Source organism: Vibrio sp. E14, from assembly GCF_020515785.1.
Lineage (GTDB): Bacteria > Pseudomonadota > Gammaproteobacteria > Enterobacterales > Vibrionaceae > Vibrio > Vibrio diabolicus.
The window spans coordinates 1-57,671 of record NZ_JAHPJI010000004.1 but is presented as its reverse complement, the minus strand read 5'-3'; the positions used below and the strand labels follow the sequence as shown (position 1 = coordinate 57,671).

Here is a 57,671-nt window from a genome sequence, read left to right as displayed (position 1 = left end):
AAATGCATTTCATGAACAAGTTGTTGTTAGATGATTTGAAAGCGCTACTCAGAGCCATTGACGACACCAACTTAACGGCGCTTGTTTCTTACTGGTTAGCTGCTTTACAAGTCGAAAACGATGAAATTGAAAAGCACTTACCCCAGGGTGAGTAGTCATACTCACCCCCTGCTTCCTTTCACTTCGAGAACGATAAATAGACGCTCTCTCAGATACAAAAAATGCCGATATAAAAAAGCCGCTGCACCTACGCAGCGACCTTATTGGTTCCTTCAAAACTACGACTAAACCGGTAAACAAAGGCACGCTATAAAGCACTAGGCAAATGGCGCATTATCCACTGCTTATCTGTTTTAAAGCTAAGCCGATTTACTTCTCCCGCTTGGGACAAATACGTTCAACGATTTTGGACGAAGCTTAATCGCTAATTGCTCATCAGAATAAAGCTCACCATCAATCACATACTCAATCGGTTTGTTCGCAGAAATAGTGACATTCTGAGCCGTCGCGTATTGAAAATGAGTCGATTCCTCCTGCGCACCTACGCTGGTTAATGTCAGATCAGACAATGCGATAAGGCGTCCGCCTAAAGATTCGGTGTTATCTAAATACGTGATATGCAGCTTGCCATCGTCAGGCTGCGGAGCACCACCACCTTGCGCGAGCAACGTACTAAAAGGAGCGATGTTCGCAACGACAAAGCTATGAACTTCTAGCGTTTGTGATCCATTTTCGCGGTTTCCATCTTCAAATGGCGCATCCATCGCAACAGTCAACGTCTGCGTCTCTTCCGCCACCACCGCGTTAAAAAAGCCCGTTAAGTAGGCCCATTGTCCAAAGGTGTTTTTCTCTTCTCGCTGCGCATGCTCGATCATTTTCTGCTCTAGGCCAATACCTAGGACTAACAATATAAGCCTCTGATTACACTCCGCCGTATCAATACGTTGGCAGTGACCTGCTAGCAATGCTTCACACGCTTTTTCGACTGGTGAGAATTTTGCGCCAACGCCATAGAGCACATGACACAACGCATTGGCGGTTCCGAGCGGAACAATACCGAGTTTGATGTCGGTACCTACCAGCTGGCTCGCCACTTCCGTCACTGTGCCATCGCCACCCGCTACGATAATTTGCTTAGCACCACTTTCTTTTGCCTGTTGTGTTAGCTGCTCGGCGCTGAGATTTGTGGTGGTTTGATGAATACTCAAGCGATATTTTTTGGTTAGTTCACGAATCAAGTGCTGTTCGTTTTCCTCCCATTTGCCGCCACCTGCAACAGGGTTAACCACCATCCAAGTGGACTGATCCAGACCCAGTACGCCTTTTTCACTTATCGCTCGTAACGTTTTGATCTGCAATTTATTCAATCTCGCGGTACTGCGCACGTCATTGATTTTTTTCATCACAGATTCAACCGTCAGCGACGGATCTTTGCTCAGTAGATACGCCGCAACAACAAACACCGAGCGACCACGCCCTAACGCACAATGCACAACCACAGCTCGCGAGCACGAGATTTGCGTATCAATCCAGTTAATCGCATGGCGAAGGCGCTCTAGCGTTGGGGCTTTGTGGTCGAGTACCGGAATCGAAAGGTAATGAAACTGCTTGTCGGTCATCGCACTTTCAAGCCCAGCAAATTCTGCGGTGACATCGACAATACAAGAGATGTCATTGGATTCGAGAAAATCTAAGTCACTCTGAAATAGCCGACGGGAGAGGTATAAATTATCGCTGACTTTTTGGATCGGAGGCACAGTATCGCGCCGTCTTTCCCAGGCATTATATGCTCTAGCGCCCAGTAAAAAGGGGATGAATGCCCAGCGGATCCACCTGACAATCTTGCCGTCTTGGTTTTTTCTAAAAATGGAGGGAATGTCGAAAACGTAGGCTACGCTGACTAATGCTAAAGAAAGAGATACCCATAAGAACAACAGGCTAACCATGATTTGGGGAATATAAATAGCGGCCAATAAACTGATCAGAGCGCCAAGAATATAATATTTGATGATAAACATTCGCTCTCCTTGCCTTCAGCGAGTGCGCTTTTTTAGTGAAAGTGAGAATAAGCTGGTTTTAGTTTAGGCTAATTAGCTTGGTAAACGCTTTGATTGGGCCCCTTCCCGTGCCGAAATGGCACGAAAAGGACCAATACTCCACCTAACTAGCCATTTCTTCGACGTAGCTATCCGCTAGTTTCATTTTCTGCTGATCGGTCATCACCTTACCGGCCAATTGGAAAAAACGCTGCTCTTCTTCTTCGAGGTGGTGCAATACTTTGTGACGCAAAGTTTTCATGAGGTTGAGCCATGCTGGCGAGCTCATGTCGGTTGCATCAAGCTGTGCAATCACTTTATCAATCTCGTGGTGCTCTGCGATGCCATGACGAGTAAGATCGATGGTTTTATCGCTCTCGATTAAAGGCGCGTAGAAAAAGCGCTCTTCTGCGGCGGCGTGCTGTTCGAGTTCATCCTTCAGATTGTGGTAAAACTCTTCGCGTGCAGGGGAATCTCCAGACGTTTCCATCAGAGCATCGAGTAAAAGGCGTTGCTTTTCATGACTCTCTTTTAGTACATCAAATATGTTTTTCATCTTTGACTCCTCATCTGATTGTAAACAATTGGGATAAAAGGAAGGGCGGTGATTGACCGCCCTTCTCTTACATTGCTGTGAACAAAAAGCTGACCTGACTCGACTAACAATCTTGGTCTTCTGCGTTCAAGTTCTCTTTAATATTTTCACACTCATCTTCAATCGCGTTTTGAGTTTCTTCGGCGGCTTCATCTATCTTCTTGCCCGCCTGTTCCATTGGCCCTTCTTCACTACAAGCAGCCAGTGCGAACACCAAACCAAATACTGCGGCGATACGGTAAATTAATGACGTAAGTCGCATGAAATCTCCTATCTATTTACGTTTTTTCTTCCTAGCAGAACAATCACTATTGATACAATTAATGACAATAGGAATAGGTAAAATATCACTTGCGCGATAGAGGCCGCTGCCCCTGCAATACCAGTAAAACCTAGTAGTGCAGAAACCAGTGCCAAAGCCAGAAAAATAAACATCCAACGAACCATAGTGTTACCTCCTAATAAAATTGGGTTAGGTCACTCGGCTCGTTATTATTGAACCACTTCTAGCTTATCAATCACCTTATTTACATCATTGGTATTATTTGCAATTGAAAGTGCAAGATCATGCTCCGCATCTGAATTAACCTTACCTGCCAACGTTACCGTTTTACGTTCCGTCGTTACATCAATGTCCGTACCACTTACATTGGTATCCATCAGTAGGCGAGTTTTAACTATAGTCGTGATTTTAGAGTCGGTCAGTGTGGCTAATGCCTCTGAATCGGTTTCTTTCTTACCTTCATTCACCACTGACAATTCGTTGTTTACTTTTTTCACACCATCAAGACCTGTTACAAGCTCTTCGGCAAGCGATTTTTCAAGGTCATTGTTTACCGAACCAGAAAGGGTAACTACCTGATTTTCAACATCGGTGTTGATATCAAAAGAGTTAAGGTTACTGTTTAGCAGCAGCGTCGTTTCGGCTTTACCATCTAGCCAAGCGTCCATGGATTCTTTTTCCCATTTATCACTCGCTAAGACTGCTGTAGATGAAGTAGCAAGAACTGACGTAAGTACAATTTTAGCTGCGATGTTATTCATGGTAATTCTCCTTTATTGACGTTGTATTTCCATAGGAGCAAACCATGTGCCAAGTTTGTAACTTGTTATTTTTAAAGGAATAATAAAAACAAGAGGTAAAAATAAGACGAACAAGAAAATATAAGCATGAATTATTTACACAGAAGAAATGTAATTTTTAATCGTTAATAATTTCGCAATCAATTACATAATACGCCAACAAAAGATGAGACATTATTTCTTCGACTTCACTTAATCTCAGAATTATTATTTAAAGCGTGAGACACCCGAATAAAGAAGAAATATTTATCAGAATTATTACTGATATATACCAAGATAGGTTAAACAAAATTAAAATAGCCTACAGACCCTTAAATCTTTGCTGACAATATTTTGTCTTGTGCACTTAGAATAATCCACGTACATTGTTTCTGTCATAGTAAAGAGGACATTTCTATGTCGTTGCCAAGCCTGTTTCTACGAATACAAGACCCGACACTTAAAGATGCTATTGCCTCTTGCCAGGAACTGAACAAATTTCGTCTGCATAATACCGATGCCGCAGATAGTTGGATTGAAGATTTCCTACAACTCAAACCGGAAGTTGCGATTGTTGAAGTCGCCCACTTTACTAGCGCAGATTACCAGCGCCTTTCTAATATCGAAGACATCTACGATATGGACTTGATCATCATTAGCTCTGGTGCTCCAAACGAAAATTTGGATAAGCTAATGAACTTAGGTGCAATTTTTCACTACAGAAAACCCGTCGATATTGCCATTTTGACGGACACCCTAAGCGAAGTCAGCCAGTACTATCAGCAAAAGCAAGATCAAGGACGTAAAGTGTCCACTAGCGATCTCGACCAGTTTGGCCTTTTGGTGGGGTCCTCATCGCCAATGCATCAGCTCTATCGCATGATCCGACGCGTCGCAAAAACAGAAGCCAACGTCCTCATTGTCGGTGAAAGCGGCTCGGGTAAAGAGTTAGTCGCACAGACCATTCATTTAGCCAGTGATCGCAAGCAACAACCCTTTATCGCAATTAACTGTGGTGCGATTAGCCCAGAGTTGGTCGATAGTGAACTGTTTGGCCATGAAAAAGGCGCCTTTACCGGAGCGAATAAAACTCACCAAGGTGTATTTAAACAGGCAGAAGGCGGCACGCTGTTTTTGGATGAAATCACCGAGATGCCTATCGAGCATCAAGTGAAGCTATTGCGTGTGTTGGAAACCGGAGAATATCGCCCAGTGGGCAGTAATACAGTGCATATCGCCAACACTCGCATCATTGCCGCCACCAACCGTGATCCTAAAGTCGCCATAGAAGAGCAGTTCCTGCGTGAAGATCTGTTTTTCCGTTTATCGCACTTCCCATTAACGATACCGCCACTGCGAGATCGAGGCGGTGACATCGTCGGTCTGGCTAAACACTTTATCGCGCACCGCAACGCAAATGAGGCTAAAACCAAAACCATTCTTGATTCTGCCATCCAAAAAATCGCTGCACACGATTGGCCAGGTAATGTCCGTGAGCTCAAACACACGATCGAGCGTGCATTTATTTTGGCTGATGACACCATCCGAGATGAACACCTGATATTCGATACACCACCATTGGAAACAGGCACAAGCATCGAAGACCTTGTTCCAGCGGGCGTTTCGCTAGAAGAGCTAGAAAAAGCCGCCATTCTCAATACGCTTGAAGAGAATCAAGGCAATAAAACGGAATCTGCGCAAGAGTTAGGCATTAGCGTTAAAACGCTCTATAACAAACTCGAAAAGTATCAAGACGAGTAACTCGCTGTGGGAATACAAAAAAGAGCACGGAATACGATTCAGTGCTCTTTTTTATCTTATCTTTTATGCGGATGTGTAGCGTTTGATTACACCCACTGACCCGCGACAAAGCCGCTCGACCAGCACCACTGAAAATTGTAGCCCCCTAACCAGCCAGTCACATCCATGACTTCACCAATGAAGTACAACCCTTTGATTTTTTTGCACTCCATGGTTTTCGAAGATAAGTGATCGGTATCCACACCGCCTAGTGTCACTTCCGCGGTTCGGTAGCCTTCAGTGCCATTCGGGGCGATATCCCAATGCTCTAAACGATCCACAATCGCCGCAAGCTCCTTTTGATTGAACTGCTTCAGCGGTTTATCGACCAGTTCTTTACGTTCAATCAAGACTTCAACCAAGCGCTTTGGTAGCACTTTAGCGAGCGTATTTTTGAGCGACTGATTCGGGTGCTTTTCACGGCTGCGTTCTAATAACTCGGCAACATCATCGTTTGGCACCAGATTAATCGACACCTTTTGCCCCGCTCGCCAGAATGATGAAATCTGTAAAACGGCTGGGCCAGATAAACCACGATGTGTGAACAACAGGGCTTCTTTGAACATCGTGCCATCTTCAGCTGTAATTTCCGCAGGTACCGCGATACCAGATAACTCAGCAAAATCTTCTTTGTCTTCTTTATGCAACGTAAATGGCACCAGCCCTGCCGTAGTTGGGATAACTCGAAGACCAAATTGTTCCGCGACTTTATAACCAAATGGTGTCGCCCCCAGTTTTGGCATCGACAAGCCACCGGTTGCGATAACTAAAGACTCACACTCAACTGGCTCGGTACCCGCATGCAAACGAAAGCCTTCATCGATTTTCTCAATTGAGTGAACATCGCATTGGTAACGCTGCTCGATATTCGGCATGTCACACTCAGCCAACAGCATCTTCACGATGTCTTTCGCCGTAAACGCATCGACACAAAACAGCTGACCGTGATCGCGCTCTTCAAATTCAATACCATGCTTACACACCATCGAGATAAAATCCCAGTTGGTGTATTGAGAAAGCGCCGACTTAACGAAATGCGGGTTTTGGCATAGGTAGTTGCTGGCTGAAACATCGTAGTTAGTGAAATTACAACGGCCACCGCCTGAGATAAGGATTTTACGTCCTGGCTTTTTAGCATGATCGAGCACCAAAACACGGCGGCCTCGCTTGCCGGCTTCTGCAGCACACATCAAACCCGCTGCGCCTGCGCCAATTACAACAACATCAAATTTCTTACTCATCGGTAGCTCTTAGACTGATTGGTATCGAATCGAAATAAAAAAGGATGTGCACATTGCACATCCTTGCTTTCTAGGCGCGACATTCTACCGACAAATCTCGAAGGGGAAAAGCGCTTAAACGGTAAGCGCTATGCATGCCCGTACAATCCTAGGAGATTAACTCGCTAGATTATTGATTCTTTAAAGAATGAAGGCCGCGAGTAGGGTAACACCGAGCAAAGCGGTCGATAAAACAAATAGCTCACGCACCCTTTCGCACTTACCAGTAAAAATTTCATCGTGGTGATGGTGATATTCTTTACTTTTGATGTAGTGGAACAAACGCACCTGTTTGGTGACATTTCCATGGGTGGTAAAAAAGCCATTGCCATCAACTTGCTGATATAACAACGGATGCGCTTCACGCATGATGTAAATTAGAGAACGAAGAGCGGTGAGATACCGAATCATATTGACTCCAGTTACCACCATTAGCGCAAATAAGATTGTGTCTCCACTGATCATCTTTTCCTCCCTACATCTTCAACAATGCTCAAGAGAAAAAGACGATCAATGCTTCGTCTTTACTCGCTACTTATAGCGTCAAAAAACGCGTTTACGCAGCTGGAGCATCCATGATTGAAGATGAACCTTCTTTCGCCATTTGTGCTAGATCTTTGTCGATGAAGAACAATGCTTTACCATCTTCACCTACTAATTCGATCTTATCTAAAATCCCTTTAAACAACTTCTCTTCTTCGTGCTGTTCAGACACGTACCACTGTAGGAAGTTAAACGTTGAGTAGTCTTGGCTAGTAAATGCAACATGTGCCAATTTATTGATTTTTTCCGTGATCATTTTCTCATGTTCGAAGGTCTCGCGGAAAACATCACCTAAGCTAGCAAAATCATGCTTTGGTGCATCAATAGCGCCCAAAATTGGCATTGAGCCAGTTTCACTTACGTAGGTGAATAGGCGTTGCATGTGCTCCATTTCTTCTACGGCGTGAGCGCGTAAAAATTCAGCCGCACCTTCAAAACCTTTGTCTTCACACCAAGCACTCATTTGTAAGTATAGATTGGATGAGAAAAATTCTAGGTTAATTTGCTCATTCAATTGTTCGACCATAGTTTGAGACAGCATGTTAACTCCTATTAATGTGCATGCAATATACCCAAGTAACCTCGAGATAAACGACGCCGCGAGATTGACTTGCTCTACATCAGAGGCAAGGTTTTACTTGAACTATAGTCAGTAGCGGAGCGCTGAACTCCGCATCTCAAAGTCACTTGGGTATAACGCCACTATAACATGATTACTGAGACAAGACTTTGTACCTACGACACTGATATGAGATCACTTCAGCAAATTTTTTTGGGGGTTAGTGCTAATCTAAAACTATGACCTTACAAGGAGATAGCAATATGAGTTACAAACACATACTTGTGGCAGTCGACCTGTCAGACGACAGTAAAGTGTTGATTAAAAAAGCCGTATCACTGGCTAAACCTCTGGATGCGAAAGTCTCTTTTATTCACATCGACGTGAACTACGCAGAGCTCTACACCGGGCTTATCGACATCAATATGGCAGAAGCGCAACATCAAGCAATGGAAGCGTCGCGCACACAATTGGCGAATTTCGCAGAATATGCGCAATACCCAATAGCCCATACGTTGGTCGGTAGTGGCGATTTGAGTAATGAGCTGTGCGATACCATTCAAGATTACAGTATCGACTTGGTGGTTTGTGGTCATCACCAAGATTTCTGGAGCAAGATTCTGTCTTCGACTCGACAACTGATTAACTGCTCTCCAGTCGATATGCTGGTCGTACCGCTAAAAGACTGATTGGCGCGACGTTAAAACTTGGTTAGACTGCGGGCACATTTGTTGTTGATAAAGATTCTCATCCATGGCTTATCTATCCGCAGTTACCCTACTTTGGGCATTCTCATTTAGCCTGATCGGCGTTTACCTCGCTGGTCAGGTTGATTCTTGGTTCTCGGTGTTCATGCGCGTGGCACTGGCGAGTCTGGTTTTCATTCCCTTTTTAAAATTCCGTGGCGTTAGCAAATCCCTAATCGCGAAACTGATGACGGTCGGTGGCTTTCAGCTCGGTCTGATGTACTGCTTCTACTACCAATCTTTTTTGCTCCTTTCCGTGCCAGAAGTATTGCTGTTCACCGTATTCACGCCCATTTACGTCACGCTGATCTATGACTTCTTGAAAGGTCGCTTTTCACCTTGGTATTTGGTTACCGCGGCAATTGCTGTATTTGGCGCAGCCTGGATTAAGTTTGCAGGCATTAATGAAGACTTCCTGCTGGGCTTTTTGGTCGTACAAGGAGCAAACCTCTGTTTTGCCATTGGTCAGGTAGGCTACAAATACATCATGGAAAGTGAACCGGTTGATTTGCCACAACACACCGTGTTTGGTTACTTCTACTTAGGTGCGCTTTGTGTAGCAACCGTGGCTTTCGCTCTGATGGGCAACCTCGACAAACTACCCACCACCGCAACGCAATGGGGCATTCTGACGTACCTTGGTTTAATTGCTTCCGGTTTTGGTTACTTCGCGTGGAACAAAGGCGCAACCATGGTGAACGCAGGAGCACTTGCAGTAATGAACAACGCATTGGTTCCGGCGGGTTTGATTGTGAACATTGTGATTTGGAACCGCGATGTTGATGTCATGCGACTCGCCATTGGCGGTGCGATCATCATGCTATCGCTATGGATTAACGAAACCTGGGTGAAAAAGCGCGTCGAAATGAGCTACGCCAAGAAGTAAAGCGACCACTCTCAACACACATACCGACAATAAAAAACGCTCTCCAACTGGAGAGCGTTTTTTTGGATTAGATTAATGCACTTTGACTTGCGAGCTTGTGCTCATCAACGCATTAGGTGGCGTTGATAGCAACACATCTAGCTTGGCATTGCGCGCTTCAAGCTTGCGCTGACGCTTAAGTAACTTTTGTTGCTTTTTCGCTACTTTTAACAACTTCTTCTGCTGCTTATAATGCTTTTTCAGTGCTTTTTTCGCTTTCTTAAGCGATTTTTTATCCACTAAATCAAACCATACTGGTACGTCGGTTCTTACTGGCTCCAGGGATTTTTCGGCTTGCTTTTTCTCTTTCACGCGCTCAACAACACGCTTCACAATTGCTGCTTTTTCGTTGCTTTGTTTTGTTGTCACAGAAATCGGTTGTACTGGCAGCGCTTCAGCCAATAAGCCACATGATTGTTGCTCGTTCAGTGGCTTGTCTTGGCATTTTTTCGGCGGAATAGCGGCTGGCTTACACAAGGTATCTTTGGCCGCTGAAGAGCGTGCGCAAGAGCGACAAACAAACTTTGGTGCGACAACTAAACGATGGATGTCGCCAAGCTCCGCCGCGATCTGTTTACGACTCATTTTACATAAGCGTTTAGCCATTCTACTACTCCAGCTTCCCAATTATCGACCGCATCACAACAAGTGAAATAATAATAATTCTTAGTTAGATATACAGTCAGGGAGGAGAATTAGCAAGAGAAAACTATCAGTAACGATTCAGAAAGAGAGGCTTGATCACAGCACGATACACCGTACTGTGACAAGAAAAGTTGAGCTGTCAGGAAGTTATGCCATTGAGGCTTTAACGTAGACATCAAAGCGATTTTTTTTGGTTTCAATCGCCATAGTCGGCTTTTGCTCGTTCAGCCAGTTTGCATAGTCTGGGCGCTTCACCACCACGCGTTTTGTGGCTAACGCCATGGCAGGATCTAGCAAACCATCGGCGTCCAAATCGGCGCCAACCAACGATTGGAAAACGCGCATCTCTTTTTTTACGAGCGCCGATTTCTTCTTGTTTTCTGGGTGCGGATACATAGGGTCGAGATACACCACATCTGGCTGAACAAAGTCTTCATCTTGTGCCAGCTGTTCCAATGCATCATGACTGGAGGCATGGATCAGCGACATACGCTCTGATACCCAAGTTCCAATTTCAGGGTCTTGTTTCGCACGCGCTAAGCCGTCATCCAGCAACGCTGCGACTACCGGGTGTCGCTCCACCATCTGTACCTTACAGCCGAGCGAAGCCAAAACGAATGCGTCACGTCCCAGCCCCGCCGTGCCGTCTAGAACGGTTGGCGTTGCCCCTTTGTTCAAACCTGCGGCTTTTGCGATGGCTTGGCCCTTACCACCACCAAATTTTCGGCGATGTCCCACTGCGCCACCAATTAAATCGACAAAAATAGCGCCCAACTTTGGCTCATCCACTTTACGCAGCTCTAAACGCTCGGTGGTCAGCACCAAAGCAAAATCGCTCTCGTTAGTGTGAGAAAGCTGCCAGCGCGCAGCCAGTTCATCCAGATGAGGTTGTTGAGACGGGTCTTCACAGATCAATTGCAGTTGCAAAAGGAGGCTCCAATAAAAAATCGCGGTAACTGGCGCTGAGTGTATACCTAAGTTACCTCTCAATGCTAGGTTGAGCTTGATATGACAAGACTACTCAGCCGTCAGTCGCTCAACTAACTCAGAAAGCGGTTGAGGATGCCCAATACCGTAGCCTTGGCCATAATCCACACCAAGATCGATCAAATGCTGCATGACTTGTTCGTTTTCGACAAACTCCGCCACCGTCACTTTGCCTAGCTGTTTTGCCAGATCATTGATCGAGCGAACCATCACACGGTCCATTTCATTTACGTTGATATCTCGCACGAAAAGACCATCAATTTTCACGATATCAACGGGAAGTTTCTTTAAGTAACCAAATGAAGACAAGCCCGAGCCGAAATCATCCAATGCAATCATGCACCCCAACGCTTTGAGCTTGGTGAAGAGCTCAATGGCTTGCTCAAGATTACTCATCGCTGCTGTCTCGGTGACTTCTAGACAGATTTTTTCACACGGCATGGACGAACGTTCCAATCGCTCCAATAAGAAATCGATAAACTCTTGATTCCCCATAGATTGACCTGAAAGGTTTATCGAACAACGGCCGAGTTTTTCAACCACCTCTGGGCGTTGCTCAAACCATTCTAGCGTTTGAGTAATGACCTGTTTATCAATCCAATGCGCAATGTTGTAGCGCTCGGAAGCCGGAATAAACAGTGCAGGAGAAACATAATCACCATATCCATTGCGAATGCGCACTAAAATCTCAAAATACATCTGAGCATCGTGCTGTTGTAAGCTTTTGATCGGTTGAGCAAACAACTCTAAACGCTGATTCGACAATGCCTCATGCACCAAATTGACGCTCTGCATTTCCATCTGGCGACGTTGTAGCTCTTCGTTATCTAAGCTGAACAGATTGTAGCGGTTACGGCCTTGCTCCTTGGCGGCATGACACGCAGAGTCTGCTTGAGCGTGCACCATTTGCGGCGTCTCTGCCGTATGGTCGATGATACGAATACCAATAGAACAACTGATGAACAAGCGCGTATCTTCCCAAACAAAAAGATGTTCACTCAACGTCGAGATGATCAGTTTGGCGATATTAATGGCGCCGTATTCGTCGCAATCTTTGAGTAGTACCGCAAACTCATCGCCTCCCATTCGAGCCAAGATGGAATTGTATGGCAGCACTTCCTCTAACATGCTGGCGCAAAATTGAATCGCCGCGTCACCCGCATCATGCCCAACCGTATCATTGAGGACTTTTAGCTGATCTAAGTCGAGGTACAGCATGGCGTGGACGCGACGATGGCTGTCCACCTCACGCAGTGCGGTCTTGAGCTCTAGTTCAAAGTGGTTTCTGTTATAAGTCCCTGTCAGTAAGTCATAGCGCGCTTGATATTCCAGTTTCTCGGAAAGCTGTTTGGTTTCTGTAATATCTTCGCCCACAATCAACAGCTGATCAGATTCACTCAGTGGACGAATGTTCTCGCGTACCCAAACACGATGACCGTTTGCATGGCGATACTCGACTTCACGTCGCCAGACCCCATGCACCTGTTGATTGGGTTGCAATAGCACTTGGCGAGGAAACAGTACCTTGTCATCAAAATAAAACTCCCTTAGGCGGTGTCCGAGCATGTCCATCGGTTTGTAGCCAAGGAGTAGCTGAGCAAATCGATTCACTTCTTGAATGCGGTTATTGCTGTCGAGTGTCACCATCATGACGGGCTGTTGCTCATAATAGTTACGCAGGGTTGATTCGCGTTGATAGAGCTTATCTTCCATCAACTTACGACTAGTGATATCGCGCGCTTCAAACAAGTATTGCTTTTGATTTCCTACTTGCTGAGAAAAAGGCTTGAGTGAAATTTCCAACACCAATGTACCGTGCTCTTTACTCCAAATTTCAGCCTCAAACGTCGACACTTGATGGTGAGGCGCGTGGAAATACGCCTCAAGCAACGCTTGTGCTTTCTCACTCCAATTGGGATGAAACCAAAGTGGTCGGTCTAAACGCAGCCCTTGGTAATACAGCAAAGATTGCAGGTGATCGTTGCCCGATTTAAGTACACCGTTGGCATCCAAAATGCCCATATACTGCATGCTCTGATCAAAAATCGACTCTAAGATGGCTTGGCTTTCTCGCGCGGCACTCTCGCTGCGACGCATCCGCTGTAAATAGTAACCCATCAACAAAATGACCACCGACATCACCACAAACAGGCTACCAAACAAGCGAATTTCTTTGGCAAAACGCTCAGAAAACTTCATCGGTTTATTAAAAAATACCGCAGAGACCTCTTGCTCAGCACCCAGCCCCCAGCGCACTACAGCTTGATAATCGAGCTTGATTTCAGAATCACTTTTCTTCACGGCTGGCAGAGCTTGGTCAGGGTTATCCAACACAAACTCAAGTATCTCAGCGCTCTCTATGCCATGCCGATAACCACTTTGGATCACGCCACCAACCGCACCGTGCCCTAAGCCAATGTCGTGCACCATAAACAGCGGCGCATTTGAGGCTCTGTTGACGCCAACCCAGTCACGTTCACTGCCAACCACACCTTGTTTATCTCGGTAATAGGTCCAAAACAGGACGACTTTATCTTTATTCAGCTTCGCTACTTGTTGCTTTAAGTCAATGATACTATCGGGAATAACTTGCACGATTTTGTCGCGATATTGCGGATGTTCATGTACAAAATCGTCGATTTGATAGCGTAATACCTCTCCCGTTACGGAATGGTCACTGACAATAAGAATTTGGGTGTAATCAGGGTGTAGGCGCTCTATGAGGGCTAAATTTGCCTCCAAATCGACATCTTCTGTTACTCCTGTTGCGTTCAGAGATTGGTGCAAAGAAGGATGATAATTATTGATGCCATTAAATATAACCGGGGTGTCTTTGATGATTGGCGCCAAACGCTGCATCAGTTCAAGCGCGTTGTTGTCGCTCACTACAATGGCATCGAATCGTTCTTTGCTTAATTTCGTACGATATAAGGATTCAAGCTGAGCGAAAAACTGCTCACTCTGGTTACGTTTCGAGTCTAAATAGAGCACGCGCATATCCAGCGATCGATCACCCAATTGCTGCTCGATACCTCGCTGTATGGAATCCGTCCAGAAAAAACCTTGATGATAGGAGTGCACGACCAAAACTTTCGGATCTGAGGCCGCGGCAAACGCGCTCCAACATAGCGCGACAATAACCAGAAAACGCTGCACATTATCTCCATAGCTCGGAGTTAACCCGCAGTTACTCCTGCCAAACCTTGTGAATCCTATCCGCTATGAGTATAAAAGGGAGGTAAAACTCTATCCCTAACGGAAATAATAGTATGAATGCGAGCCTGCCGAAACTCGACGACCTTGACCGCGCAATATTAAAAACACTGATGGCTGATGCCAGAACGCCCTACGCAGAAATGGCCAAGCAGTTCGATGTCAGCCCTGCCACTATCCATGTGCGTATTGAGAAGATGAAATCGGCTGACATCATCGAAGGAACGGAGGTGATCGTAAATACCAAAAAGCTCGGCTACGATGTGTGCTGCTTCATTGGTATTAACCTAAACGCAGCTCGTGATTACCATTCCGCGCTAGAAAAACTCAACGCGCTCGACGAAGTCGTTGAAGCTTACTACACCACGGGCGCGTATAACATATTCGTCAAATTGATGTGCAAATCGATTGAAGAACTGCAATTTGTGCTGATTGATAAGCTGCAAGCCATTGATGAGGTTCAGTCTACGGAGACATTGATATCGCTGCAGAACCCAATTAACCGCAGTGTGAATCCGTGAATTTTTTATAAAAATGGACAAAAAAGGCCAACCGAATGGTTGGCCTTAGTATTTTTGGAAAGACAGCGTGCGCTTACGCTGCAATACCAGAATGGCGCAATAGCGCATCAATTTGTGGTTCACGACCACGGAAGCGCTTAAACAGCTCCATTGGCTCTTCACTGCCACCCATTTCTAAGATGTTGTTCAGGAAGCTTTGACCCGTTTCTTTGTTGAAGATACCTTCTTCTTCAAAGCGAGAATACGCGTCTGACGACAGCACTTCCGCCCACAGATAGCTGTAGTAACCCGCGCTGTAACCACCAGCGAAGATGTGACCGAAGCTGTGCGAGAAGCGCGCCCACTCAACGGCTGGAACCACCGCGACTTTCTCTTTCACTTTCGCCAGCGTTTCTAAAACGCGTGCACCTACTTCTGGGTCGTATTCGGTGTGCAGAGTAAAGTCGAACAAACCGAATTCTAGCTGACGCAAAATGCCCATCGCCGACTGGAAGTTCTTCGCCGCGAGCATCTTATCTAGCATCGCTTTTGGCAACGGCTCGCCTGTCTCATAGTGACCAGAAATGAACGCCAGTGCGTCCTCTTCCCAACACCAGTTTTCCAGGAACTGACTTGGCAATTCAACCGCATCCCAAGGTACGCCATTAATGCCTGATACCGCGCCAGTTTCGACTTGCGTCAGCATGTGGTGGATGCCGTGACCAAATTCATGGAAAAGTGTCACAACTTCATCGTGCGTAAACAGTGCTGGCTTGTCGCCCACTGGACGGTTGAAGTTACACGTTAGGTAAGCCACCGGTGTTTGCAGTTCGCCAGAGAGCGTAATACGACGACCACGACAATCATCCATCCACGCGCCGCCACGTTTGTGTTCACGAGCGTAGAGATCTAGGTAGAAACTGCCACGGAGTGTGCCTTCAGCATCAAAGATATCGAAGAAACGCACAGATTCGTGCCAAGTGTCCACGCCTGCTCGCTCAGTAACTGTCATGCCAAACACGCGGTTTAGCACTTCAAACAGACCACTGACAACCTTTGACTCTGGGAAGTACGGGCGCAGTTCTTCATCCGAGATTTGGAACAAGTGCTGCTTTTGTTTCTCGCTGTAGTAAGCAATATCCCACACATTCAATTCTTCAACGCCAAACTCACTTTTCGCAAACTGACGCAACTCTTCGACTTCACGTTCACCTTGTGGTTTCGCACGTGTCGCTAGGTCATTCAAGAAGCCCAACACTTGATCTGGCGTTTCGGCCATTTTCGTTGCTAACGATTTCTCGCTGTAAGTATTGAAACCCAACATGCGTGAAATTTCGTGACGCAGTCTCAGTTGCTCAGTAATGATTTCTGAGTTGTCCCACTTACCAGCATTTGGACCGCGATCAGAGGCGCGTGTCACATACGCTTCGTACACTTCTTTACGCAACTCTTGGTTGTCGCAGTACGTCATGACAGGTAGGTAAGATGGGATATCCAGCGTAATGAGGTAGCCATCGAGCTCTTTTGCTTCTGCAGCGGCTTTCGCTGCTGCCAACGCCGATTCTGGCATGCCAGCAAGGTCTTTCTCATCCGTGATGTGCTTGGTCCAACCCATGGTGGCATCCAGTACATTGTTAGAGAATTTAGAGCTGAGCTCAGACATGCGCTTGCTGATTTCGCCGTAACGGTGCTGCTCATCGGATGGTAAACCAATACCCGATAGCTCAAAGTCTCGTAACGCATCGGTGATGGTTTTTTGTTGAGCGCGAGTCAGCGTTACGAATGCATCACTGGCTTTAATCGCTTTGTACGCTTCGTACAGGCCTTTGTGCTGACCAACCCAAGTGCCGTACTCTGACAAAATTGGCAAACAACTTTCGTACGCCTCACGCAGATCTTCGCTGTTCATCACGGAGTTCATGTGACCCACTGGCGACCAAATGCGGCTTAAACGGTCATCCGCTTCTTCAATTGGCGCAATCACACTGTCCCAAGTTGGGTGAGCATTATCTTTTAGAACTTCATCGATTTTCGCTCGGCAGTCAGCAATCGCTTGTTCAACGGCAGGCTTGATGTGTTCTGGTTTAATTTGAGAAAACGGAGGTAAGTCCGTAAACGTCAGAAGAGGATTAGACATGAATAATTCCTTTTGTGTTTTGACTCTGTGATTGCCTGTCTATTTTGTGTAGATAGGCCAACTCAATGTACAGACGAGCCAGCAACATGGATTGGGGGAGCTCCGTTCCCTTTCTCTATGCTGCGATGACCATATAGTCAACGAGCGCTACTCTGTCCTTGAGTCTTGTTATACCTAAATGAGATTTCACACTCTTTGAGCACGAGAAACTCACCTAGTTCAATTCGATTACCAATAGTAAGTGTGGGTGACTTAAAGAAATTTCAATAGTGAGCCCCTATTAGAGGAACGGATTTGATTGGAAGTTCTACATCTTTAAGTTACTTGAGTATAATACCGCCATAGAGTGAAAATCACAGACCACACTCAACCAAAGAGTGTTTCGAGAGTTTAATTTGTTAAGTTACCGCCACAGCTTCCACGCCGGAAACCATGCCGACGTGGTCAAACACATCGTTCAAAGCCTCATTCTTGATGCGCTGAAACAAAAAGATAAACCATTCGTTTATCACGATACCCACTCGGGTGTGGGCCGTTACGATCTGACTCACGAATGGTCTGAAAAAACGGGCGAATACAAACAAGGCATCGCGCGTATTTGGGATAACCCAAACATTCCTGAAGACATCAAAAGCTACATCGATGCCATCAAAGTACTCAACAACGGCGAAAAACTGCGTTATTACCCAGGTTCACCACGTGTGGCACGTGCGCAAATCCGCCCACAAGATCGCATGGTGCTGACCGAGTTGCACCCAGCCGATCACCCGCTGTTGGAGCAAGAATTCCATCGCGATCGCCAAGTGAGCATCTTCAAAGAGGACGGGTTCCAGCGTCTAAAAGCAAGCTTACCGCCACAAGAACGCAGGGGTTTGGTACTAATTGACCCACCATACGAGCTCGCGAAAGAGTACCGCGATGTAGTGCGCGCGATTCATCAGAGCCATAAGCGTTGGGCAACCGGTATCTACGCGATTTGGTACCCAGTGGTAAGCCGTCACGACATCGAAGATATGATTGAGGGCCTGGAAGCACTGGGCATTCGTAAAATTCTGCAAATCGAGTTAGGTGTCGCACCCGATACCAACGAGCGCGGCATGACAGCATCCGGCATGATTGTGATTAACCCGCCGTGGAAACTGGAAAGCCAGATGAAAGAGATTCTGCCATTCCTGCAAGACGCGATCGCGCCAGCAACTGGCCACTGGAAAGTGGACTGGATTGTGCCAGAGTAAGCACTTCTGCACCGAAACCTCTCAGCGCAACGACATTTTCGTTGCGCTTTTTTATACTCTCAACTTTGCCCTCTCATCGCGCTTATTCTCCTTTTTGTGCCTCTCATCGCTATTTGTCATAAGTAATGTCGCTTTTTCCCATTTAGGAATTCGTTACATTCGATTTATGATAGTGGGATAACGGTGGCATTGAGTTCGGGCAAGGTCATCCCAATCTATCTATGTACCAGATAAAATTTATAAGCTCTTGGAGAAAGTAATGGCGACTCATTTTGACTATATCTGTATCGGTGGCGGCAGTGGCGGCATCGCATCTGCAAACCGTGCGGCGATGTACGGCGCGAAAGTTGCGCTAATCGAAGCTCAAGACCTTGGCGGTACCTGTGTAAACGTAGGTTGTGTACCGAAAAAAGTGATGTGGCATGGCGCGCAAATCGCAGAAGCAATGAACCTGTACGCAGAAGATTACGGTTTTGATGTCGACGTGAAAGGTTTCGACTGGAGCAAACTGGTTGAGAGCCGTCAGGCGTACATTGGTCGTATTCACCAATCTTACGATCGCGTTCTTGGCAACAACAAAGTAAACGTGATTAAAGGCTTTGCTAAGTTTGTTGACGAAAAAACTGTCGAAGTAAACGGTGAACACTACACAGCGGATCACATCCTGATCGCGGTGGGTGGTCGTCCTACTATTCCAAACATTCCAGGCGCTGAATACGGCATCGATTCAAACGGCTTCTTCGACCTAGCAGAGCAACCAAAACGCGTTGCGGTTGTGGGCGCAGGCTACATCGCAGTTGAAATTGCTGGCGTACTGCACGCGCTAGGTACAGAAACGCACCTGTTCGTACGTAAAGAGTCACCACTACGTAGCTTCGATCCAATGATCATCGATACGTTGGTTGAAGTGATGGACGCAGAAGGTCCAAAACTGCACACCCACTCTGTACCAAAAGAAGTGGTAAAAGAAGCCGATGGCAGCCTAACTCTGCACCTAGAAAACGGTGAGAGCCAAAACGTTGACCAACTGATTTGGGCAATCGGCCGTCACCCAGCGACAGACGCAATCAACCTAGCGTCAACCGGCGTGGCAACGAACGAAAAAGGCTACATCAAGGTAGACGAATACCAAGAAACCAACGTGAAAGGCATCTACTGTGTGGGTGACATCATGGAAGGCGGTATCGAGCTAACGCCAGTAGCAGTGAAAGCGGGTCGTCAACTTTCTGAGCGTTTGTTCAACAACAAACCAAACGCGAAGATGGACTACGATTTGGTACCAACTGTGGTATTTAGCCACCCACCAATCGGCACTATCGGTCTTACAACGCAAGAAGCGGAAGAGAAGTACGGCAAAGACAATATCAAAGTCTACACGTCTGGCTTTACTGCGATGTACACCGCCGTTACTAAGCACCGTCAACCATGTAAGATGAAGCTTGTATGTGCGGGCGAAGAAGAAACGGTGGTTGGTCTGCACGGCATCGGTTTCACGGTAGATGAAATGATCCAAGGCTTCGGCGTAGCAATGAAGATGGGTGCAACCAAAGCAGACTTCGACTCTGTTGTGGCTATCCACCCAACGGGCTCAGAAGAGTTCGTGACGATGCGTTAATTGCGCGCTAATCGCATTGCTGATTTCAGCGAATCATTTGAAAAGGTCATCTTAGGATGACCTTTTTTTGTTATCCCATGCTTAACTCGCATTCTCTAATAATGTGCGAATAAACTCGGCTTTAATAGCACTCTCCTGCTTACCATCATGAATCAGACACAAGTCTGCACGCAGTGACTCTTTCAGCTTGATAAAACGAATCCCATGCCAATGATGCTGAGAAAACGTCGACGGCACCAACGTCACGGTATTGCTGTTTGCTACATATGCCATCAAGGTGCTTGGCTCCACCACTTGTTTGCCAATATGGGGTGAAAAGCCTTCTTGCAGACAGGCATTGATGATGAAGTTTGCCGAGGCAGAATTCGCCAAACTCATAAACGCAAACTCACACGCCTTTAAATCTTGGAGCCGCAGCAAAGATTTGCTGGCTAACTCATGTTGCTCCGACACCGCCACCACAAACACATCTTTGCCCAAAGACACCGACTGATACGGATAAATGTTGAGTGCATCGGCAAAACGTACAATACCCACGTCAATTTTCTTCTCACTCAGATGCTTCTTTTGCGTCTCTGGGTTGAGGTCAAAAATGTCGGCGTGATAAGTGTCATGCTCAGCATGGAAACGCTGTAACAGACGATCAAATCCGCCCCAAAATGAGCTACTTACCACACCGACTCGCAAGATGTTTCTCTGGTTCAACCCCACTTGCTGCACTTGATTGAGCGAGACATCCAAGGTCTGAAAAATCAGTTGGCATTTGGACTCCAACAATCGTCCGGCCTCCGTTAGCATGACGTTTCTTGAATCACGCTCAAACAGTTTGACGTTAAGCACTTCTTCCAACTCTTTGATGCGATTGCTCAACGGCGAATTGGTGATATTGAGGTTCTCGGCCGCCTTAGTGAAATGCTTGGTTTGTGCGACCTCGTAAAAGTAACGCAGCATCTTCAGCGTCACGCGCTCAAATGGTTCTAACTTCATACATTGAGTCCTAGCGAATTTCATCATCCTCTTTTTAAGGATGATAGTAGCGAATAAAGCAAAGATAACTAGCGCAGAAAGTCACACAATGGAATCAACACACAACCAGAAGGTGACTAACATGAATCACGATCCAGTAATCGGCGCACTACAAACCATTCACGAACGCAAACCAAACTTCCAACCTAAAGCGGCGTTTATTTTAGGCTCTGGCTTAGGCGTATTGGCAGACGAACTACAAGACAAAGTGGTCATTCCATACGAAGAGCTCGAAGGCTTTCCGGTTAGCACCGTGCAAGGTCATTCTGGTGAGTTGGTACTTGGTACCATGGGCGGCGTAGACGTAGTGTGCATGAAAGGTCGCGGTCACTACTACGAACACGGCTCAATGAAGGTCATGACAACACCCGTACGCACCTTTAAAAAGCTGGGTTGTGAGTTTCTGCTCGTCACCAACGCGGCAGGTTCACTTCGCCCTGAGCGTATTGATGTCGGTTCTCTGGTGGTATTTCATGATCACATCAATACCATGCCTGAGTCGCCAATGATCGGTCCGAATGATGAAGAGTACGGCCCGAGGTTCTTCAGCCTCGCCAATGCGTACGACAAAGACCTGCGTGCAGAAGCGTTTGAAGTCGGCAAAGCCAATGGCATTCACCTGAATGAAGGTGTGTTTGTCTCTTACACAGGCCCCAACTTTGAGACCGCAGCCGAAATCCGCATGATGCAAATCATCGGTGGTGATGTAGTGGGCATGTCGGTCGTGCCAGAAGTGATTTCTGCGGCGCATTGCGGCTTACCCGTATTGGCAGTGTGCGCGATCACCAACATGGCAGAAGGCTTGGGAGATGTAGAATTGTCTCACGCCCAAACATTGAAGTGCGCGAAGCTAGCCGAAGCCGATTTCATTCGCTTTATTAAGCGCTTTATGAAGCATCACTTCTAAAGCCGCTTCATTCCAAAAGCAAAAGGGTCATCAAGTAACTTGATGACCCTTTTTCGTATCACGTTTCCCAACGTTCGGGGGCATTTCGGAGCCGTTTGTGCGTTTTACTTAACTGCGCGAACCAATTCAGCAATGCCTTCCCAATCGCCGTTGTCCATCATTGCGGTTGGCACCATCCACGTACCGCCACAAGCCACAACCGATTTCAACGCTAGGTAATCTTCCACGTTAGATGGGCTTACGCCACCTGTTGGCATGAATTCCACTGGGTAAACCGCCGTGAGTGCTTTCAGCATGTTTACGCCGCCTGATGGCTCAGCAGGGAAGAACTTCAACGTACGCAGACCCATTTCCATCGCTTGCTCAACCAAGCTTGGGTTGTTTACACCCGGTACGATAGTCACACCACGTTGCTGACAGTATTTCACTGTAGTTGGGTTGAAGCCTGGACTAACGATAAAGTCCACGCCCGCTTCGATTGCGATATCCACTTGTTCTGTGGTCAGAACGGTGCCCGCGCCAATCAACAGTTCTGGGTACGCTTCACGCATGATGCGAATCGACTCCGCCGCCGCTTCGGTGCGGAATGTTACTTCAGCACATGGTAAACCGTTTTCTACCAACACTTTTGCCAGTGGCAGAGCGTGTGCTACGTCGTTGATTGCGATAACTGGGACGATTTTGATTTCTCTTAATCGTTGTTCAAGTGTTGTCATGGGGAACCTCTAAAGAATAAAGCTTAATGTTGCGACGATAATAAACGCGATACCGCCAAGTAACGTTTCCATTACCGTCCAAGTTTTTAATGTGGTTTTCTCATCCATCTCAAGCAGACGAGAGACCAACCAGAAACCAGAGTCATTGAAGTGAGACAGTACCGTTGCACCACCCGCAATCGCGATTACGATAAAGCAAAGGTCTAGTTCACTCAAACCTGTTGATGCTGCCACAACTGGCGCGATAAGAGCCGCCGTCGTGGTTAGCGCTACGGTTGCCGAGCCTTGAGCAACACGCAGACAGGTGGAAATCACAAACGCCGCCACAATCACAGGCATACCTGTGTCTGTAAGAACGTCAGCCAGTGCATCACCAATACCGCTTGAGCGCAGTACGCCACCGAACATGCCACCTGCGCCTGTTACTAGGATAACACCACAGATTGGAGCCAATGACTCACCACATAATTTTTCTAGTTTTGCCATGCCGTAGTCTTTGGCAAACACAGCCAGACAGACAATCAAAGTGATCAGCAACGCAACTGGGGTTTTACCTAGCATACGTAGGAACTCAACCAGTGCCGTTTTGCCATCAATCACACCCGCAACCGCCAGTGTGTTCAATACCGTATCCAAACAGATTAGCAGGACTGGCAGCACAAGGATGGTCATAACCGTGCCAAATTTTGGTGCGTTGCGCTCATCCACCATCGCTTCGCCATTAAAGAAGGCTTTAGATAGTGGAATATCGAATTTTTTGCCCGCGTACAAGCCAAATAGGTAAGCGCCAAGGTACCAAGTGGGAATAGCAACCAAAATACCCACCACCAATAGCAGACCGATGTTTGCGCCAAGGAATTCTGCCGCTGCAACCGGACCTGGGTGTGGTGGAACAAACGCGTGCATAACCGCAAAAGCACCGGCAGCAGGCAACGCGTATTTAATTGGTGAGCCACCAAAACGAGCCGCCACACTTAGGATGATTGGCATCATCACTACAAGGCCAGCATCGAAGAAGATTGGGAAGCCAAACAGTAATGAAGCGACGCCCAAAGCAAATGGTGCGCGCTCTTTACCAAAGCGACCAATCAAAGTGTCTGCCAGCACTTTCGCACCGCCAGTCACTTCAAGAATTTTACCGATCATCGCACCAAGACCAACCAGTAATGCCACGGAAGCCAGTGTGCCGCCGAAGCCGCCCATCATGGTCGATACGACTTTCTCAGAAGGAACGCCAGTGGCGATTGCTGTGCCTAAACTCACCATAGTAAGGGAAGCAAAAGCATGGACTTTCAGTTTAATGATCAGAACGAGTAACGCTGCAATGGCAAGGCCTGCAATCGTCAGTAGGAACGTAGGATCTGGGGCTTGGGTTAATTGCTCCATAGATTCACCTTTAAGAATTATTGTTTGTGTTATGGTTCACATTTATTTCAGTTACCGGTAACATGTTACCGATAACATGAATAAGATAAACCCATATTTTAAAGTGAATTCAAAAATTGAGATCACGCGCAAATTTGGTTATGAGGATAAGTTATGGCTGGTAGTAGTGTCATCGTTATGGGCGTTTGTGCTAGTGGTAAAAGCACAATTGGTGAGCATCTAGCGAAAAAGCTAGGGCGTAAATTCATTGATGGTGATGATCTTCATCCACGAGCGAACATTCAGAAAATGGCATCGGGCCAGCCTCTGAACGATGATGATCGCAAGCCATGGCTAGAACGCATTCGTGATGCGGCATACAGCCTAGAAAGCAAGAACGAGCACGGCATTATTGTTTGCTCAGCACTGAAAAAGATTTACCGCGATCAGATCCGCGAAGGCAACGACAACGTGACCTTCCTGTTCCTTGATGGCGATATGGAGTTGATCCTTAATCGCATGCGTATGCGCAAAGGCCACTTCATGAAAGAAAACATGGTGAAGAGCCAATTCGAGACGCTAGAGCGTCCAGACAACGAGCCTCAAACGCTGATCGTCAGTATCGACGGAGACATCAGCGACGTGGTGGAACGCTCTGCTACTGAGCTAATCAAAATGCAAGCGATCGAGGTGGCGTAATGACTCACTCTGTTGTTCTTGAGGTCACACAACGTTTGACCGAGCGCAGCCGTGAAGCGCGCGCTGCGTTTCTTGCTCGCACCGAAGTGCAAGCCGAAGCTGGCAAAGGCCGTGTTGGTTTATCTTGTGGTAACTTAGCCCATGCAGTCGCCGCTTCTTGCTCTTCTGAAAAGAAAAATATTCTCGATTTTACTCATGCCAATGTCGCGCTGATCAGCGCCTACAACGACATGTTGAGCGCCCACCAGCCGTACCAAGACTACCCAGCGCAAATCAAACAAGTGCTGGCGGACTACGGCCATACAGCGCAAGTCGCAGGTTGTGTGCCAGCGATGTGCGATGGGGTGACCCAAGGTCAAGCAGGCATGGATATGTCGCTGTTTTCGCGAGACTTAATTGCGCAATCAACGGCGTTGTCTTTGAGCCACAATGTCTTTGATGCCACATTACTGCTTGGCATCTGTGACAAAATCGCCCCGGGGCAACTGATGGGCGCGCTGTCTTACGCACATCTACCAACGGCGTTTGTGCCAGCGGGTCTGATGGCAACGGGCATCAGCAACGAAGAGAAAGTCGACGTGCGCCAAAAATACGCAGCGGGTGAAGTCGGCAAAGACGCCCTGCTGGATATGGAGTGTCGCGCTTACCACTCTGCGGGGACGTGTACGTTTTACGGCACCGCCAATACCAACCAGTTGGTGTTCGAAGCCATGGGCTTGATGCTGCCAGGCTCGGCATTCATTCATCCCCATACCCAACTGCGTAAAGCGTTAACCGATCACGCGGCTCTGAAAATCGCCTCAATGACGGCGGGTTCTGCACACTTCCGTCCGCTGGCCGAGGTGGTCACAGAAAAGAGCTTGGTCAACGGCATCATCGCTCTACTCGCATCTGGCGGCAGCACCAATCACACCATTCATATGATCGCCGTGGCGCGTGCTGCTGGCATCTTGCTCACGTGGCAAGACATCAGCGATCTGTCGGATGTGGTTCCTTTGTTAGCTCGCGTTTACCCGAACGGCCCAGCCGATATGAACGCGTTCCAAGATGCGGGGGGCGTGCCTGCGTTATTACACCGCTTGAACCAATCCGAGCTTTTGCATCGCGATGTGAAACCCGTGTTTGGTGAATTTGAAGATCAGATGACGCTACCGAGCCTTGTCGATGGCCAACTGACTTGGACACCGTGCCAAGGTAGCCAAGACAGTGACGTGATCGCCAAACCGGACGCAACTTTCCAAAACACTGGCGGCACTCGCGTACTGACTGGCAACTTAGGCAAAGCCGTGGTGAAAGTGTCTGCGGTGAAAGAAGAGCAACGCGTGATTGTGGCACCTGCGATCGTATTCCAATGCCAACACGAAGTGGAAGCCGCGTACAAACGTGGCGAGCTGAACAAAGACTGCATCGTTGTGGTCACACACAACGGCCCAGCGGCAAACGGCATGCCTGAACTGCACAAGCTGATGCCAATTTTAGGTAACGTGCAGAAAGCGGGCTTTAAAGTGGCGCTGGTTACTGACGGTCGTTTATCTGGCGCGTCAGGTAAAATTCCGTCTGCGATTCATGTTTCTCCAGAAGCCATTCGTGGTGGCGCGATTGGTTTGGTGCGCAACGGTGATTTGATTCGCCTTGATTGCCAAACAGGCGAACTGAACAACTTAAGCGACACTACTGATCGTGAGTTGATTCATTTCGATACCGAATCTACCCAACAAACATGGGGACGAGGCTTGTTTAGCGTGATCCGCCAAAACGTCTCTAGCGCAGAAGAAGGCGCAAGCTTCATTGTTTAAGGCGAGAAGAAAGACCTCGTCATTTCGACAAGCCTAAGCAAGATCAGGAATTTAATATCAACGTGCTGTGAAGCCAGAGAAAACACCTCTGCCACAGCACTTTTTTGTTGGTAGATTCTGAATCACGCTCGTCCCTCGCGGTTCAGAATGACGAGATGTGGGATTGGTCATTTTTCTTTTTCAATAAACGAATTAGTCCGTCATTCCGACGAGCCTAAGCGAGATCAGGAATCTACTATCAACGTGCTGTGAAGCCAGAGAAAATACCTCTACCACAGTACTTTTTTTGTTGGTAGATTCTGAATCTTGCTCGTCTCTTGCTGTTCAGAATGACGATATGTAGGATTCAGTAAATTACATCAAGCCGTTTTCATCACCACGACCGCAGCAATCACCACAAAGATACCAAACCAGCCGATTGGCTTGAGTTTCTGTTTAAACAGCAAGGCACCACCAACTGCGGTACCTAAGATACCGATCGCGCCCCAAGAGGCGTAAGCAATGGCTAAGTCGATCTCTTTCACCGCTTGCGCCAATAGCGTGAACGCAGCCAGTACCAACACAATCGCGGTAATGCCCCAGCCTTTGTATTTAAAGCCGTGAGAACGTGTGAGCGCCATATTGGCCACGATGTCGACCAAGGCAGCCATCACGACAAATCCAAATGACATCGTAAAAAATTGACTCATGATTCACACCTTACACTTGTAGAAAATGAACGTTCTTTTGCCAGTTTATCGGCGTTTTTCTTGGTGTTAGATTGCCCGTGTGACTCCCCTAAAGTCACACAAACGATGCCGATGACAGCTAACATCAAACCAAGCAGCTCTTGGGTATTTAAGTCAGAATCAAACAACACGATTGAAACGACCGTGATCAATGAGATACCCAACCCTTCCCAAACAGCGTATGCCACGCCGATAGAAATCTTTTTCGCAGCAATCGAGAGGAAGTAGTACGACACCGCAATCAATACGTACATCACGATGTAGCCCAACCATCCATGACCTTGTCCGATAAAAGACATGGTGCTGGTGCCTGCTACTTCGGTAACGATGGCGAGCAATAAAAATAGACGTGCAACTAGCATGATGAATCCTCCATCAGAAATTAAAAAACTGCATAACGGAGAATGGTGAATGTCACGCATCTGTATCGACATTCAAAAAGTTAAAAAGATAAAAATGAGCCACTTCTCCTGACTATTTGAGCTAAGGTTAGCGCTGAGCAGGAAAAAGAGACAGGTAATTGAGATATTCATTTTTGAATATCTATAGGATCGAGTTGTCTATGTAATCACACATTTTCTTCATGGTTATCTTATGCAGAGAATCTCGGTGACGCGAGACAATAATCCGTCATCACTGTGCGAAAATTAATGGCGTCTTCAGGGTTTGGCGTACCACTTTATGTAAGTGTCGGTGCAAAGGATGGTTGCGATTGGTTTGTAAGAAACCGCCAGAGACGACAAACTGGCTAAACTCACGGTTGACCAAAGGCATCGCGTAAGAGTCCAGCTCCGGCATCAATACTGCTGAGCTTTGACTGGCATACATAATCGCGTCGGTTTCTTGCAGCATTTGGCAAGCCACGCGCAAATTATAGGATTTCAATAACACCACAGGCTCATAGCCCATGCGGCGATACTCAGACTCCACGGTACAAAGAGGTTTATACGAAGCGGGCGCAGGCAGAGACACCAGAGGCAGCTTGGACACCGTGTCCCAATCATTGCTGACTTTCGATAAAGTCGGGTGGTTTTTACGTGCCAAAATCACCCGTTTTTCAACAAACAACGGACGCATATAAATGTCTTTCGACAGCTCGGTCTCTTGGTCAAGAATGCAGTAATCGTGCTCGCCCTCTAACATTTCATCGTGCGAGTAACTGTTCCAACTGGAAAAGGCAAAGTGCGCTTTGGGAAAGGCTCGATGACAGCCAGTTAGCAATCGCTGCCCTTGCTCATCCATCAAATAAGGGTCGGTCACAATCGCGATCTGCCCTTGGTATTGCAGTGGGTCGAACACTTCAAACTCTTGCACCACTTTTTCCAGTGGTGCAATCATGTTGTCGAACTCGGCGGCGAGACGTATCGCCATCGGTGACGGCTCAACCCCATGCGCTTTACGCACAAACAGCGGGTCATCAAACACTTGTTTGAGCTTCATCACGCCGCGACTGGCGCTCGGTTGAGAAATGCCCAACTGCATCGCGGCCAGCTTGATGCTGCGGTTTTCCACCACGGCCTTTAATAAACGCATTAAGTTGAGATCCAATGCATCCAGCTGATGTGCCATACCCTAACCTGCCAATACCATTGATGAGCGAATACAGAGAGCGGTTAACTGCGAGTTAAACACTCTCTCCGGAGGTAATTTGATACCCCATATCAACCACTTTTTCTTCTTGCGCTTCACCTTTCAGACGCGCGATCAAAAGCTCTGCGCTCTTTTCACCGATTTTGAAACGCGGTGTATCGACGCTAGTCAGTTTCGGGCTGATGGTTTGACCGATATCCAGCGCGTTATAGCCCACAACTGCCAGCTGCTGCGGAACTTGAATGCCACGTTGTTGCGCGCTCAGCATGGTCCCTATCGCGATGTCGTCGTTGGTACAGAATACGCCATCAAGCGTTGGGTGAGTTTCTAGCGCGCGTTCAAGCAAATCATGCGCTAAAGAGAAGCTAGAGTGATCACCCGTTAATACGTGCTTAGGTTCTAGCTCTGCTTCCGTCATCGCGCGATCATAACCTTGCATACGCAGCTTGGTTCGCGTATCCAAACGCGCCCCAAAATAAACGATTGTACGCTTACCTGAATCTAGCATCTGCTTAACCGCCGTGTACGAGGCATCTTCATGATCTAGCCCAACCGCCATATCAATCGGCTCTGGTGGTAGTTCCATGGTTTCCACCACAGGGATCCCTGCATTTTTTATCATTTGCAATGTACGCGGCGTGTGATGGCTTTCAGTTAGAATAAGTCCATCGACCTGATAAGAGAGTAATGATGCGATCTTGCGTTCTTCTTCAAGCTCATCGTAGCTAAAATGCGCTAAAAGCGTCTCATAGCCATTGGCTTTGGTCACCATCTCGATGCCCTGAACAAAGGAAGCAAAAATTTGGTTGGACAATGAGGGCAGTAAAATACCAATGGCTTTACTGGACGACTTTGACAGCATAGCGGGGGCGCGGTTTTCGATGTATCCCATCTCTTCAATCGCAGTCGCAATCTTGGCCCGAGTCTTTTCTGCCACCGATTCAGGGTTACGCATATAACGTGAAACCGTCATCTTCGTGACGCCAACTTGGTCTGCGACATCCTGCAATGTCGTGCGAGTTTTCTTATTCTGTTGAGCCATAAATATGTGATTTATCAGTAATGTTACAAGTAACATTATGACGAATAGACTCTCTGCCGACAAGCTCAGTGAAAATAATTCGCAAAATCATGACGTTATTATTCTATTAGCCACCAAATTGCGTTTCATACATTGTGAGTCAAAGCCGAATAAATAAATGACATTTATATCAAAGTTCTTATAAAATGCCGTACCTAAAAGAATAAGACATTAGGCACAGTGCAGTTAGGCTCTAGCGAAACCCAGATTTACTATCACTTGCTTGATCTGGACGACTCCCAAAAGCAGCAATACCTCCAAGCATTGCAACAAAGTCAACCTGAGCTGTATCAACAACTCGTTCCTCTTTTAGCCAATGAGACACCAGAAGAACAACTAACGCAGTTACTTTACTTTGGTGCTCACCAGGCTACGAATCGAGACGTCGATCTAAGCGGAGAAGTCATCAGTAAGTATCGCCTAACTCATGAGTTGGGTCGCGGTGGCATGGGTGTCGTTTACGCCGCTCTACGGGCAGATGAAACGTTCGAGCAAGATTTAGCTATCAAGTTTATTCAAAGCAATTTGAGTAATGTGCTGGGACAACGTGCACTCTTTGATGAGGCACAACTGCTCGCGCGTCTAAACCATCCGTACATAGCGAAAGTGTTTGATGGCGGTCTTCATCAAGATTCAGTTTACATCGTGATGGAGCGGGTATTTGGTCAAACCTTAGATGAATACCTGTCAGAAAATAAGCTGGAAAAGACAGAAAAACTGCTGCTGTTTAAGCAGATTTGTCAGGCGATGGAGCACGCCCACCAGCATCATGTTTTGCATGCCGATCTAAAACCAGAAAATATACTGATCGATCGTAGCAAACGACCCAAACTGCTCGACTTCAACTTGACTCAAAAAGCGCACTCCACCCGAGAGGGCTCACCCTCGGCACTGATTGCGTTTAGCCAAAATTTTGCCAGCCCTGAGCAGCAGGCAGGACAAGTACTGACAGAACAAAGCGATGTTTATTCATTGGGCAAAATCCTCGCTTTGATGTTTCCATCACCAGCGGTTTGGTCTGATGTGTATTGGGTGATAAGACGGGCGACGCGTCCAGCCACCCAAGTGCGATACCCAGATGTGCGAGCGCTACGCATTGATATCGAGCGAATTATCGAACGTCGCCCTATCGAGCAGAAAAAACACTGGCCGTTGTATAGCGCCTTTCGCTTGGTGCAACGGCGCCCTCTTGCTTCGGCATTGTCAGGCATCATCGTGCTCTCAGGTGTGCTATTTGGCAGCGCCATGATGCAAAAGAATATCCAACTGCAACAAGAGAAGAAGATTGCAGAAGATATGATGTACGAAATGACCCGCCTTATCTTCCACGCGAAGGGGCAGAATGTCGAACACCTCTCGGTGAGCTCCATGATGGAGTTAACACGAAGGCGGATACTCTCTAATCCAGATATCCCCAAACATATAAAACAAAAAATGTTGTTGGCGATGATGACACCGGTGCCAAAGAAGCACCTAACTACTCCAATGAGTTGTCAGCCAAATTGTGCGTCTGAGGACAGCACCAACCAATAAGGCTTAAAACAAGATGTATACACGTTCAGTGGTATTTTGGCTGTCTGCATTGACGGCTACCTCCACGTTAGCAGCAGACACTTCTGCTGCCACTTCACACCCGCCCACTTCATCCTTGAAGCAAGGCTACTTTATCGATGCGCCAGTGACTGGCTTGTATTACAAAACCAGTTCCAATATCACTGGCGTTACCCAACAAGGGGCATTTCACTACCAACCTGGTGATGTGATTAGCTTCTTCCTTGGCAACGATGATAAGGGGTATCTGCTGACAACCTTATCGAGCCAAGAAGTGCTTACACCGACGATGGCAACAACCAAACCCAGTCGTAGCATCAATATGACGCGCCTGCTGCTCTCTCTCGACAGCACGCCTGAGAATCGTAAGGAAATTGTCTTAGCCAACCGCGTGTTATCTGATGCTCGCTTTCAAAACCAGCTCAAGGGCCTTGACCTCAATTATCTGGATGACGCCAAACGTCACCTCAATCTCGACTGGGTGTCTGTCGATGAGGCAATTGAGCACTTAAACGAAAGCCAGCTGTACATTGAGAAAAACTTTGCCTCTGATGAGATCATCTTCGAACCTCGCGGCATGACGTTCAAAAACATCGTGATCAAAAAGAAAGATTGGCAAGGCCGCGCTTGTGCTTACGATTTACGTTATCAACATCATCCTAAATATCGCCCTCCGTTTGGTGAAACTCGATTCACCATCACCAAAGATTCATTGATTGAACATCCAAGCGTTGGCGACCATTTTCAAGGCTGTTTCCTCTCGATGAAGCGCCCTATCACGGAAGACATTGTCGAGCCGATAAGCAAATTTGCGGATTGGTTTAATATCGTCGGTTGCTCAATCACTGGATGCACCCGCAACGATTTGAATGGCTTCTCTCTCGAAGACTTTGATGATGAAGGCGACTGGAAATACCGCTCCGTTGCACTCAACTTTGATCCAAGCACTGAGCTACTGATGGAAAAAGTACAAGGCCTTGGGCGTAAAAAAAACATCCACCATCACAATCGTACAGAAATGCTGTGGTTTACGTATCCCAATACTAGCGAACACGACATTGACTACCTCGGCGTGTGGCAGCAAACCGAATACCACCAGCAGTCCATGACACAATCGTGCCTATTGATGCGCCACCAACAAGTCATGCGACTGCCGCACAATGCAGACACCTGTCCAACCGACGCAAGCCTATACACACAAGATGTCACCCAAGAGTATGCGGACATGTGGTGGGTCAACAATGACGAACCCAAAGCCGAGCTTGCGCAAATGAATGTCATGGTACGTTGGTCAACGACCCCTGCCGAAATCAATTACACCACTTGGGAATATCTGCCCGCTGGCGCAACTTGGGAACAAGGCATTTTATATCGCTATCAACAAGATGTTCTCCGCAACCGAGACGGCTCTGATCGCATTGAAACCCACACCATTTCTGAATTTATCAAAGTGAGCGAGGATGTATAACCATGGCAACAGCAGTAGCACTGACACAAATCATTCAACAATGGCAATCTGGTGATAAACAAGCTGAGAGTGAGCTCTACCAATTTGCGTATTTGCAGTTACGTAAGATCGCCCAACACGAGCGCGAACGAAACGCGGAAAAGTACGGCACCGACAACAAGGTATTGGCCGATAGCGTCAACAGCACCACGGCATTAATTCATGATGCTTACCTGAAGATGTCCAACTGCGACATGAGTGAAATTGAAACAAAACGTGATTTCTTTTTGATGGCCGCCAAAGTGATGCGTCAAATCTTGATCGATAACGCACGCTCGCACCAAGCACAAAAGCGTCAACACATCACATTGATGAGAGATGAAGAAGATCGCTTCGAACAATTGATCATCATGGATAAAGCGCTGGATAACTTCAGTAGCCGTTACCCACGCCAATCAAGTGCACTCAAACTCAAGTATTTAATGGGAATGAAAAACCAAGAAATCAGTGAACTGCTCGAGTGCAGCGCAAGCTTAATAGAGAAAGACCTAAAATTCTCTCGCAGCTGGTTGCAATCACGAATGGCGCACGCGTAATGAGAAGCAAAAAGTTTTGGATAATCGGCGCCATCTGCGTTGGTTTGCTCGGCGTATACTGCATGTCAGACGAAACCAGCTTAGCATCCGCGGCGAACTCATCAGACAGTACTAGCCAATCAACCACGCGAACACATCGTCAATATGAGCGCACATCTTTAGTTGAAGTAAAGCAAGCGTTGACGGGATCTGCGTTGGAGAACGCCCACACAAAAGACGGTGATGACGCCTTCAATTCTGCCATTTTAGGACAACCAGGGCCAGTTACGAACCCATTTCATACTACAGAAGACGGCTCTTTTTACGACTCGTCATTGGGTTATGAAGACAGCCGCTCAAAAGAGGACCCATCAGAGAACAATAAACCCATCATCAACCTCACGGTGGAACAACAGCTACAAACCATTATTTATGCTTGGGAGCTCAACCAAAACTCTCCGATTAGCTATTCGCTCAATCTTAACCAACTGTTTGAAGACCCGGATGGTGATCTCCTCACCACTCGGATTTGGCTCGAAAACGCCAATGGATTAAGGGTGCTAAACCAAGGACAAATGATGGTGCTAGGTGCACCAGAGAACATTAAAACCACCACATACCTGGCGGTAGCGGCGCGTGATGATTACCACGGCGACAGCGACCATGCGTGGGTCACAACACGTTTTGAGTTGCCTGTTGTCACTCCAGGTCACAATGACACGGAACACCCGTTAATTGGCGACACTGTCTATCGCTTGGAGACGACGCAAAATCTTGGCGGTACCGCGTACGCGTATGAAGTGGTGTATTGCGAAGCGTTTCAGTTTGAGGATGACGAGGTACGTTATGCCGCCTCAAACAACAAACACCAGTGTCCTGAAAAGGGAGACTTAAAAAAGGTGGGTGAGTACAAAATCAGTGATGACTCGTTGATCGTTTATGTCCACGGCGTACGCCAAATTTGGACCACCAAAAAGGTATACGCATCTCAGGTTCATAAAGAGACTCAGAACTATTTCACCACCGTGTTTGATGGCAAACAATTCGAAAGCTATACCATGCAAAAAAACAAGCAATCGATGGAAAAACGCATCAACGCACCGACAGGGCGATATTTACGCCAGATATCCTTTTTTGACTATTTGTTACCTCTCCCAAGCGGGGGGTATCTGGTTGCTGAAGCTGGCAATTATATTTATCACTATGGTACTAAAGTCGTGGGTCCGCATGGTGAAAGTCTCGAATCCGATCTCAATTTACGAACTTATGGTCCTAACCTGTATTGTAGCGATGTCGCCATTTGGTATCACAGCCATGTAATTGCTGGTCAAGGAGACTATCAAATAGACATCATATCAGACCCTAACCCAGACGATCCGACTTACCAAATTGATTGCCACGAGTTCATCAGCGCCCCCGCTACTGGACAACAATCGTTATCGTTTGATCTTAACTATTTCCCTTACGATGAACTACTTGATGGCGAGGTGTATAGCTACATTTTACGTCCGAAACCTGAGCTCGCTGATCGCGTTGAGGAATTTAAGATCAACATGATTTATCACGCCCCTGTCCTTAGCGACACCCAATAAACCTTTCTTTACAGGTGGTTATTTTGACAAAACAATCACCCCCAAAATAAAACTGGAACCGTGATCAAATTATCCATTTTCCATCATAGACAAAAAATAGAAATAAATTTTACGGGTTTTGTGCGGTTTTTCGTGTCTTGAACCTAGGCTCAATAGTCATTAAAAAGACACCACTCTCTTCAATCTCACTAGTGAGATTGAAAGATAAAAACAATAAAAAAGCGACTTTCTCATTCGGAAACGAAACAAGGACAAATGAATAATGAATAAGGTGAGTTTATTAGCAGCGTCAGTGGCTATCGCTCTTACTGGCTGTGGCGGTTCAGATGGTGGCTCAAACAGTGCTAACAACGGTGTTGTGATCACAGGCTTTGACGGCTACTTCAAACATGCAGTTGTTTTTGAAGATACGAACAACAACGGCCAATGGGACACTCAAGAAACATTCCTTGGTCTGACCGATGAGAAAGGTCAGCTTAAATTGGATGCAAAACCAGAAAACACTCTAGCACTGCAGACCATTACACCAAACGGTGCAAAGCAGAAACAGCTTATCGCTTTGGATGCTAAAGAGTACGCTGGCAAATACACGGTTGATATGGATCATCCAGGCCAAGCCATGGCCCACGAAATCGTGTTCCGTGCACCAACATCGTCAAACGTGATTTCACCTATCACAGACCTTGTTGCGATTGAAATGGCAAAAGATCCATCCATTAGTGAAGAAGACGCAAAAGCCAAGGTAAGCCAAGCGCTAGGAGGCTCAGAAGAAGCACCAATTGATCTGTACAGTGATTTTGTTGAAGGTGCGACAAAAAACGCCGAACTACATAAAACCGCTCAGATTCTGACCGACTCAAAAGCGCAAAACCCAGCTAACTACGAGAAAAAGGCCACTGAATTTGCTCAAGCGGCAAACCAAGAAGTCGATCGTCTTATCGCATCCGGCGAAAACATCAATGATGCAAGCCTACGCCCAATCATCACTGACGCGACCCCAAATAGCGACAACTTAGCACCTGAAACGGCAATCAATAACAAGCTAACCGTAAACGAAACCGTCGAAGAGGCTGCTAAAGATAAGCTTGGCAAATTACCAAAAATCGTACAAGGCGCAGGCTTTGATGGCGTTGAACTAAACATCGAAGGTCTGTTCACAGACAAAGACCAAAACCTTGTGACAACCAAACTGACGCACAACTTAGCAGGCACAGGCATTGAAGTTGCGCAAACTGGCAACCTGATTGTTCTATATCCGACTGCTATCGTAGAAAAAGCTGGTGATTTTGAGATCGTCCTAACGGCGCAAGACATTGATTCTTCAGGTAAGGTTTTGGGTACGGTAAGCACCGTATTTAAGTTCGAAATCGAATCGGCAAACTTACCACCAATGGTTGTAGAAACAGAACAAGCGCATCTACAGTCCATCGTTGATGGTTGGTACCTACAACAAGGTGAAGTATTTGAACAAACGCTCGATATTTCTAGCTTGTTCCAAGATAAAGACGGTCATATCACCGACTACTCAGCGGACTATGTGGACATTGAAGGTCTAACAGTATCTGAGGATGGTAATGCGATTGTCACCATTAAAGGCACACCGACAAAAGCGAGCGAAGCTGGTGCAGCACTTGCGATTAGCGCAACAGATGGCCATACCGCGGTACAGATTGCGCTTAGCATGCCAACGGTTATCGAAGGCGTAACGCCACCACCAGTAGTACCGACTTTGGGCTTCACTCACGAGCACTTCAACGGTCAAGAGTGGAAAATGGGTAGCTTTGCACAAAAAGACGGTGAAATTGGCTATGCCATGTTGATGCAAGACTCTGAAGGCCTACTATTCTGCTGGGGCTCAAACCATGATGAGATGAATCAAGAGTACAAAGCGAGCATCAGCGACTTCCTAGAAAACACATGGGAACACGATGCCTACGCTATTCTTGCCGATCTGGACCAACAAACTGGTTACGCGGAATACCATAATAAAGACTGTGAAGACGTCGAGCTGAAAGACGGCAAGCTATACAACAGCTATGGCGAAGAGTATGAAATGCTGTACCAGCACACAACCGAGCATAACGGCACTCAGATGATCGTTAAAATCTCAGATGATGAGCTGTTCTGGATGGATTCAAGCAATACACCATTCGCAGAATCACTTTCGGTTGCAGAACACATCAAACACGGCACGGTAGAGCATGACTTGATGGTAGAAAGTAAAGGCTCGGGCGACGACAAAGTCCTGAAATACTCGTCAGGTACGTACGAGTACGACGCTGATACTTACAACTACACGTCGTTCATGCCAACAGGATTCCAAACTCCAGGTAATTGGGAAATCCAGAGTGATGAAGGCCGTGAGCTGCTGATTCTAAAAGAAACAGGCTCAGAGTCAGATTACAAAACTCGTCATCGTTACATCAACCGTGATTTTGGTGACTTCTACATCGGTATTCGTTGGAGTAAAGAGCAAAACGGTCATAAATCCGCGCCGGAATATGGTCTGTACTCTCACAACAAAGAAGCCATGGCAAGCATCGCGAGTTCACTCCCGATTTTGGAGCCTGGCGATGATGACTAAAGCAACCATCGTTAACCCTTGCTGTGATAGCGTGCATTTGCGTAGAAGACGCAGAACGCTTTGGGAACGCTTGGTCGGCATCAAAGAAGTGTATATCTGCTCTAACTGTCACAAAGAAACGCCACTCAAATAGCGATAATATTTGAGACCGCAAGAAAGCCCCGAACTCGGGGCTTTCTTCTATCTTTTGACCGCAATATTTGAGTCGTTATTTCACGCACACTACGTTCAATAATGAGGTTCCGGTGAGCTGGTTTGGCTCACGATCTGCGAACAAACCTTTCTTACCTTTGCCCCAATACGGCAGTTGCAGTGGCCATTGATTTTTTTCCATCACCCCAGACGCCCTCAACACTTTGAATTCTGCAGGGCTGGCTAAGCTCATACCCAGTTGCTGACATACTTTTTGCGAGTTTTCGTAGTTGAGACGATTCCACGGCTTGCCGTATTCCATGTAAAACTGATTGTGGTGGTCGAGTAAGTATGGCACCACGTACGTTTTGCCTTGTAAGGAGGTTCTCAACCGAACTTCAATGTCATCATTCCCGCTCACAACTGGCTTCGCTTTGGTCTTAGCAACAGGCGTGGACGAAGAATTATCACGTGTATTTTTTACCTTGGTCTTTGACTTCTCTGCCAGCGCTGTAAAGGCGTCGGTATCAGCTCGCACGGCAGGAACTGGCGCGGATTTCGGGGTCACCGTCGGTGTTGGCTTAACCGAAGATGCGGCTGATTTCGACGGCACAGCGGGTTTAGATGGTGTCGTAGACTGTTTATTCTCTTTTCCAACCACGCGGATGAAAGCCTCTTTGTAATTCGACAAGGTTTTGACTCCCCGCAAATCTCCCCTCGCATCAGACAGATCTTTGTAAGGCCCAATCAAACAGCGATAACCTTTGGACTCAGGCTTCATCCACACGTCGGTCGTAATCTTGCTGTAAAGCGGCTTTGCTTTCGCGAGTGACATTGGCTTTGGTAGTAATCCGCATTGAATCCAGTAGAGGTAGTTGCCTCCTTGCGGCACTTTCTTTCCCCATACTCCGTTACCAATTGGGCACGTTTTCTCAAGCATCGGCAGTTCTTTCTCGCTGGCTTGAGTAGCTTGGCAAAGGAACTCCTCCGCCGATACTGGGCTAGAAAACTGGGCGCATACCAGCAGCAAGCCGAAAGCTAGGCTTACTTGGAAGATACAAGATGGGTGTTGTGCCTTCTTCATTTCCATACACTTCACTCTAAATTAGTGGGTAAGGTCATTATGGCGGCAAAGCGCCAAAAAAATGTGAACAAAGAATAACTAGCAAAAAAAGAGCCGGAATTTGCATCCGGCTCTCAGTTTAGGAAGGAATTAAGCGAATTTACAACGCTTGGCGGGAAAATTCTTAACCTTTGTACAGTTTCGGGTTGAATACATCTCGTAACCAGTCACCCAATAAGTTGATAACCAGAACCAGTGTAACCAACACGATGCCTGGGAAGGCAGTAATCCACCACGCACCTGAGAAGATGTAATTAAAGCCGATGCTGATCAGCGCACCTAGTGACGGCTGATCAACAGGAAGACCCAAACCTAGGAATGACAGTGCCGCTTCCGACATGATCGCATTCGCTACCTGTACCGTCGAGATAACCAAGATTGGTGATAAACAGTTCGGCAGGATGTGACGGAACATGATGCGTGGCGCTTTAAAGCCCATCACGCGTGCCGCTTCTACGTATTCTTTCTTCTTCTCAGCTAGTACTGAAGCACGAATGGTACGCGCGTATTGCGGCCATTCAGCCACACCGATGATCACCACCAGCATGACCACCGCATATTGGCTGTAAAAATCACTGCCAAAGCTGGCTTTGAAGATAGCTGACACGATGATCGCGACCATCATGGTCGAAAATGACAACTGTACGTCTGCAAAACGCATCAAGAAGCTATCGATACGACCACCGAAGTAACCCGCCGACAAACCAATGATGATACCCAGAATCAACTGAAGACCGACGGCTAAAAAGCCGATCGTCAAAGACAGACGAGAACCGTAAAGAATGGTCGATAAAATATCACGGCCTTGCTCATCAGTACCAAGAACAAAACGCTCATCACCCTCTTCCATCCAAGACGGTGGTAGCTCTGAATCCATGATATCAATAGACGTCAGATCATACGGGTCAGTCGGAGCTAGAATTGGCGCAGCTAATGCCAACACTAAGAACATCATAAAGACCGTAAAACTTGCCATCGCCACTTTGTCGCGCTTGAAGTAATACAAGAAGTCCGACTCTTTAAAACGCTGCCATGCAGATGGAGCGGCTTCAGGAGCTGGTGTTACATTTAATTGGCTCATGATTAAGCTCCTTTTCCAGTTAAGTTCACAGTTGGGTTGATGATGCCGTACAGCAAATCAACGATGGTATTGGTTACCACGAAAATCAGACCAACAAAGATAACGTAAGCTGTGATCAACGGTGTATCGACACGGTTGATTGCCTCTAGGAAAAGAAAGCCTGTACCCGGCCACTGGAATACGGTTTCGGTTAGGATGGTGTAAGCCACCATGGTACCAATCTGCACGCCACCTACCGTCAGAACTGGTAGCATGGTGTTCTTCAATGCATGTTGGTAGTAAATCTTTTGTAAGTTCAAACCTTTTGCTTTGGCAAACTTAATGTATTCCGAGCTCAGTACTTCCAGCATTTCTGAACGTACCAGACGGATGAACAACGGCAGCATGATAGACGCTAGCGCAATACACGGCAAGATAAGGTGCTTAATACCATCGATGGTAAAGAAGCCAGATTCCCAACCGAGCACGTTAGCGGTTTCACCTCGCCCGTAGGAAGGCAGCCAGCCGAGTTCGATGGAGAAGACGTACATCAGCATGATTGCGGTTAGGAACACCGGAATCGAGATGCCGACACTACTCATCGCCATAACAAATTTGGTAAAGACACTCTTCGGGTGAATCGCGGAATACACCCCGAGTGGTATAGAGAAAACGATAATGATGAGCGTCGCGCCAAACACGAGCTCTAATGTTGCCACCAGCTTATCGAGGATCACCTCAACCGCAGGTCGCTTGAAAAAGTATGATGTACCCAAATCACCTTGCAGTGCATTACCCACAAAGCGCGTGTACTTTGTGATAAAGGGATCGTTCAGGCCCAATTCGTCGCGTAGCGCTTGGCGCTCCGACTCCGAAACCGACTGACCTACAAGCTCACGCAGCGGATCACCCAGGTTGTCCTGAATGGCAAACGCCACCAAACTGATCACAAACATCACTATCAGTGCCTGAAACAGGCGCTTGACCAGAAACGAAAACATTCCTTGCCCCTTAACTATCCATAGATCTCTAAACTTAGAGAGAAAATTCAGTCTGTAAAACTGGCTCAATCCGACTGAAATAAAACCGAGCCAAGTGTCGAAAACAGAGAAGGACTGACGCCCCTCTCTGTCATGACTAAGTATGATTACTCGACAACTAGGTCGCCAAAGTAAGGCATTACCATTGGGTTCACGATGTCTGCGGCTTTCACGTTAGACTTCGCACCCCACGCTTCACTTTGCCAGTGTAGCGGTACGAATGCAGCATCGTTGTATAGCGTCGCTTCGACACCTTTCAGCATTGCTGCACGTTTCGCAGGGTCCGTCTCTACGTTTGCAGCTTCAACCACTTTGTCCATTTCTGGGTTTGAGTAGTGACCACAGTTGTACTGACCACGACCGGTTTCTTCGTTACGAGTCATAGTTAGGAACTCGTTGAAGTTTGCCGAGTCCTCTGTATCCGAGTGCCAACCGATCATCAGCATGTCTGCCGCACACTTATCAAACTCAGGCCAGTATTGCGCTTTTGGCATAGTTTTCAGATCAACCTTGATGCCAATCTTAGACAACATTGCCGCCGCCGCTTGCGCTACTTTCGCATCGTTTACGTAGCGGTTGTTTGGCGCAATCATAGTTAGCGTCAGGCCGTCTTCGTAACCCGCTTCTTTCATCAGTTGTTTTGCTTTCTTCAGATCGTAGCGAGGTACTAGCTTGTCATCGTGACCAACGTAGCCAGTTGGACTCTGCTGACCAGCTGCAGTAGCGAAGCCTTTCATGATTTTCTTAACGATGCCTTCGTTGTTGATTGCGTGAACAATCGCTTGGCGAACGCGAACATCTTTCAGTGCTTCGTTGCTGTTTTGGTTTAGTTGGAACGTGATGATACGAGTACCTGGTAGCGTGACTAGATCGATGCCGTCTGCGTCTTTCACACGTTTGTGATCGTTTGGTGCTACCGGGTGAATCATATCAACGCCGCCAGAAAGTAGCGCAGCTACACGAGTCGCGTCTTCTTTGATTGGTACAAGCGTTAGCTTATCAACGTTACCTTTCGACTCTTTGTCCCAGTAATCTTTAAAGCGTTCAAATTCCACTTTTACGCCCTGCTCACGTGATGTCACAATGAATGGCCCCGTGCCAGATACGTTAGTCGATGCAAATGAGTTACCGTGCTTCACTAGCTCAGACTTGTCTTTGCCGTCTGCTGTTTTACCCGTGTAGAACTTGCTGTCCATAGGGAAAATGTACGTTGCAGTTTGCAGCACTAGTGGGTAAGGACCTTTGGTTACAAGATCGAACGTGTTGTCGTCCACTTTGACGATTTTCTCGTACGGGTCGAAAATGTTTTTAAAATCAGGAGAACTTTGTAGACGCTCAAACGTCCATACAACGTCGTCAGCCGTTAGGGTATTACCAGAGTGGAATTTCACACCTTCACGCAATTTAAAACGAACGGTAGTGTCGTTAATGCGCTCCCAGCTCTCTGCTAGACGAGGTTCGAAATCCATTTTTTGAGTAAAGCGAACTAACGGATCAAATACCATGTGTGACATTTGCAGTGTGCCACCTGATAGCTGCTCATGTGGGTCAAGCGATACTGGGTCAGCTGCGTAGCCAACTTTGATATCTGCTGCCAGTGCATTAAAGCTTAGGCCCGCCGCCATTAGCGCCACTGCTAATTTGCTTTTCATGGTTTTCATTTGCATAACTCCTTCATGCGGGGATACGGATCCCTTGTTGTTGTGTTTGCGTCTTTGTTATGACTAAAGGTTAGCCAAGCGAGGTGCTTGGTTTATGCCGTCTCGATCTCTTCTCGCAAGCCTGTAAATTCAGGCATCAGAGAAATCAATTTTTTGCTGTATTCGTGTTGAGGTGCCGTGAATAACTGTTCTGTTGGTGCCACTTCTAACAGTGTACCCATTTGCATCACACCTACTCGGTCACACATCTGGCGAATAACAGGTAAATCGTGGCTGATAAACAACATAGTCAAGTTCAGCTCACTTTGCAGATCTTTCAGCAAGTTTAGAATTTGTGCCTGTACCGATACGTCCAGTGCCGATGTCGGTTCATCACAAATCAAAAGTCGAGGACGAGTCGCCAACGCACGCGCAATAGAAATACGCTGACGCTGACCACCGGAGAATTCATGAGGGTACTTAAGCCCAGCCATGCGGCCCAAACCAACATGATCGAGAAGGTCATTCACGATTTGGCGAGTTTCCGACTCGTTTTTCGTCAGTTTATGAAAACGGATAGGCTCAGCAATAATATCGAATACCTTCATACGAGGGTTCATTGAGGTATACGGGTTTTGGAACACCATCTGCATCTGACGACGCATTGGGCGGCGTTCTTTCTCAGAGGTTAAAGCTGTCAGGTCAATACCCTCAAACTTCACCTGACCAGAGTTAGGTTGGTATAAACCAGCAATAACTCGCGCAATGGTTGATTTACCAGAGCCAGACTCACCCACCAAACCAAAGGTTTCGCCTTCATGCACTTCAAAGCTCACATTATTGGATGCTTGCACGTATTCGCGACGGCTTTCAAATAAAGAGTCTTTGGTGACAAAGCGTAGATTAACGTTCTTCACGTCTAAAAGCGGGCCTGTGTACTCGCGCTCATCCTGACTTTGTCCTAGCCAGTGATTCTTGATGTCGAGTGGCTCCATTTCTGCCGCTTCTTCGATGTAGCTAACCAAAGGGAAGCGATCTAGCTTTCTGTCTGAACGTGGAACGGCTGAAATTAGGCTGCGAGTATAGGAGTGATCAGGGTCGCCCAACACTTTGGCTGTTGGTCCAAACTCCACCAAGTCACCACGATACATTACCGCGACGCGGTCGGTGACGTTGGAGACCACCCCCATATCGTGAGTAACCAGCATACAGCCGACATTGTTCTTAATACACAATTCTCGGATCAAGTTGAGGATTTGGTCTTGGATAGAAACGTCTAACGCCGTAGTTGGTTCGTCCGCAATGATCAGATCTGGCTCACCAGCCAAAGCAATCGCAATGACGACACGCTGACGCATACCACCAGAGAATTGGTGTGGGTATTGTTTCAAGCGGTTTTCTGGCTGCGGGATGCCAACTTGCTGCATCAGAGAAAGCGCACGCTGATACGCCTCTTCATCAGAGACTTTCATGTTGGCGTGGATCGTCTCTTTCAGCTGCTGCTCAACCGTAAAAAGTGGGTTAAGTGAGGTCATTGGATCTTGGAAAATAAAACCAATCTTCGATCCGCGAACCTTACGCATCGCTTCTGGTGATAAACCAGAAATTTTTTCTCCATCCAAGAAAACATCGCCGCTAGCAACGCGACCTGGAGGGCTAAGCAAATCAATAACGGCGTTACCAACGGTGGATTTACCCGCACCTGATTCGCCAACAACACCCACGATTTCACCACGTTCAATATGAAAAGAAAGTGACTTCACGGCAGCGTGAACGCCGTGTCGGGATGGGTATTCAATACGAAGGTTTTTCACTTCTAATAGTGACATTTCAGACCTCTACTGCCTTGTCTGTGGTATCGAATCGCGCCAAAGGCACCATTCATCACCTGAATGAATCCGTTCAAATTCAGAATAATACTCTGAAATCTTAATGCGGAAACAATTTGGCAAAAATCACACAAAAAAGCAACAATTAAAGTATATTCCGCCGAGAAAACATTAAATAAACGCACAATGAGCGAATAAAAATGCATTAACAAGTATTTAACCATTTTCATATCACACTATTTTTGTGCGCCATGCACCAATAAAACTAGAAAAATGCTCTAAAAATAAGCATGAGCCAACCAGGATCATTAGCCATACTATTCATGTGTGATTATTAACATTTAACAAACAATATCGTATGCGAAAAGCAATTTTTCAACATAAAAAACTATTAATAAAATAGTCGGCAAATATAAAAAGCCAAACTTAGAAAGAGAAAGGATAGGCTAAAACGTGAACACAACAGCAAAACCACACAAATCCTTTGTCGACGACGATTATGCGCCACTTAAGCGGTTTGTTGACTAAACAAAAAAAAGTGCGGTTACCATCACTCTCCCATTGTAGGTGAAACACGTCGGTTTTAACCCTTTACGGCACAATTCAGAGTGGGATAATAGATAATCAATGTTAGAGCCAAGCTGTAAATGAAAGGAGCCCCTGTGCTTAAAGCAATTTTTTTTGATATGGACGAGACTTTATGTGCGACGTCACAAGCCGATAAAGTTGCAGGACAAAAGTTTACGACTTGGATTCATAAGACCTACCCGCAAGTTACCGAACCACAAGCTTTTTTACAGCGCTACTTACAGGGTGTGTACAAGAAGCTGAATGCGAAATTCCCTCACCTTGTGGCTCTGCTACCTGATGAAAACGCGTTCCGTTGTGGCCTGATCCAAAATATATTGGCGGAGCACGGAGTCAGCATTAATGCCGAAGAGGCTCAACAAGCTCAAGACTACTTTGACTCTGCACGTATGGGCGCGTTCACTTTCTTCCCTGGTGTAAAAGAAATGCTCAGCGACCTTCGTCAGCATTATAAACTCGTCGTGATCACTAACGGCCCGATTTTTTCTCAACACCCTAAACTCAGCGCGACACAGATGAGCGACTGGGTGGACCATATTATTGTGGGGGGAGAAGAGCCCGAAGAGAAGCCCGCTGCGAGCATTTTCCAAAAAGCGCTCAACTTGGTCGAAGTAAAACCAGAAGAAGCCCTACACATTGGCGACTCTTTACCAGCAGATATAGCAGGCGCTAACAATATGGGCATTTTGAGTGTGTGGGTAAATGCGACAGGCGCAAGTAACTCAACAGATATAACGCCAAATTTTGAAATCCAAGAAACGGTAGAGCTGAGAGAAATCCTTAAAACACTCGCCCAATAAAAGTAGCGGATCATAAAAACACAAAACCCCAGACGTCGTTCTGGGGTTTATTTTGTCAGCTCGAAAAGCATTTGGATCATAGGTGGTCAAAAGCCCCTAGAGCTGTACACTTTTGGTGAAATTGAAATCGAATGCAGATGCTTTTAAGAGGATAGATGCAAAAAAGCCCCAGTCTTTCGACTGGGGCTCTAAATAGCGGTCGGTGAAGAGCCGTATTCTAACTTCAGGCGAACCCCATTTGGGTTCAAATCCTTTGAAATACTGTCGACTAATAGTCGTCCAAGCGAGATCATAAACTCTAAAACGACGAAAGCCTGCTAAAAAGCAGGCTTTCTAATAGTGGTCGGTGAAGAGGGATTCGAACCCCCGACCCTCTGGTCCCAAACCAGATGCGCTACCAAACTGCGCTATTCACCGAGCATGTATTCTTTAAATAAAGAATGGGGTGGCTAACGAGACTTGAACTCGCGACAACCGGAATCACAATCCGGGGCTCTACCAACTGAGCTATAGCCACCATCAAATTGTCATGTTTACCGCTATCTCAGCCATAAACTAAATAGTGGTCGGTGAAGAGGGATTCGAACCCCCGACCCTCTGGTCCCAAACCAGATGCGCTACCAAACTGCGCTATTCACCGACGATGTTTTATCTTGATTTAATCAAGATTGGGAGCAATGCTACCGCATTCAATCTAAAAAAGAAAGAATGGGGTGGCTAACGAGACTTGAACTCGCGACAACCGGAATCACAATCCGGGGCTCTACCAACTGAGCTATAGCCACCACTGATTTTTTACCGATGTATCCTCCGAGGCAATGGTACGCCCGAAAGGATTCGAACCTTCGACCTTTGGCTCCGGAGGCCAACGCTCTATCCAACTGAGCTACGGGCGCATGCCCTATCGGCGGAGTGGAATAATACGGATATCACACTATGCCGTCTAGTACTTTTTTTACTTTTTTTATCGTTTGGTCTCTTTTTCGACAGTTATCTTCCTTTAAACTGAATTTTTGATGTGATTCACGCCCTGTCATGGATAACTTGTTGTTTATTGCAACAAGTTATCGGGATATAATCACCCATTATTTACATTGATTTAACAGCTGCAACCAAGTTGTCTAATCATTCTATGCCATTCAGTGGAATTTAGTGATTTCTCTGCTCGGCATTAATACTCTAACTATATAAATAGGTAAGTCACTTACCTCGGGAATGTGAAGTGGGTTTAATGGATATGTCTCGACAAATGATTAGCGTTTTGTTCGCTGCCTTAACGTTTTCTACGGCAGCTTTAGCTTCTGACATCAGCCAAACTGAATACGATGCGATCGCAGAACGCATCCAACCTGTCGGTGATGTTTATCTAGCGGGTTCTGAGCCAGTGAGAGAAGAACCAACCGGTCCACGTGATGGCGCCACAGTTTATGGTACTTTTTGTATTGCTTGTCACGCATCTGGTGTAAACGGCGCACCTAAAACGGGTAATGCCGATGACTGGGCACCGCGTATTGCACAAGGCAAAGAGACGTTAGTGAAGCACGCGTTAGAAGGCTTCAATGCGATGCCTGCCAAAGGAACCTGTATGGACTGTTCTGACGATGAAATCATCGCAGCAATCGACCACATGATTGAAGGTCTATAAGTAAAGACATCAACGAAAAAGGCTTGCCAACTGGCAAGCCTTTTTGTTTTTAGTCAGTGAACACAAGGTTACTCTACTTCTTAAACATTGCTCGAATATTGGCAATGTGTGCCTGACCTTTCGCCATACGCTCTTCTGCTGATACTGGCTTTTTATTGGCTTCCCATTCAACGTCATCAAATGGCAGCTCATCCAAAAAGCGGCTTTGAGTCGGTTTGATCAACTCGCCGAACTGTCGACGCTCTTTGCACATAGTGAAAGTCAGTTCACGCTGCGCACGGGTAATGCCAACATACATCAGACGACGCTCTTCTTCGACGTTGTCTTCATCAATACTGGTTTGGTGCGGTAAAATACCTTCTTCAGACCCAATTAAGTATACATATGGGAACTCAAGGCCTTTTGATGCGTGCAGCGTCATCAGTTGTACTGCATCGCTGTCTTCATCTTCGCCACGTTCCATCATGTCACGCAAGGTCAAACGTTGAACGACTTCTTTTAACGTTTTCTCTTCTTGATCGTAGTTGTCACCTTCTAGGTCCGCCACTATCCACGAGTAAAGATCAGAAACGTTCTTCATTCGCATTTCAGCGGCTTTCGGGCTTGCTGAAGTTTCGTATAGCCAATCTTCATAATGGATATCGCGAACTAGCGAGCGAACCGCTTCGACGGTATCACCACGCTCAGCTTGGTCAGCAATCGCCACTAACCATTGGGTGAAACGACGTAAATTTTCCAGGCCGCGTCCCGTTAAGTGCTGTTCGAGCCCCATTTCAAAACTCGACTCAAACAGGCTCTTCCCACGCATATTGGCATAACTGCCTAGCTTTTCTAAAGTTACAGGGCCAATTTCACGTCGTGGTGTATTCACAATGCGTAAGAATGCATTGTCGTCATCTGGGTTAACCAAAACGCGCAAATACGCCATGATGTCTTTAATTTCTGCTCGTGCAAAAAACGAGGTGCCACCAGAAATTTTATACGGCACACGGTTTTGCATTAGAGACTTTTCAATTAAGCGTGATTGGTGGTTACCACGGTACAAAATTGCGTAATCACGATAGTCGGTCCGATTCAAGAATTTGTGTGCAATCAACTCCCCCGTGACACGCTCAGCCTCATGCTCTTCATTTTTAGCCAACAACACTTTGAGTTTTTCACCGTCAGGAATTTCTGAAAATAAGGACTTCTCATAGACGTGAGGGTTGTTGGCTATCAAAATGTTGGCCGCACGCAGGATTCGACTCGTAGAGCGGTAGTTTTGCTCCAACTTAATCAATCGCAAATTCGGGTAATCTTCACCCAGCAAGACTAGGTTCTGAGGCTTCGCACCACGCCATGAATAAATGGACTGGTCATCATCTCCTACGACCGTCAATCGCCCACGTTCACCGACGATTAATTTCACCAACTCATATTGGCTCGTGTTGGTATCTTGGTACTCATCGACCAACAGATAGCGGATACGGTTCTGCCAACGTTGACGAACGTCTTCATGATTGCGCAAGAGTAAGACGGGCATCAAAATTAGGTCATCAAAATCGAGCGCGTTATAGGCTTTCATTTGCTTTTGGTACATATCAAAACAGAACGCAAACAATTGTTGCTGCTCACCTTGCGCACGCGCTTTGGCTTGCTCTGGCGTCAACATGTCGTTTTTCCAATTGGAAATACAACTCAGAAGCTGACGTAGCAGATCTTTATCACCATCAAGCTGCTTTTCGGTAAGTTCCTTGAGTAGCGCCAGTTGGTCTTGGTCATCAAACAGTGAAAAGCCCGCTTTCAATCCTAAATGCTTGTATTCGCGTTTGATGATGTTTAATCCCAAGGTGTGGAACGTTGATACCATCAACCCTTTAGACTCGGCTTTCCCCAACGTTTGGCCGACACGTTCTTTCATTTCACGCGCCGCTTTGTTGGTAAACGTCACCGCTGCAATATTACGCGCTTTGTAGCCACATTGCTGAACCAGATAAGCGATTTTATTGGTAATAACACGAGTTTTGCCCGAGCCAGCACCAGCTAGCACTAGGCATGGACCAGACACGTATTTCACGGCTTCATCTTGACTAGGGTTCAGCTTCATAGAAATTCTCTGCGGGTGATAAATGTGGCGCCTATGATAAAGGGGTGACCTCGTGAAAGCTACGCTGATTTCTTGTAATTTTCATACCAACAAGCGCAACATTCTGTTGCATAAAAGGCGGGTATTTGAGCTATAATGAATGAACGTTCATTCACTAGTGGTAGGATTATGAAGGATAACCCTGCTGTAGATAAGCGAGAACAAATCTTAGTCGCTGCAGAGCAACTCATTGCTGAATCGGGCTTTCAAGGGCTTTCCATGCAAAAGCTCGCCAATGAAGCAGGTGTCGCAGCAGGAACGATTTATCGTTATTTCTCAGATAAAGAACATCTTTTGGAGGAGTTACGCCTTAACGTTGCAAAGCGTGTCGCTACGGCTGTGCAACTGGGCGTGAGTGAAGAGATGCCTTTAAAACAGCGATATCGAACCATGTGGCTCAATATTTGGAATCTAGCGAGCTCGAATTTAAATGCGCTCAGCAATCGAGTTCAATATGAGTCTCTACCCTGTTCAAATAGTAGCAAAGCTCGGGAACTTGAAAGACAAATGTTTGCCCAAGTAGATCTTCTTTTTAATCAGGGGAAAGAAGAGGGCGTATTCAAGCCTCTCGATAACGAAGTGCTTTCTGGATTGAGTTTTGAGGCAAGTGTTGCACTTGCTAGGAAACACGCTTTGGGATTTTATCAACTGGATAAGGCGGCATTAGAAGCTGCTATTGAAGCCAGTTGGGATGCAATTATTAAACACTAACTTGGAGTTCTTAATAGAATGAAAAAGTGGACTTTCTTTATGTTACTTATCGCCGTTCTCTTGTTCGGCAGCGTGATAGGTTTCAATTTATTTAAGCAACAAAAGATTGCTGAATACATGGCAAACCGTCCTGAACCTGAGTTCCCAGTAACCGTGACGGAAGTACAAGCGGTTGATTGGGTACCAGTGATCGAGGCTATCGGTTTTATCGAACCAAACCAAGGTGTGACGGTCGCAAACGAAACCAGTGGTGTTATCGACAAAATCGCATTTGATTCCGGCACTCAAGTCAAAGCAGGTCAGCCATTAGTACTGCTTGACTCTGACGTTGAGAAAGCGAATTTAAAGAGCTCGCAAGCCAAGTTGCCAGCAGCAGAAGCGAAATACAAACGCTACCAAGGGCTATTTAAAAAAGGCTCTATTTCTAAAGAAGCGTATGACGAAGCAGAAGCGAACTACTTCTCCTTAAAAGCGGACATTGAAAGCTTGAAAGCGACCATCGACCGACGCGAGATCAAAGCGCCATTTGATGGTGTAGTAGGTATTCGTAACGTGTATCTAGGTCAGTACCTACAAACGGGTACCGATATTGTTCGCCTGGAAGACACCAGCGTGATGCGCTTACGCTTTACCGTGCCGCAAACCGATATTTCACGTATCAATATCGACCAAGAAGTGGATATCTTCGTGGATGCCTACCCAGATCAGCCTTTCAAAGGTTCAATTTCTGCAATTGAGCCTGCGGTTAACGTACAAAGTGGTTTGATTCAGGTTCAAGCAGATATCCCTAACAGTGATGGCAAACTGCGTAGTGGTATGTTCGCACGTGCAAACATCATTCTGCCTAAATTAGAAAATCAGGTCACTCTGCCTCAAACTGCGATCACGTTTACGCTATACGGCGACAATGTTTACATCGTAACGGAAGAAGATGGCGAGAAACGCGTTAAGCAGCATGTGGTAAAAGTTGGCGAACGCTCTAAAGATATCGCACACATTCTAGAAGGCGTGAAGCCAGGTGATGTAGTGGTGACATCGGGTCAAGTCCGTTTAAGTAACCACGCAAAAGTAAGCATTGTCGAAAGCGATGCAACTACCCCACCTGCTGAAACACCAATGCTTTAAGTTGGAGGCATCATGCGCTTTACAGATGTTTTTATAAAACGTCCAGTTTTAGCGGTATCGATCAGTTTTTTGATTGCATTGCTTGGTTTGCAAGCCGTGTTCAAAATGCAAGTTCGTGAATACCCTGAAATGACGAATACAGTGGTCACCGTGACCACCAGTTACTACGGTGCAAGTGCCAACTTGATCCAGGGCTTTATTACTCAGCCATTGGAGCAAGCGGTGGCGCAAGCCGATAATATTGATTATATGACCTCGCAATCGGTGTTAGGTAAATCAACCATTACTGTCAACATGAAGTTGAATACCGACCCAAACGCGGCATTGGCTGACATCTTAGCGAAAACTAACTCGGTACGTTCCCAGCTTCCAAAAGAAGCCGAAGACCCGACCGTAACGATGTCGACCGGTTCTACTACCGCGGTATTGTATATTGGTTTTACCAGTGACGAGTTGTCTTCCAGCCAGATCACCGACTACCTTGAGCGTGTAATCAACCCACAGCTATTCACTGTAAATGGTGTATCAAAAGTTGACCTTTACGGTGGTATGAAATACGCGCTGCGCGTATGGCTAGATCCAGCCAAAATGGGCGCATTAAAGTTGACTGCAACGGATGTGATGAGCGTTCTTAACGCCAACAACTACCAATCTGCGACGGGTCAAGCGACGGGTGAGTTCGTGCTTTATAACGGTAGCGCGGATACTCAGGTATCAAACGTTGCTGAACTTGAAGCGTTGGTCGTAAAAACGGGTGAAGGGGACGTTATTCGCTTAGGTGATATCGCGAAGGTAACACTTGAGAAGAGCCACGACGTTTACCGTGCAAGTGCAAACGGCCAAGAAGCCGTGGTTGCTGCAATCAACGCCGCGCCAAGTGCCAACCCAATCAACATCGCTGCTGATGTACTTGAATTATTACCTCAACTTGAGCGCAACTTACCAAGTAACATCAAAATGAACGTGATGTACGACTCTACCATTGCGATCAACGAGTCAATTCACGAAGTAGTGAAAACGATTCTTGAAGCGGCAATTATCGTACTTGTAGTGATCACACTGTTCCTAGGTTCGTTCCGTGCGGTCATCATTCCTATCGTCACTATTCCACTCTCTTTGATTGGTGTAGCGATGGTTATGCAGGCAATGGGCTTCTCTTGGAACTTGATGACACTACTGGCGATGGTACTTGCCATCGGTCTGGTGGTGGATGACGCGATCGTGGTACTAGAAAACGTGGATCGTCATATCAAAGAAGGCGAGTCACCATTCCGTGCAGCAATCATTGGTACGCGTGAAATTGCAGTGCCAGTTATTGCGATGACATTAACGCTAGGTGCGGTATACGCACCAATCGCGTTGATGGGCGGTATTACAGGCTCGTTGTTCAAAGAGTTCGCTTTAACGCTAGCAGGTTCGGTATTTGTGTCCGGTATCATCGCTTTAACGCTATCACCTATGATGTGTTCAAAGATGCTGAAGGCGAATGAAAAACCGAGCAAGTTTGAGCAAAAAGTTCATCATATCCTTGATGGCATGACTAATCGCTATGAGAAAATGCTTACAGCAGTCATGGCTCACCGTCCTGTTGTAATTGCATTTGCGATAATTGTATTTGCGAGCTTACCGATTCTATTTAAGTTTATTCCTAGTGAGCTGGCGCCGTCCGAAGATAAAGGTGTAGTTGTTCTGATGGGTACCGCACCATCAAACGCGAACTTGGACTACATCCAAAACACCATGGATGACGTAAATAAGATTCTCTCTGATCAGCCAGAAGTAGAATACGCTCAGGTATTTAACGGTGTGCCGAACTCAAACCAAGCGTTTGGTCTAGCAACATTGAAGCCATGGAGTGAACGAGAAGCAAGTCAATCTGAAATCACAAAACGTGTGGGAGGCCTAGTTTCAAGTGTCCCAGGTATGTCTGTCACTGCGTTCCAAATGCCAGAACTGCCTGGTGCGGGCTCAGGCCTACCTGTCCAGTTTGTAATTACGACACCAAATAGCTTCGAAAGCTTGTTTACTATCGCTAGCGATATCCTGACCGATGTTGCAAGTAGTCCAATGTTTGTCTATTCCGATCTAGACCTGAACTACGATTCAGCAACTATGAAGATTAAGATCGACAAAGACAAAGCCGGTGCCTACGGTGTGACCATGCAAGATATTGGTATCACTCTCAGCACCATGATGGCTGATGGTTACGTTAACCGTATCGACCTTAACGGCCGCTCATATGAAGTGATTCCTCAAGTTGAACGTAAATGGCGTCTAAACCCAGAGTCGATGAAGAACTACTATGTGCGTTCTGTTGATGGTAAAGCCGTCCCACTAAGCAGCTTGATTACGATTGATGTGATTGCAGAGCCTCGCTCTTTGCCACACTTCAACCAGTTAAACTCCGCGACGGTAGGTGCGGTGCCATCGCCTAACGTTGCTATGGGTGATGCAATTAACTGGTTTGAAGACATCGCACAAACCAAACTGCCTGCAGGCTATAACCACGATTACATGGGCGAATCTCGTCAGTTTGTAACGGAAGGTAGTGCCTTGTATGCAACCTTTGGTCTTGCACTTGCGATCATCTTCCTCGTTCTGGCGATTCAATTTGAATCACTCCGCGACCCTATTGTCATCATGGTATCTGTACCGCTAGCAATATGTGGTGCCTTGATCGCGTTGGCGTGGGGTACTGCCTCAATGAACATCTACTCGCAGGTTGGTTTGATCACGCTGGTCGGCCTGATCACCAAGCACGGTATCTTGATCTGTGAAGTAGCCAAAGAAGAGCAGTTACATAATAAACTGTCTCGTATTGATGCGGTGATGGAGGCTGCGAAAGTGCGTCTTCGCCCTATCCTAATGACAACCGCAGCGATGATCGCAGGTCTGATCCCGCTGATGTACGCTACCGGTGCAGGTGCCGCGCAACGTTTCAGTATCGGTATCGTCATCGTTGCTGGTCTAGCAATTGGTACATTGTTCACACTATTCGTACTACCTGTGATTTACAGCTACTTAGCTGAAAAACACAAACCACTGCCAGTATTTGTTGAAGACAAAGACTTGGAGAAGTTAGCACGAGTTGATGAAGCGAAAGCAGCACACCGTGAATTAGCGGATAACAGATAAGCTTTTAAGGCATTCAAAAAGGTCACTTCGGTGACCTTTTTTATTGCCGCTCTCTTTTTTGCCATCTAAATGGCGACTTTCACGTATCATTTACTTAAAATGAGGACAAATCAAAAGGAGTTTTAGCCACTATGTTTGACCCAAAGAAATTAGAGCAAATTGCTAAACAGATTCACGACTCAATGCCTCAACCTGTAAAAGAGTTAGGCTCTGATGTTGATCAGAAGGTTCGCCAAGTAATCCAAGGCCAACTGAATAAGTTAGATGTCGTAAGCCGCGAAGAGTTTGATGTTCAGACTCAAGTTTTGCTGCGCACGCGTCAAAAGCTTACAGAAATGGAACAGAAGTTGGCGGAGCTTGAAGAGAAGCTTGCAGAAAAATAAGTGTTAAAACGCTCCTCATAAAGGAGCGTTTTTTTATGCGGATTAAACCGACTTGTTTCATAAGTGGCTAAAAAGAAAAAGCTTGGTCAACGGCGACCAAGCTTTTTGATTAAATGTTGTGTTTTTGTATTTATCGACTCCAGTCTGGCCAGAGTTCATTTAATATTTTCTCTGCTTTGAAGCAAAGAAAATTAGCCGCCCACCGCGATACGCTTCATATCAGTCATGTAACCACGTAGCTCTTCACCAATGTACTCTACAGGGTGGTTGCGGATTGTTTCATTCACAGCGATAAGAGTCGCGTTATCCACTTGGTTAGAAGTTTCACCTAGACCTTTACCAATGACGTCTGTACTAACAGAAGGCATGAATTTTTCACGCAGTAGCGGCGTTGCTACATTAGAAAATAGGTAGTTACCATATTCAGCCGTATCGGAGATAACCACGTTCATCTCGTATAAACGCTTACGTGCGATAGTGTTTGCGATAAGTGGCAGCTCGTGTAGAGACTCGTAGTAAGCAGACTCATCGATGATGCCAGATGCCGTCATTGCTTCGAATGCTAGCTCAACACCCGCACGAACCATAGCAACCATCAGGATACCGTTATCGAAGTACTCTTGCTCAGAGATTTCTACGTCAGTTTCTGGGTAGTTTTCGAAAGCAGTTTCACCCGTTTCTGCACGCCAGCCTAGTAGGTTCGCATCGTCGTTTGCCCAGTCAGCCATCATAGTGCTAGAGAAGTGACCTGTAATGATATCGTCCATGTGCTTGTTGTATAGCGGACGCATCAGCTCTTTTAGCTCTTCAGAAAGTTCAAATGCTTTCACTTTTGCAGGGTTCGTTAGGCGATCCATCATATGAGTGATACCACCAAACTTCAGTGCTTCAGTGATGGTTTCCCAACCGTATTGAAGAAGCTTGCCTGCGTAGCCAGGATCGATACCATCAGCAATCATCTTCTCGTAACATACGATAGAGCCAGCCTGCAACATGCCACAAAGGATAGTTTGCTCACCCATTAGGTCAGATTTCACCTCAGCAACAAAAGAAGACTCTAGACAGCCTGCACGGTGACCACCTGTTGCTGCAGCCCAAGCTTTCGCGATATCCCAACCTTCACCTTTTGGGTCGTTCTCTGGGTGAACAGCGATAAGAGTTGGAACACCGAAACCACGCTTGTACTCTTCACGAACTTCCGTGCCCGGGCACTTAGGTGCAACCATTACTACTGTTAGGTCTTTACGGATTTGCATGCCCTCTTCAACGACGTTGAAGCCGTGTGAGTAACCTAGCGCTGCGCCTTCTTTCATTAGCGGCATTATCGTCTCAACAACGTTTGTGTGCTGCTTATCTGGAGTAAGGTTTACTACTAGGTCAGCTTGTGGAATTAGCGTTTCGTAGCTACCTACTTCAAAACCGTTGTCTTTTGCATTTTTGAAAGATTGACGTTGCTCATCAATTGCTGCTTGGCGAAGCGCGTAAGCAACCTCTAGACCAGAGTCACGCATATTCAGACCTTGGTTAAGACCTTGAGCACCACAACCTACGATGACCACTTTCTTGCCTTTTAAGTAATCCGCTTCTGAAGCAAATTCGCTACGGTCCATAAAGCGACAACGACCTAATTGGTCCAACTGCTCGCGCAAGTTTAAGGTATTGAAATAATTAGCCATCTGGGTGCTCCTTTGAGATTCTTCCATTGAGGTCGGTAATTGCCTTACCGAATAACTTCATACTAAAACAGACAGTAAATTGCTTAAAGTGATATATTCACAATTAGTTATTGCAATTTATGCAACATGGAAATGAAGATTTAATGAATATCAAAAGCCTGCAACTTTTCATTCATCTCTGTGAGAGTAAAAGTTTCGCCAAAACCGCAGCGGCAATGCATATTAGCCCTTCAGCCTTAAGCCGACAGATACAAAAATTAGAGGAGGAAACCAGCCAACAATTGTTTTTACGCGACAACCGTAGCGTTGATTTAACTATCCAAGGTAAAAAGCTAGTCCCAGTCGCCTTAAAAATTCTTGGCGAATGGCAGCAGTACCAAAGTCACCTAAAGGGAGCCGAGGACGAATTGAAAGGAGAAATCCGTCTATTTTGTTCGGTTACTGCAAGCTACAGCCACCTGCCAGAGTTAATCTCTGATTTTCGTCTGCAGCATCCTTTTATCGAATTTAAGCTATCAACCGGCGATCCAGCTCAAGCGATCGACAAAATTCTAGCAGATGAAGCCGATATTGCCATCTCAGCCAAATCTGAGCAGATGCCAAGCAAAATCGCATTTGAAACGATCAGTGAAATACCGCTTTCTGTCATCGCTCCTGTCGGCGTGAGTTCATTTGCGGAGGAGCTACAAAAAGAAAGACCAAACTGGTCAGTCATTCCATTCATTCTCCCAGAAGCAGGGACAGCAAGAGATAGAGCCAATACTTGGCTCAAACAAATGAAAATAAAGCCGAATATCTACGCGCAAACGTCAGGGCATGAAGCCATCGTAAGTATGGTTGCACTAGGATGCGGTGTAGGTATAGCACCTGATGTCGTGATCAACAATAGCCCGGTGAGAGAGAAGATAAATCGCTTAAAAGTGTTACCAATTAAGCCGTTTGAACTTGGTGTCTGCTGTACCAAAAATCAGTTAGAGAATCCATTAGTGAAGGCTTTTTGGAAAGTAGCGGAGAGTAAATACATTACACCTTAACGATAGATGTTTGAGTTCTGAGTGCTTAGGTAATTTTCAGAACCCAGAAACGTAAAAAAGCCCACTCTTTTGAGTGGGCTTTTTCAAATT

49 protein-coding genes and 5 tRNA genes (1 of these 54 running past the window's edge) are annotated in these 57,671 nt (G+C 46.5%); 23 read left to right on the top strand and 31 right to left on the bottom strand.

Annotated elements, in window-relative coordinates:
• Nucleotides 1-155, top strand: partial view of a hypothetical protein gene (locus LIX84_RS12410; protein ID WP_005379193.1) — the 3' end only. 244 nt of this gene lie to the left of the window's left edge; 155 of the gene's 399 nt are visible here — the last part of the coding sequence; its start codon lies off the left edge, out of view; its stop codon occupies nt 153-155.
• Between the two features lie 204 nt (nt 156-359).
• Here the strand turns inward: LIX84_RS12410 and LIX84_RS12405 are convergent, their stop codons facing one another.
• From LIX84_RS12405 to LIX84_RS12385, 5 genes are all read right to left on the bottom strand, one after another.
• Nucleotides 360-2,018, bottom strand: coding sequence for a diacylglycerol kinase family protein (locus LIX84_RS12405; RefSeq protein WP_226421434.1), 1,659 nt, complete (start codon nt 2,016-2,018; stop codon nt 360-362).
• Nucleotides 2,019-2,160: 142 nt separating this feature from the next.
• Complete coding sequence (locus LIX84_RS12400; RefSeq protein ID WP_005394414.1) at nt 2,161-2,592, bottom strand: hemerythrin domain-containing protein; 432 nt, start codon at nt 2,590-2,592, stop codon at nt 2,161-2,163.
• Between the two features lie 103 nt (nt 2,593-2,695).
• Nucleotides 2,696-2,893, bottom strand: coding sequence for a hypothetical protein (locus LIX84_RS12395; RefSeq protein ID WP_048624594.1), 198 nt, complete (start codon nt 2,891-2,893; stop codon nt 2,696-2,698).
• A gap of 8 nt (nt 2,894-2,901) precedes the next feature.
• A complete protein-coding gene (locus LIX84_RS12390; protein ID WP_012841233.1) occupies nt 2,902-3,078 on the bottom strand; it encodes a DUF1328 family protein in 177 nt (58 codons plus the stop codon).
• A 45-nt stretch (nt 3,079-3,123) separates the two neighbouring features.
• A complete protein-coding gene (locus LIX84_RS12385) occupies nt 3,124-3,675 on the bottom strand; it encodes a BON domain-containing protein (protein ID WP_012841234.1) in 552 nt (183 codons plus the stop codon).
• A gap of 435 nt (nt 3,676-4,110) precedes the next feature.
• Between LIX84_RS12385 and LIX84_RS12380 the strand changes: the two genes are divergently transcribed.
• Nucleotides 4,111-5,454: a sigma-54 interaction domain-containing protein gene (locus LIX84_RS12380; RefSeq protein WP_047009371.1), complete on the top strand. Its 1,344-nt coding sequence runs from the start codon at nt 4,111-4,113 to the stop codon at nt 5,452-5,454.
• A gap of 86 nt (nt 5,455-5,540) precedes the next feature.
• Here LIX84_RS12380 and LIX84_RS12375 read toward each other — a convergent pair whose 3' ends face one another.
• The 3 genes from LIX84_RS12375 to ftnA all read right to left on the bottom strand — a co-directional run bounded on the left by LIX84_RS12375 (nt 5,541) and on the right by ftnA (nt 7,857).
• Complete coding sequence (locus LIX84_RS12375) at nt 5,541-6,734, bottom strand: NAD(P)/FAD-dependent oxidoreductase (RefSeq protein ID WP_226421433.1); 1,194 nt, start codon at nt 6,732-6,734, stop codon at nt 5,541-5,543.
• A gap of 180 nt (nt 6,735-6,914) precedes the next feature.
• Nucleotides 6,915-7,238 (bottom strand): universal stress protein UspB, encoded by a 324-nt coding sequence (uspB, locus tag LIX84_RS12370; RefSeq protein WP_005394407.1) that lies wholly within the window; start codon nt 7,236-7,238, stop codon nt 6,915-6,917.
• 91 nt (nt 7,239-7,329) lie between these two features.
• Complete coding sequence (ftnA, locus tag LIX84_RS12365; protein WP_226421432.1) at nt 7,330-7,857, bottom strand: non-heme ferritin; 528 nt, start codon at nt 7,855-7,857, stop codon at nt 7,330-7,332.
• Between the two features lie 281 nt (nt 7,858-8,138).
• Between ftnA and uspA the strand changes: the two genes are divergently transcribed.
• Both uspA and LIX84_RS12355 read left to right on the top strand, forming a co-directional pair.
• Nucleotides 8,139-8,564, top strand: coding sequence for a universal stress protein UspA (gene uspA / locus LIX84_RS12360; protein ID WP_005379165.1), 426 nt, complete (start codon nt 8,139-8,141; stop codon nt 8,562-8,564).
• Between the two features lie 64 nt (nt 8,565-8,628).
• Nucleotides 8,629-9,507: a carboxylate/amino acid/amine transporter gene (locus LIX84_RS12355; protein WP_006741764.1), complete on the top strand. Its 879-nt coding sequence runs from the start codon at nt 8,629-8,631 to the stop codon at nt 9,505-9,507.
• A 72-nt stretch (nt 9,508-9,579) separates the two neighbouring features.
• Here LIX84_RS12355 and LIX84_RS12350 read toward each other — a convergent pair whose 3' ends face one another.
• From LIX84_RS12350 to LIX84_RS12340, 3 genes are all read right to left on the bottom strand, one after another.
• Nucleotides 9,580-10,152 carry a hypothetical protein gene (locus LIX84_RS12350; protein ID WP_226421431.1) on the bottom strand — a complete coding sequence of 191 codons (573 nt, stop codon included), beginning with the start codon at nt 10,150-10,152 and terminating at the stop codon, nt 9,580-9,582.
• Between the two features lie 186 nt (nt 10,153-10,338).
• Nucleotides 10,339-11,118, bottom strand: a complete 780-nt coding sequence (locus tag LIX84_RS12345; RefSeq protein WP_226421430.1) for a class I SAM-dependent methyltransferase — start codon at nt 11,116-11,118, stop codon at nt 10,339-10,341.
• Between the two features lie 90 nt (nt 11,119-11,208).
• On the bottom strand, nt 11,209-14,334 hold the full coding sequence (locus tag LIX84_RS12340; protein ID WP_226421429.1) for an EAL domain-containing protein: 3,126 nt from the start codon (nt 14,332-14,334) through the stop codon (nt 11,209-11,211).
• A 113-nt stretch (nt 14,335-14,447) separates the two neighbouring features.
• Here LIX84_RS12340 and asnC point away from each other — a divergent pair, with 113 nt between their 5' ends.
• On the top strand, nt 14,448-14,912 hold the full coding sequence (asnC, locus tag LIX84_RS12335; protein WP_005394393.1) for a transcriptional regulator AsnC: 465 nt from the start codon (nt 14,448-14,450) through the stop codon (nt 14,910-14,912).
• A gap of 73 nt (nt 14,913-14,985) precedes the next feature.
• On the opposite strand, the gene prlC is transcribed toward asnC, so the two are convergent.
• Nucleotides 14,986-17,028, bottom strand: coding sequence for an oligopeptidase A (prlC, locus tag LIX84_RS12330; RefSeq protein WP_226421428.1), 2,043 nt, complete (start codon nt 17,026-17,028; stop codon nt 14,986-14,988).
• 395 nt (nt 17,029-17,423) lie between these two features.
• Here prlC and LIX84_RS12325 point away from each other — a divergent pair, with 395 nt between their 5' ends.
• Both LIX84_RS12325 and gorA read left to right on the top strand, forming a co-directional pair.
• Complete coding sequence (locus tag LIX84_RS12325; RefSeq protein WP_226421427.1) at nt 17,424-18,263, top strand: 23S rRNA (adenine(2030)-N(6))-methyltransferase RlmJ; 840 nt, start codon at nt 17,424-17,426, stop codon at nt 18,261-18,263.
• A 259-nt stretch (nt 18,264-18,522) separates the two neighbouring features.
• Nucleotides 18,523-19,878 (top strand): glutathione-disulfide reductase, encoded by a 1,356-nt coding sequence (gorA, locus tag LIX84_RS12320; protein WP_005379157.1) that lies wholly within the window; start codon nt 18,523-18,525, stop codon nt 19,876-19,878.
• A gap of 81 nt (nt 19,879-19,959) precedes the next feature.
• Here gorA and LIX84_RS12315 read toward each other — a convergent pair whose 3' ends face one another.
• On the bottom strand, nt 19,960-20,865 hold the full coding sequence (locus LIX84_RS12315; RefSeq protein ID WP_226421426.1) for a LysR family transcriptional regulator: 906 nt from the start codon (nt 20,863-20,865) through the stop codon (nt 19,960-19,962).
• A 121-nt stretch (nt 20,866-20,986) separates the two neighbouring features.
• Between LIX84_RS12315 and xapA the strand changes: the two genes are divergently transcribed.
• A complete protein-coding gene (gene xapA, locus LIX84_RS12310; protein WP_169644349.1) occupies nt 20,987-21,811 on the top strand; it encodes a xanthosine phosphorylase in 825 nt (274 codons plus the stop codon).
• Nucleotides 21,812-21,915: 104 nt separating this feature from the next.
• Here xapA and LIX84_RS12305 read toward each other — a convergent pair whose 3' ends face one another.
• Together LIX84_RS12305 and LIX84_RS12300 are read right to left on the bottom strand one after the other, a co-directional pair.
• A complete protein-coding gene (locus LIX84_RS12305; protein ID WP_005394384.1) occupies nt 21,916-22,527 on the bottom strand; it encodes a bifunctional 4-hydroxy-2-oxoglutarate aldolase/2-dehydro-3-deoxy-phosphogluconate aldolase in 612 nt (203 codons plus the stop codon).
• A 9-nt stretch (nt 22,528-22,536) separates the two neighbouring features.
• Nucleotides 22,537-23,913 (bottom strand): GntP family permease, encoded by a 1,377-nt coding sequence (locus LIX84_RS12300; RefSeq protein ID WP_012841240.1) that lies wholly within the window; start codon nt 23,911-23,913, stop codon nt 22,537-22,539.
• A gap of 153 nt (nt 23,914-24,066) precedes the next feature.
• On the opposite strand from LIX84_RS12300, the gene LIX84_RS12295 reads away from it, so the two are divergent.
• Nucleotides 24,067-24,591: a gluconokinase gene (locus tag LIX84_RS12295; RefSeq protein ID WP_005394381.1), complete on the top strand. Its 525-nt coding sequence runs from the start codon at nt 24,067-24,069 to the stop codon at nt 24,589-24,591.
• The gene (edd, locus tag LIX84_RS12290; RefSeq protein ID WP_226421425.1) at nt 24,591-26,387 is read left to right on the top strand and encodes a phosphogluconate dehydratase; all 1,797 of its coding nucleotides are present in this window, start codon (nt 24,591-24,593) and stop codon (nt 26,385-26,387) included. The genes LIX84_RS12295 and edd overlap by 1 nt, the downstream gene beginning before the upstream one ends.
• Before the next feature lie 359 nt (nt 26,388-26,746).
• Here edd and LIX84_RS12285 read toward each other — a convergent pair whose 3' ends face one another.
• The 4 genes from LIX84_RS12285 to LIX84_RS12270 form a co-directional block, all read right to left on the bottom strand.
• Nucleotides 26,747-27,076: an SMR family transporter gene (locus tag LIX84_RS12285; RefSeq protein WP_053807555.1), complete on the bottom strand. Its 330-nt coding sequence runs from the start codon at nt 27,074-27,076 to the stop codon at nt 26,747-26,749.
• Nucleotides 27,073-27,477: an SMR family transporter gene (locus LIX84_RS12280; protein WP_226421424.1), complete on the bottom strand. Its 405-nt coding sequence runs from the start codon at nt 27,475-27,477 to the stop codon at nt 27,073-27,075. The genes LIX84_RS12285 and LIX84_RS12280 overlap by 4 nt, the downstream gene beginning before the upstream one ends.
• Before the next feature lie 271 nt (nt 27,478-27,748).
• Nucleotides 27,749-28,684, bottom strand: a complete 936-nt coding sequence (locus LIX84_RS12275) for a LysR family transcriptional regulator (RefSeq protein WP_048624586.1) — start codon at nt 28,682-28,684, stop codon at nt 27,749-27,751.
• Nucleotides 28,685-28,739: 55 nt separating this feature from the next.
• Entirely contained in the window at nt 28,740-29,747 is a 1,008-nt protein-coding gene (locus LIX84_RS12270) for a LacI family DNA-binding transcriptional regulator (protein ID WP_047009361.1), read from the bottom strand.
• A gap of 219 nt (nt 29,748-29,966) precedes the next feature.
• Here LIX84_RS12270 and LIX84_RS12265 point away from each other — a divergent pair, with 219 nt between their 5' ends.
• The 6 genes from LIX84_RS12265 (at nt 29,967) to LIX84_RS12240 (ending at nt 37,668) form a co-directional block, all read left to right on the top strand.
• Complete coding sequence (locus LIX84_RS12265; protein ID WP_048624584.1) at nt 29,967-31,319, top strand: serine/threonine-protein kinase; 1,353 nt, start codon at nt 29,967-29,969, stop codon at nt 31,317-31,319.
• A gap of 13 nt (nt 31,320-31,332) precedes the next feature.
• Complete coding sequence (locus LIX84_RS12260; protein WP_226421423.1) at nt 31,333-32,805, top strand: chromosome partitioning protein ParA; 1,473 nt, start codon at nt 31,333-31,335, stop codon at nt 32,803-32,805.
• Nucleotides 32,806-32,807: 2 nt separating this feature from the next.
• On the top strand, nt 32,808-33,380 hold the full coding sequence (locus tag LIX84_RS12255) for a sigma-70 family RNA polymerase sigma factor (protein ID WP_005394366.1): 573 nt from the start codon (nt 32,808-32,810) through the stop codon (nt 33,378-33,380).
• Nucleotides 33,380-34,951, top strand: a complete 1,572-nt coding sequence (locus tag LIX84_RS12250; protein ID WP_226421422.1) for a hypothetical protein — start codon at nt 33,380-33,382, stop codon at nt 34,949-34,951. Before LIX84_RS12255 ends, LIX84_RS12250 begins: the two co-directional genes overlap by 1 nt.
• Nucleotides 34,952-35,213: 262 nt before the next feature.
• Nucleotides 35,214-37,535: an acid phosphatase gene (locus LIX84_RS12245; protein WP_226421421.1), complete on the top strand. Its 2,322-nt coding sequence runs from the start codon at nt 35,214-35,216 to the stop codon at nt 37,533-37,535.
• Nucleotides 37,525-37,668 carry a hypothetical protein gene (locus LIX84_RS12240; protein ID WP_012841245.1) on the top strand — a complete coding sequence of 48 codons (144 nt, stop codon included), beginning with the start codon at nt 37,525-37,527 and terminating at the stop codon, nt 37,666-37,668. Before LIX84_RS12245 ends, LIX84_RS12240 begins: the two co-directional genes overlap by 11 nt.
• A 75-nt stretch (nt 37,669-37,743) precedes the next feature.
• On the opposite strand, the gene LIX84_RS12235 is transcribed toward LIX84_RS12240, so the two are convergent.
• The 5 genes from LIX84_RS12235 to LIX84_RS12215 all read right to left on the bottom strand — a co-directional run bounded on the left by LIX84_RS12235 (nt 37,744) and on the right by LIX84_RS12215 (nt 44,359).
• Nucleotides 37,744-38,757, bottom strand: coding sequence for an SPOR domain-containing protein (locus tag LIX84_RS12235; RefSeq protein ID WP_226421420.1), 1,014 nt, complete (start codon nt 38,755-38,757; stop codon nt 37,744-37,746).
• 157 nt (nt 38,758-38,914) lie between these two features.
• A complete protein-coding gene (locus LIX84_RS12230) occupies nt 38,915-39,871 on the bottom strand; it encodes an ABC transporter permease (RefSeq protein ID WP_139059506.1) in 957 nt (318 codons plus the stop codon).
• 2 nt (nt 39,872-39,873) lie between these two features.
• Nucleotides 39,874-40,851: an ABC transporter permease gene (locus tag LIX84_RS12225; protein ID WP_031780394.1), complete on the bottom strand. Its 978-nt coding sequence runs from the start codon at nt 40,849-40,851 to the stop codon at nt 39,874-39,876.
• 146 nt (nt 40,852-40,997) lie between these two features.
• Nucleotides 40,998-42,551, bottom strand: a complete 1,554-nt coding sequence (locus tag LIX84_RS12220; protein WP_046874194.1) for an ABC transporter substrate-binding protein — start codon at nt 42,549-42,551, stop codon at nt 40,998-41,000.
• A 92-nt stretch (nt 42,552-42,643) separates the two neighbouring features.
• Nucleotides 42,644-44,359: a dipeptide ABC transporter ATP-binding protein gene (locus tag LIX84_RS12215; protein ID WP_005379108.1), complete on the bottom strand. Its 1,716-nt coding sequence runs from the start codon at nt 44,357-44,359 to the stop codon at nt 42,644-42,646.
• Nucleotides 44,360-45,021: 662 nt separating this feature from the next.
• On the opposite strand from LIX84_RS12215, the gene LIX84_RS12210 reads away from it, so the two are divergent.
• Nucleotides 45,022-45,747, top strand: coding sequence for an HAD family hydrolase (locus LIX84_RS12210; protein ID WP_226421419.1), 726 nt, complete (start codon nt 45,022-45,024; stop codon nt 45,745-45,747).
• A gap of 340 nt (nt 45,748-46,087) precedes the next feature.
• On the opposite strand, the gene LIX84_RS12205 is transcribed toward LIX84_RS12210, so the two are convergent.
• From LIX84_RS12205 to LIX84_RS12185, 5 genes are all read right to left on the bottom strand, one after another.
• A tRNA-Pro gene (locus LIX84_RS12205) sits at nt 46,088-46,164 on the bottom strand.
• 24 nt (nt 46,165-46,188) lie between these two features.
• Nucleotides 46,189-46,264, bottom strand: a tRNA-His gene (locus LIX84_RS12200).
• A 46-nt stretch (nt 46,265-46,310) separates the two neighbouring features.
• Nucleotides 46,311-46,387: transfer RNA gene (locus LIX84_RS12195), tRNA-Pro, on the bottom strand.
• 69 nt (nt 46,388-46,456) lie between these two features.
• Nucleotides 46,457-46,532 (bottom strand) — tRNA-His (locus tag LIX84_RS12190).
• A 34-nt stretch (nt 46,533-46,566) separates the two neighbouring features.
• A tRNA-Arg gene (locus LIX84_RS12185) sits at nt 46,567-46,643 on the bottom strand.
• Between the two features lie 335 nt (nt 46,644-46,978).
• On the opposite strand from LIX84_RS12185, the gene LIX84_RS12180 reads away from it, so the two are divergent.
• Nucleotides 46,979-47,392: a c-type cytochrome gene (locus LIX84_RS12180; protein WP_226421418.1), complete on the top strand. Its 414-nt coding sequence runs from the start codon at nt 46,979-46,981 to the stop codon at nt 47,390-47,392.
• 73 nt (nt 47,393-47,465) lie between these two features.
• Here the strand turns inward: LIX84_RS12180 and rep are convergent, their stop codons facing one another.
• Nucleotides 47,466-49,478, bottom strand: coding sequence for a DNA helicase Rep (rep, locus tag LIX84_RS12175; RefSeq protein ID WP_226421417.1), 2,013 nt, complete (start codon nt 49,476-49,478; stop codon nt 47,466-47,468).
• 168 nt (nt 49,479-49,646) lie between these two features.
• On the opposite strand from rep, the gene LIX84_RS12170 reads away from it, so the two are divergent.
• The 4 genes from LIX84_RS12170 (at nt 49,647) to ubiK (ending at nt 54,871) form a co-directional block, all read left to right on the top strand.
• Nucleotides 49,647-50,228: a TetR/AcrR family transcriptional regulator gene (locus LIX84_RS12170; RefSeq protein ID WP_005398171.1), complete on the top strand. Its 582-nt coding sequence runs from the start codon at nt 49,647-49,649 to the stop codon at nt 50,226-50,228.
• 18 nt (nt 50,229-50,246) lie between these two features.
• Complete coding sequence (vmeC, locus tag LIX84_RS12165; protein ID WP_226421416.1) at nt 50,247-51,353, top strand: multidrug efflux RND transporter periplasmic adaptor subunit VmeC; 1,107 nt, start codon at nt 50,247-50,249, stop codon at nt 51,351-51,353.
• A gap of 12 nt (nt 51,354-51,365) precedes the next feature.
• Nucleotides 51,366-54,488 carry a multidrug efflux RND transporter permease subunit VmeD gene (gene vmeD / locus LIX84_RS12160; RefSeq protein ID WP_048624578.1) on the top strand — a complete coding sequence of 1,041 codons (3,123 nt, stop codon included), beginning with the start codon at nt 51,366-51,368 and terminating at the stop codon, nt 54,486-54,488.
• A 131-nt stretch (nt 54,489-54,619) separates the two neighbouring features.
• The gene (ubiK, locus tag LIX84_RS12155; RefSeq protein ID WP_005398178.1) at nt 54,620-54,871 is read left to right on the top strand and encodes a ubiquinone biosynthesis accessory factor UbiK; all 252 of its coding nucleotides are present in this window, start codon (nt 54,620-54,622) and stop codon (nt 54,869-54,871) included.
• A gap of 191 nt (nt 54,872-55,062) precedes the next feature.
• Here ubiK and ilvC read toward each other — a convergent pair whose 3' ends face one another.
• Nucleotides 55,063-56,547: a ketol-acid reductoisomerase gene (gene ilvC / locus LIX84_RS12150; protein WP_226421415.1), complete on the bottom strand. Its 1,485-nt coding sequence runs from the start codon at nt 56,545-56,547 to the stop codon at nt 55,063-55,065.
• A gap of 143 nt (nt 56,548-56,690) precedes the next feature.
• On the opposite strand from ilvC, the gene ilvY reads away from it, so the two are divergent.
• Nucleotides 56,691-57,581 (top strand): HTH-type transcriptional activator IlvY, encoded by an 891-nt coding sequence (ilvY, locus tag LIX84_RS12145; RefSeq protein WP_226421594.1) that lies wholly within the window; start codon nt 56,691-56,693, stop codon nt 57,579-57,581.
• The last annotated feature ends 90 nt before the right edge of the window (nt 57,582-57,671 follow it).

Excerpts from the sequence above, each read along its gene's own strand:
- LIX84_RS12405 (WP_226421434.1), bottom strand. The coding sequence starts at position 2,018 with ATGTTTATCATCAAATATTATATTCTTGGCGCTCTGATCAGTTTATTG.
- LIX84_RS12400 (WP_005394414.1), bottom strand. The coding sequence starts at position 2,592 with ATGAAAAACATATTTGATGTACTAAAAGAGAGTCATGAAAAGCAACGC.
- LIX84_RS12395 (WP_048624594.1), bottom strand. The coding sequence starts at position 2,893 with ATGCGACTTACGTCATTAATTTACCGTATCGCCGCAGTATTTGGTTTG.
- LIX84_RS12390 (WP_012841233.1), bottom strand. The coding sequence starts at position 3,078 with ATGGTTCGTTGGATGTTTATTTTTCTGGCTTTGGCACTGGTTTCTGCA.
- LIX84_RS12385 (WP_012841234.1), bottom strand. The coding sequence starts at position 3,675 with ATGAATAACATCGCAGCTAAAATTGTACTTACGTCAGTTCTTGCTACT.
- LIX84_RS12380 (WP_047009371.1), top strand. The coding sequence starts at position 4,111 with ATGTCGTTGCCAAGCCTGTTTCTACGAATACAAGACCCGACACTTAAA.
- LIX84_RS12375 (WP_226421433.1), bottom strand. The coding sequence starts at position 6,734 with ATGAGTAAGAAATTTGATGTTGTTGTAATTGGCGCAGGCGCAGCGGGT.
- uspB (WP_005394407.1), bottom strand. The coding sequence starts at position 7,238 with ATGATCAGTGGAGACACAATCTTATTTGCGCTAATGGTGGTAACTGGA.
- ftnA (WP_226421432.1), bottom strand. The coding sequence starts at position 7,857 with ATGCTGTCTCAAACTATGGTCGAACAATTGAATGAGCAAATTAACCTA.
- uspA (WP_005379165.1), top strand. The coding sequence starts at position 8,139 with ATGAGTTACAAACACATACTTGTGGCAGTCGACCTGTCAGACGACAGT.
- LIX84_RS12355 (WP_006741764.1), top strand. The coding sequence starts at position 8,629 with ATGGCTTATCTATCCGCAGTTACCCTACTTTGGGCATTCTCATTTAGC.
- LIX84_RS12350 (WP_226421431.1), bottom strand. The coding sequence starts at position 10,152 with ATGGCTAAACGCTTATGTAAAATGAGTCGTAAACAGATCGCGGCGGAG.
- asnC (WP_005394393.1), top strand. The coding sequence starts at position 14,448 with ATGAATGCGAGCCTGCCGAAACTCGACGACCTTGACCGCGCAATATTA.
- prlC (WP_226421428.1), bottom strand. The coding sequence starts at position 17,028 with ATGTCTAATCCTCTTCTGACGTTTACGGACTTACCTCCGTTTTCTCAA.
- gorA (WP_005379157.1), top strand. The coding sequence starts at position 18,523 with ATGGCGACTCATTTTGACTATATCTGTATCGGTGGCGGCAGTGGCGGC.
- LIX84_RS12315 (WP_226421426.1), bottom strand. The coding sequence starts at position 20,865 with ATGAAGTTAGAACCATTTGAGCGCGTGACGCTGAAGATGCTGCGTTAC.
- xapA (WP_169644349.1), top strand. The coding sequence starts at position 20,987 with ATGAATCACGATCCAGTAATCGGCGCACTACAAACCATTCACGAACGC.
- LIX84_RS12305 (WP_005394384.1), bottom strand. The coding sequence starts at position 22,527 with ATGACAACACTTGAACAACGATTAAGAGAAATCAAAATCGTCCCAGTT.
- LIX84_RS12300 (WP_012841240.1), bottom strand. The coding sequence starts at position 23,913 with ATGGAGCAATTAACCCAAGCCCCAGATCCTACGTTCCTACTGACGATT.
- LIX84_RS12295 (WP_005394381.1), top strand. The coding sequence starts at position 24,067 with ATGGCTGGTAGTAGTGTCATCGTTATGGGCGTTTGTGCTAGTGGTAAA.
- edd (WP_226421425.1), top strand. The coding sequence starts at position 24,591 with ATGACTCACTCTGTTGTTCTTGAGGTCACACAACGTTTGACCGAGCGC.
- LIX84_RS12285 (WP_053807555.1), bottom strand. The coding sequence starts at position 27,076 with ATGAGTCAATTTTTTACGATGTCATTTGGATTTGTCGTGATGGCTGCC.
- LIX84_RS12280 (WP_226421424.1), bottom strand. The coding sequence starts at position 27,477 with ATGCTAGTTGCACGTCTATTTTTATTGCTCGCCATCGTTACCGAAGTA.
- LIX84_RS12275 (WP_048624586.1), bottom strand. The coding sequence starts at position 28,684 with ATGGCACATCAGCTGGATGCATTGGATCTCAACTTAATGCGTTTATTA.
- LIX84_RS12270 (WP_047009361.1), bottom strand. The coding sequence starts at position 29,747 with ATGGCTCAACAGAATAAGAAAACTCGCACGACATTGCAGGATGTCGCA.
- LIX84_RS12260 (WP_226421423.1), top strand. The coding sequence starts at position 31,333 with ATGTATACACGTTCAGTGGTATTTTGGCTGTCTGCATTGACGGCTACC.
- LIX84_RS12255 (WP_005394366.1), top strand. The coding sequence starts at position 32,808 with ATGGCAACAGCAGTAGCACTGACACAAATCATTCAACAATGGCAATCT.
- LIX84_RS12250 (WP_226421422.1), top strand. The coding sequence starts at position 33,380 with ATGAGAAGCAAAAAGTTTTGGATAATCGGCGCCATCTGCGTTGGTTTG.
- LIX84_RS12245 (WP_226421421.1), top strand. The coding sequence starts at position 35,214 with ATGAATAAGGTGAGTTTATTAGCAGCGTCAGTGGCTATCGCTCTTACT.
- LIX84_RS12240 (WP_012841245.1), top strand. The coding sequence starts at position 37,525 with ATGATGACTAAAGCAACCATCGTTAACCCTTGCTGTGATAGCGTGCAT.
- LIX84_RS12235 (WP_226421420.1), bottom strand. The coding sequence starts at position 38,757 with ATGGAAATGAAGAAGGCACAACACCCATCTTGTATCTTCCAAGTAAGC.
- LIX84_RS12230 (WP_139059506.1), bottom strand. The coding sequence starts at position 39,871 with ATGAGCCAATTAAATGTAACACCAGCTCCTGAAGCCGCTCCATCTGCA.
- LIX84_RS12225 (WP_031780394.1), bottom strand. The coding sequence starts at position 40,851 with ATGTTTTCGTTTCTGGTCAAGCGCCTGTTTCAGGCACTGATAGTGATG.
- LIX84_RS12220 (WP_046874194.1), bottom strand. The coding sequence starts at position 42,551 with ATGAAAACCATGAAAAGCAAATTAGCAGTGGCGCTAATGGCGGCGGGC.
- LIX84_RS12215 (WP_005379108.1), bottom strand. The coding sequence starts at position 44,359 with ATGTCACTATTAGAAGTGAAAAACCTTCGTATTGAATACCCATCCCGA.
- LIX84_RS12180 (WP_226421418.1), top strand. The coding sequence starts at position 46,979 with ATGGATATGTCTCGACAAATGATTAGCGTTTTGTTCGCTGCCTTAACG.
- rep (WP_226421417.1), bottom strand. The coding sequence starts at position 49,478 with ATGAAGCTGAACCCTAGTCAAGATGAAGCCGTGAAATACGTGTCTGGT.
- LIX84_RS12170 (WP_005398171.1), top strand. The coding sequence starts at position 49,647 with ATGAAGGATAACCCTGCTGTAGATAAGCGAGAACAAATCTTAGTCGCT.
- vmeC (WP_226421416.1), top strand. The coding sequence starts at position 50,247 with ATGAAAAAGTGGACTTTCTTTATGTTACTTATCGCCGTTCTCTTGTTC.
- vmeD (WP_048624578.1), top strand. The coding sequence starts at position 51,366 with ATGCGCTTTACAGATGTTTTTATAAAACGTCCAGTTTTAGCGGTATCG.
- ubiK (WP_005398178.1), top strand. The coding sequence starts at position 54,620 with ATGTTTGACCCAAAGAAATTAGAGCAAATTGCTAAACAGATTCACGAC.
- ilvC (WP_226421415.1), bottom strand. The coding sequence starts at position 56,547 with ATGGCTAATTATTTCAATACCTTAAACTTGCGCGAGCAGTTGGACCAA.
- ilvY (WP_226421594.1), top strand. The coding sequence starts at position 56,691 with ATGAATATCAAAAGCCTGCAACTTTTCATTCATCTCTGTGAGAGTAAA.